Below are 51,255 nucleotides of genomic sequence, written 5' to 3'. Positions count from 1 at the left end.
AACGTATCACAGCGATCACGCACACAACGGGCGTTCGCGACAACTGCCCTGACGCCGTACCAGACCTGACCCGCCGGACCGGCCGCCGGACCCGCCGTCGAACCCGGAGGGGGAGCAGGGCCGCTGTCACAAACCAGGTTCCTCGCCTGTCCTTTAGAGATGACCGGACGGTGCGACCCGCAGCACCGCCGAAGCCCCCGGCCGACGCTCATCGCGAGGAGAACCCCATGACCCAGGTCCACACCGCACACCCCGACGCACCGGGACGCGACGAACCGGTCCCGTCGCGCTACGCGCTGAAGGTCGGCGACATCGACGTGACGGTGATCAGCGACGGGGTCCTGCCGATCTCCCCCGTGACCCTGGCCACCAACGCCCCCGAGGCCGACCTGAAGACCTGGCTCGGCGACATGTTCCTCCCGCTGGAGTCGATCGACTGGCCCCTGAACGTGGCCGTGGTGCGCAGCGGCGGCCGGACCATCCTCATCGACTCCGGACTGGGCACGGAGTTCCCGGGCTTCCCGCGGGCCGGACAGCTCGCCATGCGACTGGACGCCGCCGGCATCGACCCCGGCTCCGTGACCGACGTGGTACTCACCCACCTGCACATGGACCACATCGGCGGGCTGCTCGTCGAAGGGCTGCGCGGCCGGCTGCGCACCGACCTGCGGGTCCATCTGGCCGCCGCCGAGGCCGAGTTCTGGCAGGCGCCCGACTTCTCGCGCACCGACATGCCCGCCCCGGTGCCGGAGGTGCTGCGCACGACCGCGTCGCGGTTCCTGGAGGTGTACCGCGGCCAACTGCGGCCGTTCGAGACGGAGTACGAGGTGGCGCCGGGCGTGGTGGTGCGCCGCACCGGCGGTCACACCCCCGGCCACAGCGTCATCCGCCTGGAGTCGGGCGGCGACCGGCTGACGTTCGCGGGCGACGCCGTGTTCCAGTGCGGGTTCGACAAGCCCGACTGGCACAACGGCTTCGACCACGACCCCGAGGAGTCCACCCGCGTGCGGCTGCGCCTCCTGAACGAGCTCGCGTCGACCGGCGGGCAACTGGTGGCCACCCACCTGCCGTTCCCGTCCGTCTGCCACGTCGCGGACGCGGGCAGCGGCACCTTCCGCTTCGTCCCGGCCGTCTGGAACTACTGACCGCACCCCCGCGCCCGCACCCCAATGTCCGCGCCGCGCACCGGAAGTCGACCCCGCCGACTTCCGGTGCGCGGTGAGGTGGCGGGCTCCGGGCCCCGGATCAGGTACGGGCCGTGGCCACCGCATGGCAGGGTGCGGCTCACGTAGGGGCGGAGCCGGTGCACCGGACCCGGACGGGGGCAGGAGCAGCGGATCGTGCCCCAGGCGTGAGCGGGGGCTGATCAGCCGGAGCCGGAGCCCGTGCCGGGGGTGTGGCGGGTGTGTGCCCGATGGGCAGGTGCGGCGAGTGCGTGCCGGATGCCGGCGCCGATGGACGCGCCGATCACCGGGGCGAGCAGGTGGATCCACAGTTCGGTGGTGTTCCCGGACAGGAGCGCCGGGCCGAACTGTCGTGCGGGGTTGGCGGATCCGCCGCTGCGGGGTGTGTGCCGGGCGGGGGAGGGCTGCGGGAGAGGCGACGTGGAGGAGGGGGTGTCCGGATTCGCGGGCGGTTTCCTGGTCCGCATGAGGGGTGGACTCGATGGTGTGGGGTGCGTGCCGGCAGGACTGTGGGGTGGGGAACCGGGCAGCGCGAGGGTTCCCCACCGCCGTTCGGCCGTCGTCACCGAGCCGCGTGTGCGGCCTCCAGCCAGTTGAGGAACTCGCAGGCGAAGTGCCACTTGTGGCCGGTGAAGACGTGCTCGGGGGCGCTCGCGGGGAACTGGATCGTCAGGCGGATGCGCAGGCCGCGGGGACCGTCGCCGAACTCGTGCATGACGCGGCAGATCTCGGTGCCGTCCGTGAGCCGGCCGGTGCCGCCGATCCGGACGGGGTAGGTCTCGTGGCCCTCGTCCTCGATCGCGACGCCGTCGTGGAAGGTGAGGAAGAAGCGCAGCGGTCCGGAGCCGATGGTCTCGATGATCTCGACCACGCCGTCTGCGGAGTCGGCGAGGTAGTGCTCCGGGTTGGCCGCGAGCAGCGCCGTCCGGTCGGCGCTCGCGAGCCGGCCCTGCCACCAGGTCAGGAACTCCTCGGCGGTGATCCCGTCGATCTCCATCTCGGTCACGGCGGACTGCCACGCGCCGTCCGAGGCGTCCGGCAGCGGGGCCATGATCTCGTCCGCCACCCGGAGGTCCTCGGAGAGCAGCTCCCGCATCAGCTCGTCGCCGATTCGGTTCTTGAGCAGGGCGAGCGCGTTCCGGGCGCGGTCCAGCTCCCACCGGCGGATGTCGTCCTGCGTGTACTCCGTGCCGTCGATCACGGTCCGGACGGTCAGCGCGCCGTTCACGGCGTGCTCCTTTCGACGAGATGGAACCCTTAAGGGGAGATTTTCTCTCCGTTTTAGGACGATAGCATAGGCGGAGAAGAACTCTCCGGTTCGGTGGGGCGATGGAAGGCGGTACATCGTGCGGGCGGATGCGGCACACAGCAGACGACGGATCCTCGACGCGCCGCTGGACCTGATCGTGCGCCGGGCCGGGATCGGGCCCGGCACGCTCTACCGCCGCTACCCCGACCGGGAAGCGCTCGTCCGGGACCTCGCCGGCGACCTGCTCACCCGCCTGGAGGGCGCGGCGGAAGCGGCGGCCGCGGCGGACGACGACGCCTTCGAGGCTCTGCGCCGCTTCGTCCACGCGGCGGCGGACCTGCGGATGGGCGCGGTCATCTCGTCCGCATCCGCACCGGCACCGCGAACACCGTCCAGGCCCTGACCGACGCATCACCTACGCCCTCGTCCACTGCCGCACCCAAACCACCACCCAGCGCCAGAAGTCGGACCCGCCGACTTCTGGCGCGCTGGGTTGACGGGGTGTGACTGGTGGAGGTGGGGTGTCGGGCTGCTCCCTCTCCGCTGGACAGTCTCCCGGCCGGCGGTGAGGAGTTCGGCGTGGCTCATCCCCTCGGAGTCGATCGCCTCATTGCCCTCGGCGTCGAGCGTCGCCTCGAAGCCGGGCGGGCCGCCACCGTAGGCACCTCTGACAGGATGGCGCCGACCCGCCCCGCCGAGATCATGAGGCACGAGTGAGCAGCGAGTGGACCGTCCACGGCAGTCGTCCCGTCTACACCAGTCCGTGGGTGCGGCTCGACCTGGTCGACGTCGAGCCGCTCGGAAGGGCCCGCTACGAGCACCACCTGGTGCGATTCGCACCGGTCGCGGCCGTCGTCGTGATCAACGACCGGAACGAAGTGCTGATGATGTGGCGGCACCGCTTTGCGACGGGCACCTGGAGCTGGGAGATCCCCAGCGGCATCGTCGAGGACGGGGAGTCCCTCGAGGCCGCAGCGGTCCGCGAGGTGCTGGAGGAAACCGGCTGGCAGGTGGACGAGGTCGAGGCACTTGCCTACACCCAGCCCATCGGCGGCATGAGCAACGCCGAGCACCACGTGTTTCTCGGCCGCGGTGCGACCTACGTCGCGCCGCCGGTGGACACCCATGAGGCCGACCGGATCGAGTGGATTCCGGTCTCCCGGATCCAGGGCATGATCGACCGGCGGGAGATCGTGGCAGGCGTCGCGGTCACCGGCCTGCTCCAGGTGCTCGCCCGGTGTCCTTAGGCCGGCCCGTGGGTGCCCCGTCCGGTTCAGCGGGTCGGACGGATCATCGCCGTCAGCCGGGGTGAGTCCGGTGAGGGCTGCTGGGCGTTGAACGCCTGGTAGCCCCAGGACTCGTAGAGGTGCTGGACTTTCCCATCCCCGGCGAGCGGGTTCACCGGCAACGTGACACGGCCTTCGGCGCGCCCGGCCAGCAGCGCGTCATGGATGCGGCGGGCGGTGCCGGTGCCGCGCCAGGGCGGGCGGACGCCGAGCGGCGAGGTGCCGGGCCCCGGCTACGGGGCGAGGCACAGGTGGATGGCGAGGACGCCGAGCCGTTCCTTCTCGGGTGGGTAGATCTCCCGGCAGGCGGCGAGGAGTTCGGCGCGGTCCATGCCCTCGGATCCGATCGCCTCGTTGTCCTCGGCGTCGAGCATCGCCTCGAAGCTCGGGTACTCGGAGACCTTGACGACCCGGGTGCGGCAGTGGGCGTCCCCGGACTCGAAGGCGAGCAGCTGGCCCGGGTGGATCCTGCGCATGCCGGGGTAGCCGACGCGCACCTCGATGGTCTTGGTGCCGTTGGCGATCAGGTCGAGGTAGGGGCGGCGGATCCGGATGACGCGTTCCTGGTCTGGCATGGGGTGGTGTTCCGCTTCTGTGCCGAGGAAGGAAGGGTCAGGGCAGTCAGGCGCCCGTGCAGTTCGCCGACGGCGCTGTCCGGAGGGTATCGGTGTTCGAGGAGCCGAGCATGGCCTTGACGAGCGGGTCTGTGACGCGGCCCGCCGGAACGGGGTAACTTCCTGGTGGCACCGCGGGCTCACGGACAGGGCTGGCGGGCGCGAGTGCGGGAGGACTGCTGACTGCTGTGCTGGAGGAACGGGAGTCGACCGGCAAGCGGGTGCGGCGGGCGCGGCTGCGGCTGGGCATGACCCAGGCCGACCTGGCCGCCGCGACCGGCAGGACCCAGGGCTGGGTGTCGAAGGTCGAGAAGGGCGCGATCGAACTCGACCGGGCCGGCATCATCAACCAGATCGCGGCAGCGCTGCACTGCCACCCCAACGACCTCATAGAGCGGCCCTTCGTCGCGGGCACGGCATCGGAGAACCAGTGGCAGGTGTCGGCCGCCGCCATCCTGCGGGAGCTGCGCCGCTACGACCTCACGCCCGTCTTCGACGGCCGTCCCCGGGCGTCGGTGGAACTCTGGCGCGAGACCGAGCGCCTGCACCGGCTCCGGGACGCGGCCGCCAACGTGACCATCCTGAAGGTGCTCCCGGACATGCTGCGCGAGGCGCGTGCACTGGCCGAGGTGGCCACCGGCCACGAGCGTGAGGAGGCCTTCGCGATCTATGCGATGGAGTGCAAGTTCGCGCACACCGCCGCGCATGCGCTCGGCCACCCCGAGCTGATCGCGATGGCCTGCGAACGGGCCGCCTGGTCGGCCCGGCTGTCCGGCGACCCGGTGACGGAGGCGGTCGCGGACTGGATGCGGGTGTGGGACATGTGGGCCACAGCGGACTGGGACGACGCCCTGGCGCTGTCCGACAAGGCACTCCGGCTCGTCGAGGACCGCTACCGCGCCAACGACCCTCTGGCCGTAAGGGCTTGGGGGTCCCTACACCTGCGTGCCGCCGTCTCCGCCGCACGCGCCGGCCGGCGAGAGGAGACCGAAGACCGCATCCAACATGCCCACGGGGCAGCCGAGTTGATGGAAGAAGGCCGGCCCGGCCCGTTCTTCGACCGGCACTCGCTGACGTTCTCCGGCGGCAACGTCCAGATCCACGCCGTTTCCGTGCAGCTGGAGATGGGCGACCATGCCCGGGCGCTGGTCCTCAACGAGCGTGCCGATCCGGCGAAGGTCGCCGCCCTCCCGGCCTCCCGGCGGGGCCATCACCAGATGGACCTGGCCCGCGCCTGGCTGTGGGACGGCAATCGCGACAAGGCGCTTCAGGCCCTGGAGGCGGCGGAGCGCATCGCCCCGCAGCTCGTGCGCAACCATCCGATCGGCCGCGCCACCCTGCGCAAGATCGTCTACGCCGAGCGCTCGGCCACCCGCGAGAAGCTGCGCCACATGTCCGACCGATTCCACCTGGACGGATAGGGGCGGTATTCCACCGGTTCATATTCGACGGTAGCCGTACGCTTACCGTCTGTGTGCATGAGTGGACGATACCCGGCCCACGAAACGGCGCACGTTCCTGTGCCGCCGTGGGCACCTCACCTTGGCGACGCCTTCTGCGGCCGCCCCCGCATGTTCGTCGCGCGACTCGATTCCCGTATCGAATCCACGCCCCTGGCCCGGTACTTGCTCCGCGCCCACCTCTCCGGCCTGTCCACCAGCGAGTGCTACCGCGACACCGCCGAACTCCTCCTCGGCGAACTGTTCGCCAATGCCGTCCAGCACTCCGACGCCCCCGACGACTGCCACATCGAGATCCGCTTCGCCCTCACCGCGTGGCCGACGAACCGCCGGCGCCGGGACGTGCCGTTCGGTGTACGCCTGTGGTGCACGCCGCTGCTCCCGGCGCCTCGTGCCGGGAGCAGCGGCGGCGGTCACTGGCCGAAGGCGCCGGGGAACTGCTCGATGATGCCGCGGGAGGGCATGCCAGCCATGCCGAGGACCCGGGTGCGGGCCCGGCCGAAGTCGGCGGTGTCGGCGCCGAACCGGCCGTGGAGGAGGTCGGTGGCCTCCTCCACGGCCGGGCCGGGCCGCGCTCCTTCGTCGTCCGGCCCGGGGACCCGCACGGTGTGCGGGGGCGGGGTCAGCTCGGCTGGTCGCCGGTGTACCGGTAGATCTCGCCGGCGGTGTTGAGGTGCCAGGCGGTGCCGTCGGCGCCGGCGGCGATGTCGGTGGCGGTGCCGGGGATCTTGATCCAGGGGTTGCCGCCACTGGCGTCGTTGTTGGTGTACCGGTAGATGGCGCCGGCGGGATCGACGCCCCACACGTTCGTCCGGGAGCCCACCGCGATGCGCTTGAGGCTGCCGTTGACGTTCTTCCAGGGGTTCGAGCCGTCCTGGTCCCCGACGTACCGGAAGACCTGGTTGCCGCCGTTGACACCCCATACGGTGCCGTCGGCGCCCGCGCCGATGTCGCTCAGCGCCCCCGGGATCTTGATCCACGGGTTGGCGTCGTTGTTGGTGTACCGGTAGATGGCGCCGGCGGAGTCCACGCCCCACACGTTGGTCCGGGAACCCGCGTCGATGCGCACCAGGCTGCCGGTGATGCCCAGCCACGGGTCCTGCGCCCCCTGGTCCCCGACGTAGCGGTAGATCTGGTTGCCGCCGTTGACGCCCCATGTGGTGCCGTCGGAGGCCGCGCCGATGTCGCTGAGACCCCCGGGGATGTTGATCCACGGACTGCCGTCGTAGTTGGTGTACCGGAAGATGGCGCTTGCCCCGTTCACGCCCCACACCGTGGTCCTGGAGCCCGCCGAGACGGCGGAGAGACCGCCCGTGACCTTCACCCAGTCAGCCATGTTGAACTCACCTTTCGTCAAACGGAGTTGGCAGTCATCATGGGCGAAGGTGCGAGCCGGCCGGGCGGGATCGTTCTTGTTCCGGCGTCGGCTGCGGCGAAAAAACGATGTTTCGCCTCCGGTCGCTGTGCGGGACGGGGGTGCGGACGGGTCCGGTCCGGAGCGGATGGCCGGAACGGTTGTCCCACCCAGGGGGGATCGACGCGGGCGCCGGTTCGTGTATCCGGTCAGGACGACGCGCTCGTGATGGCGCCGGGTCCTACGTGCGCCCGGTGCCGCGGGTGCGGCGGGTGAGGGAGTCGAGGACGACGGCGGCGAGCAGGACGGCGCCGGTGATCATGTACTGGATGGCCTGGGCGGCGTGGACCATGTCCAGGCCGGTGGTGATGGACTGGATGACCAGGATGCCCAGCAGCGCCGACCAGGTCCTGCCGCGGCCGCCGAAGAGGCTGGTGCCGCCGATGACGGCCGCGGCGATCGCGCTCATCAGCACGTTGCCGCTGCCCAGTTGCTTGTCGGCGGAGCCCTGCTGGGAGGCGTAGAAGAGGCCGCCGAGGCCGGCCAGGAACGCGGAGAGCACGAACACCGAGATCCGTACCCGGGCGACGTTGACGCCGGCGCGCCGGGCGGCCTCGATGCCGCCGCCGACGGCGAAGACCTGCCGGCCGTAGCGGGTGCGGCGCAGCACGAAGTCGGTGGCGAGGACGGCGCCGAGCAGCACGACCAGGGACAGCGGCAGGCCGCGGTCCTGGTTGAGGGCGTAGGCGGCGGCCAGGGTGAGGACGGCCAGGGCGCCGGCGCGGATGGCGCTGTCGGCGGTGGGGCGGGCGGTGAGGCCGGCGGCGCGGCGACGGCGGGCGGTGTGCAGGTGGGCGGCCAGGTAGAGGGCGGGGGCGAGGACCGCCAGGCCCCAGGCGTAGGCGATGTCGCCGTCGCCGAGGAAGGTGGTGTCCAGGCTCGCGATGATGCCGTCGTGGCGGTTGTTGACGGTGCCGCCGCTGCCCAGGACCCACTCCTGGAGGCCGTTCCAGGCGAGCATGCCGGCCAGGGTGACCACGAACGCGGGGACGCCGATGCGGGCGAAGAAGAAGCCGTGGAGCAGGCCCATGGCGCAGGCCGCGCCGAGGGCGGCGAGGATGGCGAGCCATTCGGGCAGGTCCTGGCGGACGGCGAGGACGGCGGCGATCGCGGCGCCGGAGCCGGCGACGGAGCCGAGGGAGAGGTCGATCTCGCCGAGGATCAGCACGAAGACGACGCCGACCGCGATCAGGCCGGGCCCGGCGATGAAGCGGGTGATGTTGGTGAGGTTGTCGGCCTGGAGGAAGTGGTGGGTGACGGACTGGAAGACGACGGCGATGACGACCAGGCCGACCACGACGGGCAGCGAGCCGAGTTCGCCGGAGGCCAGGCGGTGCCGGGCGGCGGCCGCCCGCCCGGCCCAGCCCCGCGCGGGCGGGTGCAGCCTGGGGTCGGCGGCGGCGGAAGCGGCACCGGCAGCAGCAGCGGCGCCGGCGGGTGCGTCGGGGGTGCTCATACGGCCTCGGCCTCCTCGGTCTCCTCGGTGCGGCGGGCCCGGCGGGCGTGGGCGTTGTCGGTGGCGCCGGTGATGGCGGCGACGATCTGCTCCTGGGTGGTGCCCGCCACCGGGAACACGCCGTTGTTGCGGCCCAGGCGCAGCACCGCGACGGTGTCGGCCACGGCCCGTACGTCGGCCATGTTGTGACTGACCAGCACCACCGCGAGGCCGCGTTCGCGCAGCCGTTCCACCAGGTCGAGGACCTGGGCGGTCTGCTCGACGCCGAGGGCGGCGGTGGGTTCGTCCAGGACGACCAGGGAGGGCTCGCCGACCAGGGCGCGGGCGATGGCCACCACCTGCCGCTGTCCGCCGGACAGCGCGGCCACGGGGGTGCGCACGTCGGGGATGCGGATGGCGAGGGTGTCCAGCAGGCGGCGGGCGTGCTGTTCCATGGCGACCTCGTCGAGCAGGCCGCGGCGGCGTTTCTCACGGCCGAGGAAGAGGTTGGCGATGACGTCGAGGTTGTCGCACAGGGCGAGGTCCTGGTACACGGTGGCGATGCCGAGGGCGGTGGCGTCCTGGGGGCGGGCCAGCCGGGCCGGCTCGCCGTGCCAGGTCAGGGTGCCCTCGTCCACGGGGTGGACGCCGGCGATGGTCTTGACGAGGGTGGACTTGCCGGCGCCGTTGTCGCCGACGAGGGCGAGCACCTCACCGGCGTGGACGTCGAGGTCGACCCCGGTGAGGGCCTGTACGGCGCCGAAGCGCTTGGAGACCGCGCGCAGTCGGAGGACGGGTGCGCCTTTCACGGTTCAACCACCTTGGGGGAGGGCCTACTTGAGTCCGGCGGCGGCGCACGCGGCGGCGTAGTCGGCGGTGCAGATGTCGGAGGCCTTGTAGAGGCCGTCGGCGAGGACGGTGGCGGTGATGTCGTCCTTGGTGACGACCTTGGCGTCGAGCAGCTTGGCCGGGATGTTCCTGGCGGTGGCGTTGTCGGCGCTGCCGGTGGCGATGGCCTTGACGTCCTTGCCGCGCAGGAGGGCGACGGCCAGTTCGGCGGCGGTCTCGGCGAGCGGGCGGTAGGCCTTGTAGATGGTGTACGCCTGGTCGCCGGCGAGGATGCGCTGGATCGCGTCCAGGCCGGCGTCCTGGCCGCCGACGGGGATCGTGATGCCGGCGCCCTTGAGCTGGGTGATGATGGCGGCGGCCATGCCGTCGTTGGCGGAGTAGACGGCCTGGAAGCCGTTCTTGCCGAACTCGGTGACGGCGGCGGAGATCTTCTGCCCGGCGACGGTGGCGTCCCACTGCCCGGACTGCTCGTAGACGACCTTCTTCACCCTGCCGTCGAGGACCTTGTGCGCGCCGGTCTTGAACTGGGCGGAGTTGGGGTCGGCGTCGTCGCCGTTGATCATGACGATGTTCGCCTCGGCGGCCTTCGCCCCGAGCGCGTCCAGCAGGGCCTGGCCCTGGAGTTCGCCGACCTTCTCGTTGTCGAAGGAGGTGTAGGCGGCGACCGGGCCGTCGGCGAGGCGGTCGTAGGCGACGACCTTGACGCCCTTGGCGGCGGCCTCCTGGACCCAGCCCTGGGTGGACTCGGCGTTGTACGGGTCGAGGATGATCACCTTGACGCCCTGGGCGAGCAGGGTGTCGAACTGCTGCTTCTGCTTGGCGGCGCTGCCCTCGGCGTTGTTGTAGAGCACCTTGCACGGCGCGCACAGGGCCTTGACCTTGGCCTCGATGAACGGCCGGTCGAAGGACTCGTAGCGCACGGAGGAGGCGTTCTCGGGCAGCAGCAGGCCGATGGCGTCCGTGTTGCCGGCGGCGGCGGAGTTCTCGTTCTTGGCACCGCCGGCCTTGCCACAGGCGGCGGTCATGGACAGGGTCAGTGCGAGGCCCACGGTGGAGACGAGGGCGCGACGCAGAACGGCGTTCATCATGTGCCTCTCCCTGGGGTCGCCGCGGCTTCGCGGCAGGGTCGGAGGGGAGTCAATCCTGAGCGCGTACATGACGTCAATAAGTAAAACCACACTGCCCGCAATCCACAACCACTCGTTATCTTCGTGAACACGCCCCGGGCGCAAGGCGCGCGAAAGCGGGGGTGCCCGCCGCTCCCTTCGAGCGGCGGGCACCCCCGGAACGGAACCGACGGAACATCAGGGACGGCCGGGCGTGACCGGGTCGACCGGCCCCGCCCCGTCAGTGCGGGTGCCCCAGGTACGGGAAGCCGGGCAGCAGGTCCGTGTGCGGGCCGATGTGGTCACCGGACACCTTGCCGTCGGTGAGCATGGTCAGCCGCGCCGACGTCACGTCGTCGGTCAGCGTCCGCCCGTTCGGGTAGCCGGCCCGGCGGGTGCGGTCGTAGCGCAGCACGTCCGGCAGGACGATCCGCAGCTGCGCCTCGGCCGCGTCCGTGGTGTACCCGCCGAAGTGCTGGAGCTTCGCCGTCCACGGCTCGCGGTAGGTCACCCAGTCGTCCACCGGCTCCCCGGCGTTGTACGCGTCCTTGGCGTCCTCCTCGTTGAAGTACGCCGTCAGTGACGGATGCGCGCCCCGGTCCACCGACACCAGGCCCCCGTCCTGGCGCACGCTCACCCGCGCCCACACCCCGATCTCGTCCACCGCGCCGAACTCCGTCTCGGGGCCCTCCAGCACGATCCCGAACACGTTCTTGTCCGCGCCCCAGTCCACCCCCGTCCACTGGAAGTCCTTCACGATCCCGTCCAGGTCCGCGAAGAACGGGTCGCTGCGCAGCCCCGCGCTCACCCGGTACGCCCCCGCCTCCACCACCGCCGGGGTCCCGGTGAAACTCACCGGCGCCCCCGACACCAGCACCTCGCCGGTCGCCTCGTGCCCGCGCGCCCCCTCGCCGGTGGCCCGCCGCACCGTCATGGTCTGAGCGCCGTCCGCCGGGTCGGAGAACGTGAAGCTGTACGCGATGTCGGCCCGCTGGTCACCGTCGGCGTCGATGTCGATCCGGTACACCGCCCGCGGGTGGAAGGCCTGCCCGCCGCTCGGCGCGACCGGGTTCACGTTCATGATCAGCACACCGCGGCCGGGCTCCGGCGCGGCGAAGGCGAACAGGTCGGTCAGGTCCAGGCGCGCGTCGCCCTGGGGCGAGCGCAGGTTGGGTCCGCTCAGGTGGTGTGACAAGACGTTCTCCCGCTTCGGGCGTTGGGTCCGGCCCCCGGCCCATTGCTAGCACGCACGCCCGCCCCCGGCCCGCCCTGCTGCGCCGTCCGGACGGCGGGCGGGCCGGCGGGCCCGGGCCCGTCACGCCCGCAGGAGGCCCACCTCGTGGACCCGCGCCGGCACCACCGCGCTCGTCGCGCGCTCGAACAGGGCGCCGCTGCGGCTGCCGGCCACGGTGCGCACCCAGCGCCAGCCCCGCGCACGGTAGTAGGCGTGCAGCGCGGTGTTGTCGCTCCACACGTTCACCCGCAGCAGCCCCGCGCCCGCCCGCGCGGCCCGCCAGGCGGCCCAGTCGCCCAGCCGGGCACCGACGCCCTGCCCGGCGTACCGGCGGTCCACCGTGAACGAGCTCAGGTAGCGGGCCGGGACGGCGAGTTCCTCGCCGCTCCACAGACGGGGGCTGCCGGTCGGGCGCAGCGTCAAGGTCGCGACGGCCTCGCCCCGCGGCGCCGGCGCGGCGACCACGGTCGCACCCGCGGCGACGAGCGCCAGGCCGCGCTCGGCGTCGTACGGGGACGACCACTGGGCCGAGCCGTGGTCCCGGGCGATCCAGGCGGCGGCCTCCGCGCGCAGCGCCGCCAGCCGGGGGAGGTCGGCGGGCACCGCGGGGCGGACGTACAGCGGCACCGGCGCTCTCAGCACGGCGCGGCCGACGCCCGGGGCGCTTCCACGGGTTCGAGGGTGAAACCCGACCGCAGGGCGTCCACCAGCTGCCGGCCGGACGCGGCGAGCACGGTGCCGTCCGCCGTGGTCAGCGCGTGCCGGGCGACGATCCGGGCCAGCGGCACCCCCGGCTGCAACACCGTTCCGGGGGAGGGGATTTGCAGCAGCACACAGTCGTCGGGGCCGCACTCCAGCAGGCCGAACCCGGCGCCGCAGTACTGCAACCGCCCGTCCTTGAGCCGGTGCAGACCGGCGCCGGGTGCGGCCGTCACCCGTACCGGTCCGCCGGTGTGCCGCACCACCAGCTGCACGCCGCCCGCCGGATCGGTACGCGGCTCGCCGCCCGTGACGTGGCCGTACACCTCCAGCACGTGGCGCAGCGCCGAGGGCAGCGCGTGATCGGCCAGTTCGAGCTCGCCCAGCAGCCAGGTCGAGCCCTGCATGCGGCAGTTGAGCTCCAGCAGCAGCGGGCGCTCGCCGTCCAGGACGAAGTCCGCGCCGAACAGGCCCCGGTAGCCGAGCGCGGCCAGCGCCTCGCCGATGCGCCGCGCCGCCGCGCCGGCCCGCGCCATGGCGAGCGGCGGCAGCAGGGCGGGGGCCGCGAAGTCGCAGCCCGAGTAGGTGCCGAAGGGCGCGCCGACACCCTCGATCCGGGTCAGCTGGACGGACGGGCGCAGCAGCCGCACCGTGCTGTCCGCCGAGACCAGGACGTGCAGGTTGACGGCGGCGCCCTCGACGTAGCCGCTCACCAGCCAGGGCCCGGCACCGGCCCGGCGGACCGGGCGCAGGCCGGCCTCGTCGGTGACCAGGTGGGTGCCCCTGCCGCTGGAGCCCAGCGGCGTCTGCACCACGTACCGGTCACCGAAGCGGCGGCGCAGCTCCCGGTGGTCGAGCGCCGGGACCACCGCGTCGGGCGGAGTCACCGCCCCCACCGACCGCAGCCACGCCCGCTGGACCCGCTTGTCGCCCAGCACCGGCAGACCGGGACCCGGCGCCGGCTCCACCAGACGGGCACCGAGCGCGTCAAGTGCCGTGCGCCACTCGGGTTTCATCGCCGTGTAGGGCAGCAGCGCCAGCTCCCGGCCCCGCCAGGCGCCGTCGTCACCGGAGGCGCCGATCCGGCGCAGCACCTCCACGACACCGGCCCCCAGCGAGGTCTCGTCGCGCACCCCGCAGCGCGGCTCCAGCGCGTGGAAGGCGGCCCCGAACTCGCCCTCCCAGCCCGCGTCCGCCCCCTCCACACTCAGTACCGCGGACAGACAGCCGGTGCGCAGCAGCGGCAGCACGAACAGGGGACGGGCACAGCACGACAGCCCGGGCAGGGCCCGCAACCGGGCCACCGCTTCGTCACAGGAGATGATCACTCCCGCGATTATGGAGAAGCCCGGGACACGGCCCGCGGCCACCACAGCCCCCGCCCCGCCCCGTACGTGCCCCACCCCGCCCCCACCGTCACCCGCACGGAGGAACCGCCCGCGTTGACGGCCCCGCTCCGTCGCCCGAAAGTGCGGGCCGCCTGTCGCAGGCCGGCGGTACCGTGCACGGATGAACAGCCGCACCGCCCGCACCGCCTCGGACCGCCCCACCGCCGTACCCACCTGGCGGGTCACCGAGACCGCCGGCCTGGAGACCTCCTGGATCGACCTCGGCCCCACCACCCTGACCGCCCACGGCCGCACCGCCGCCGCCGAACCCGCACCGTACTGGCTCGACTACCGGCTCGACACCGGCGAAGGCTTCACCACCCGCCGCATGCACGTCACCGCCCGCACCCCCCACACCACCCGCACCCTCGACCTGCGCCGCGACGAGACCACCGGCCACTGGAGCGTCGACGGCACCCCGCGCCCCGACCTCACCGGCGCCCTCGACTGCGACCTCGGCCTGTCCCCGCTCACCAACACCCCGCCCGTGCTGCGCCACGCCCTCCACCAGGGCCCCGGCGAGCAGCACTTCCTGATGGCCTGGATCCGCGTGCCCGACCTGGTCGTCGTCCCCTCCCGCCAGACCTACACCCACCTGCGCCGCCACCGGGACGGCCGCGCCACCGTCCGCTACACCTCCGGCGACTACCACGCCGACCTGCTGCTCGACGCGGACGGCCTGGTCGCCGACTACCCGGGCCTGGCCCACCGCATCGCCTGACGCGGCGGCCCGCCCGATACGCTTCACACCTTTCCCGGCCCCGGATTCCCCGGCCCCGGACTTCCCGGCCCCGGAGGAGTGCACCGATGCCCTGGTTCGCGCTGGAGCGCTTCGACCCGTCCTTCTTCGACACCGCACCGCACCTCCACCGCTTCCCGATGGACCTGCCGGTGGCACCGCACAGCGTCTGGGAGGGGCTCGCCGGACCGACCCCGCTGTCCTGGTGCCGGGGCCTGGCCGCCGGCCGCTACACCTCCCCGGCACCGCACGGCGTGGGCACCACCCGGGAGGTCACGGCGGGCCGGATACTGCGCCTGCACGAGGAGTTCGTGCACTGGGACGAAGGCCGGCGGCACGCGTTCTGCGCCACCCGGGCCACCCTGCCGCTGTACCGGCGCTTCGGCGAGGACTACCGGCTCGAACCCCTCCCCGGCGGCGGCACCCGCCTCACCTGGACCTTCGCCTACGAGCCGAGCCCGGCGCTGCGCCGCCCGGCCGCCCTGACCGGCGCGCCCGGGGCGGCGTTCCTGCGGACCCTGGTCGCCGACACCAAACGGCACTTCGGCGCGGCCTGAGCGGCCTGAGCGGCCTGAGGGGGCGGGCCCGTCGCCGCCGCCCGGCCACCTCCCGTGACCAGCGGTTTTCCACGGCCGGACGGGTGCTCAGGGGCGGTACGCGGCGGTGGCGATCTCGACGAAGGACCCGACCAGCGGGTTGGTGTCGCCCTCGTTCCACACCGCCACCACCCGGCTCGGCGCCATGTCGGCCAGCGGCACCACGGCCAGCTGCGCGGGCAGGTCGCCGTCGAGCGGGGCCAGGCCGACGGTGCCGTTCCACAGCACGGCCTGGAGGCACTCCTGGACGCCGCGCACCACGGGGCCCTCGCGCGGCTCGCCGCCGTTCCAGTACGACTGCCAGAGCGGGTCGGTGCCCTGCGGGAAGCGGAACCAGCGGCGGCCGTCCAGGTCGGCCAGCCGGAGCCGGCCGCGGCCGGCCAGCGGATCGTCGGCGCGCAGGACCACGCCCACCGGATCGGTCCGCAGCACACGTACCGTCAGGGCGGTGGCGTCGAACGGCGCCCGGGTCAGTGCGACGTCGACCAGTCCGGCGCGCAGCCCGCACGTCGGGTCGGTCAGATCGGTCTCCCGCACGCGGATGTCCACGCCGGGGTGGCGGCGGCGGTAGGCGGCGGCCAGTCTGGCCACTCCCGGGTCGGTACCGTCCCCGAGGATGCCGACGGTGACGGTCGCGGCGCCGGCCGCCGCTCTCACGCGCACCGCGACCCGCTCGGCATGGTCGAGCAGGGCCCGGGCCTCGTCGAGCAGCACCGCGCCCGCCGCGGTCAGCGTGACGCCGGCCGGCGAGCGGACGAACAGCGGGGCCCCGGCCTCGGCCTCCAGCGCCTTGATCGCCCGGCTCAGCGGCGGCTGGCTCATGTGCAGTCGGGTGGCGGCCCGGCCGAAGTGGAGTTCCTCGGCGACCGCCACGAAGTAGCGCAGGGTACGTAGCTCCACGCTGCGACGATACCCGCCGGGTATCGGCCGGGCGGAAGATGTCTTGGACACCGGCGGGGCCCCGGCGGTGGACTCGGAGCATGACCGCACGAGCACAGGCCGAGGACGCACGGGCCGCAGAAGCACGAACCGAGGAAGCACGAACCGAGGAAGCACGGGCCGAGGAAGCACAGGCCCGGGAACCGCAGACCGCAGAACCGCAGGCCGCAGAACCGCAGGCCCACCCCGCCGTCCATGTGGTGGGCCCCGGCGAGGGCGAGACGATCGTCCTGGGCACCACCCGCATGCGCGTCCTGGAGGACGGCAGCCACACCGGCCACCGCCTCGCGATCGCCGAGTCCGTCCTCGCCCCGCACACCCAGGGACCGCCCCAGCACCGCCACGCCCGGCACGACGAGGGCTTCTACATCCTCTCCGGCACCGTGCGGTTCACCGTCGGGGACGAGGACCACGACGCCCCCGCGGGCACGCTCGTGGTGGTCCCGCCCGGCACCCCGCACACCTTCGCCAACCCGACGGACCGGCCCGCGGTCATGCTCAGCACCTTCACCCCCGACCTGTACGTGCAGTACTTCCGGGACCTCCGGGACGCGCTCGCCGACGGCCGGGCGCCGACACCCCGGGACACCCTTGAGACGATGAGCCGCTACGCGACCGAACCCGCCGCCGAACCCGCCGCCGAACCCGCCGTCGGCCCGGCCGCCGAACCCGCCACGGGCCCCGCCCGGCCCCCGCGGGAGGAGACGTGACCGCCGCCTACTGGACCGTCGCCGGGCTGCTCGCCCTCTTCTACTCCTACGCGGGCACGCTGAAGGCGACCCGCGACCGCGACCGGCTCCGGCCGATGATGGCCTGGGTCGACCGGGTGCCCCTGCCCGCCGTCAGGGCCCTGGGGGCGGCCGAACTCCTCGGCGCCACCGGCCTGGTACTGCCCCCGCTGACCGGCATCGCCCCCGCGCTGGCACCGGCCGCGGCCACCGGCCTCGTCCTCCTCCAACTCGGCGCGATCGCCGTCCACCTGAGCGGCGGCGACCGCCGGATCGCGCTCAACCTCGGGCTCACCGCCACCGCGGCCGCGGCCCTCTGGCTCGCCATCGACCGGTGACCGCCGTGGAGGGGGAAGCCTGCCTCCCCCTCCACCCCCCGCCGGACACCCCCCGCCGGCCTCAGCCCTGCGGATAGAACACGAACAGCGTGCACCCGGTGGCCGTCGACGGCACGTGCCACGACCCCGCCGGAGCATGCAGGAACGACCCCGCCGGATAGTCCCGCGCCCCGTCGTGGAAGACCCCCGCCACCACGAACACCTCCTCAGGGCCCGGCTCGTGGACGTCGCGGTGCGGCCAGCACGAACCCGCCGCCATCTCCAGCACGTGCGCGCTCGCACCACCGGGCCCCTGCCACAGGGCACGCAGCCGGATACCGGGGAACAGCTCACGGACCGGGGACTCGTCGACGAACGCGCAGGTGTAGCCCTCCTGCGCGAGGATCTCGGGATACATGTCCACCACGGTGCCCCGACCCGAAGGTGACGGACAGGCACCAAGCCGACACTCTGGGGTACTTTCCTGCCATGCACCACGTGGCCGCCCTGCTCAACCCCGTCCAGTCGACCTTCGAACTCGGCTGCGCCGTCGAGGTCTTCGGCACCAGGCGCCCCGGAATACCGCAGCACTACACCTTCACCACCTGCACCCACGCCCCGGGCCCGGTCCCCACCACGGCCGGCTACGCGATCTCCGTACCCCACGGCCTCGCCGCACTCGACACCGCCGACACCGTCATCCTCCCCGGCTGGCTGCCCCCGGGCGAGCCCCTGCCCGACCCCGTACGCCACGCCCTGCTGCGCGCCCACGCCCGCGGCGCCCGCCTGGCCGCCCTCTGCTCCGGAGTCCTCGCCCTGGCCCGCACCGGACTGCTCGACGGCCGCACCGCCACCACCCACTGGGCCCACGCCGACCGGCTGCGCCGCGACTTCCCCCGGGTCAGGGCCGAGCCGCACCGCCTCTACGTCGACCACGGCGACGTCGCCACCAGCGCCGGGGCCGGCGCAGCCCTGGACCTGTGCCTGCACCTGGTCCGGCGCGACCACGGCGCCGCCCACGCCGCCCTGCTCGCCCGGCACATGGTGCTGCCGCCGCCCCGCGAGGACGACGGCCATGCCGCGCCCGCCCCGCCGCCGCAGGCCTGCGAGGCCCTCGACGGCCTGCTCGCCTGGGCCGACGAACGCCTCGGCGCGCCCCTGTCGGTGGACACCCTGGCCGCCCGCCTGGCCGTCTCGCCCCGCACCCTGGCCCGCCGCTTCGCCGACCGGCTGGGCACCAGCCCGGGCGCCTGGCTGCTCTCCCGCCGGCTGGCCGCTGCCCGCACCCTGCTGGAGGAGACCGACCTGCCCGTCGAGGCGATCGCCGCCCGTGTCGGCCTTGCCTCCGCCGTCAACCTGCGCCGCCGCTTCCGCGCCCGCACCGGCACGACCCCCGGCGCCTACCGGCAGGCCTTCCGGGCCCCGTGAGCCGCCCGTCCGCCGCGTGACGTACGCGGTCGGGGCGCGGGCGATGCCACACGTCGGCGGCGCGCGACCGGCCGAAGCGGTCGTCCTCACCCGATCGAGTGGCCGCGCTGCCGCTTCCGGTACCGGTGCCGGGTGCGTCGGTAGCGTCGGTCCATGATCGTGGAGCCGTCAACAGCAGTGACGTATCGACGATTTGACTTATTGTCATAAAAGTAAAGAGGCATCGTCGCATGGCAGAGAAACGCCTGAGGTCCTGGGGCAACAACCGCTCCGGCCAGCTCGGGGACGGCACCTGGACCGACCTGCGCACCACGGCCACCGCCGTGCTCGGGCTGACCGGCTCCGAGGTGGTCAGGATCGCCGCGGGCGGCGCCGGCGCGAGCCTCGGCCACGGGCTCGCCCTGCTGGCGGACCGTACGGTGCAGTCCTGGGGCGTCAACGGCTCGGGCCAGCTCGGCGACGGCTCGATGTCCAGCCACAACGCGCCCGGCCGGGTGGCCGACCTGCGCGACGTCACCGACATCGCCGCCGGCGGCCAGCACAGCCTCGCCCTGCTCGCCGACCGGAGCGTGGTGGCCTGGGGCCGCAACGAGCACGGCCAGCTCGGCAACGGGACGAACGCCGACAGCAGCCTCCCGGTGCGGGTCGCCGGTCTGAACCGGGTCGTCGCGATCGCCGCCGGCCTGCACCACAGCCTCGCCCTGCGCGAGGACGGCACCGTGTGGGCCTGGGGATACAACTTCAACGGCCAGCTGGGAGACGGGACTTCGTCCAGCCGCAACGTCGCCGCGCCGGTCGTCGGCCTGACCGGGGTCAGCCGCATCGCCGCCGGGGCCGGCCACAACCTCGCCCTGGTCGGCAAGCCCGGTACCGGTGCCACGGTGAAGGCCTGGGGCCACAACACCACCGGCCAGCTCGGCGACAACACCACCATCAACCGCCTCACCCCGGTCGCCACCAGGCCGACCTGGTCGGGCGGCGTCACCCACATCGCCGCGGGCTGCAACCACAGCTTCGCCGTGGTCGACGACGAGAACCGCCTCAAGGCCTGGGGCCAGAACACCTCCGGCCAGCTCGGCGACGGCACCACCGTCTTCCGGGTGCTGCCCGTCACCGTCCCCGGCATGGTGGGCGTCCGGCTGGTGGCCGCCGGCCGGGAGCACACCATGGCGCTGCTGGACGACCGCACCGTGCGCGCCTGGGGCAGCAACGGCTCCGGCCAGCTCGGCGACGGCAGCACCACCGACAGCACCACCCCGGTGGCCACCCTCACCGCGCTGACCGGCGTCGACGGGATCGCGGCCCCGGTCGGCGGCGACTTCAGCCTGGCGAACTGAGGCGCCTCAGCGGTGCCCGGCCGTCCCTCCTGCCACAATGCGGTGAGCTTTCCGTATCCGCCACAACGCATACAGTGAGGAAATCGTGTCGAAGGTCAAGCTGAGCACCAACCACGGCGACATCGTTCTCGAACTCAACGCGGACAAGGCCCCGGCGACGGTGGAGAACTTCCTCCAGTACGTCAGGGACGGCTTCTACGACGGCACGGTCTTCCACCGGGTCATCAAGGGCTTCATGATCCAGGGCGGCGGACTGGAGCCCGGCATGAACCAGAAGAAGACCCGCGCCTCCATCCGGAACGAAGCCGACAACGGCCTGAAGAACACCAGGTACACCGTGGCGATGGCCCGCACCGCGGACCCGCACTCGGCCACCGCCCAGTTCTTCATCAACGCCTCCGACAACGCCTTCCTGAACCACAGCGGCAAGAACGCCCAGGGCTGGGGCTACACCGTCTTCGGCGAGGTCGTCGAGGGCCGGGAGGTCGTGGACGCCATCGAGGGCGTGGCCACCGGCTCCAAGGCCGGCCACCAGGACGTCCCCAAGGACGACGTGGTCCTGGAGCGCGCCGAGGTCGTCGAGTAGCACGGGCGCACGCGGACGGTGGAGCGGGAAGCCGGGCCCGGCTTCCCGCTCACGCGGCGTACGGGACGTCAGCAGGCCGCCACCGCGTAGACCCAGCCCCAGGGCGCGTGGGCGTCGGAGACCGGGCCGCCCGGCGAGGTCCAGCCGAGGTTCCCGTTGACGTCGTAGAACTTCACCCGGTACTTCGACGGCTGGTTGTTGATCCAGGACCCGGTACCCGACCACGAGATCGCGTGCCTGACGCCGCAGTCGTAGAGGTTGAAGGACGGGCCCTCGAAGTTCTCGTACTGGTAGAAGCACGCGTAGCCCCGGTAACAGGGGTCGCCGAGGATCCCGGCCTCCCCGCCGTCCAGGTCGCGGGCGCGCTTCTCGCCCGGCAGCGGGAGGAGCATGAAGCCCTTGCCGTCGAGGTCGATCTTGTTCACGCCGACCTGCGTGCCGCCGGTGGCGGCCAGTTCGGCGTCGACCTGCCGCTGGAGCTCGGCGGCCCGGCCGCCGTCCAGCCCGGCGGCCCGGGCCTGCGCGGCGAACGGCGCACGGTCCTGACCGGCGGTGCCGGCCGTGGCGGTGCCGGCGGTGGTCCCGAGCGCGAGGAGGGCCATCGTCAGCGCGGCGAACGCCTTGCCCGATGCCCGGCGGGTGCGGATGTGAGACATGGAAGCGATCCTCCAGGTGTTGGCCTTGCCCGGCCGGAATCCCCGATCGGAACCGCTCGACGAGCTTCACGATCCGGGGGTTCCTTCTGGCACCAAGCCTGCCCGGAGGGCGGCAGCCCCGGCTTGTAGGAATGCGAACGGCCGTTTGCACACAAGGGGGAGGGGAAGGTCCGCTTCACCCGCCACGGCGTCGGGCCGGCCCCCGGAACACCCGGAACACCCGGAACACCCGGAAACCCGGATGACCCCGGCCGCCACCGACAATGACGCATGCCGACCGACCACTGGCCGCTGCTCGGCCTGCGGCTGACCACGCCCCGCCTGGAACCGCGCCTGCCCGCCGACGACGAACTCGCCGCGCTGGCCGGCCTCGCGGCCCACGGTGTCCGGCGGCCCCGCCCGAAGCGGGCACGGCCTTCCGGGTGCGGGGCCTGCCGGCAGGAGTGCGGGGCGGCACGAGCCCCACCCGTCCCGGTGACGGCCCCGCCCGGGGCGCCGCGGCGGCGCAGGTCAGTCGCCGACGGCGGCCCGGTAGCCGCGGGCGTCGAGGAGCTTGCCGAAATCGGCCTTGTCCGACGGCTTGAGCTTGAGGATCCAGTACTCGTAGGGCTCGTCGTTGATGAGCTCCGGGCTGTCGTTCAGCTCCTCGTTCACGGCGGTCACCTTGCCGCCCACCGGCGCGTAGAAGTCCGATGCGGCCTTGACCGACTCGATGACACCTGCGGGCTCGCCGGCCGCGAAGACACGGCCGACCTCCGCCAGCTCCACGAACACGATGTCGCCGAGCGCCTTCTGGGCGTGATCGCTGATCCCGACCGTCACCGTGCCGTCCGCCTCCAGGCGCGCCCACTCGTGCGTCTCGGCGTACCGCAGCTCATCAGGGATGTGCGACATGTCCACTCCTCCGGGGTGTAGTTCATCAGCGGACCCAGCATGCCCCAGGTCGCCGGGAGGCGGCCGGAACGCCTCGGCATCACTGACGAAACGTCAATTCCGCTTGACAGGCGCCCGTCGACCGCCCGCCCAACCGGAGGACTCAGGCCAGGCGCGCCACGGCGAGGGGCAGCGCGCGGTCGAGCGCCGCATCGGCCTGGCACGGCACGTCGGGCCGGACGCCGGTGCCTGGTGACGCTCTACCCGCAGGCCGGGGCGCGGGGCCGGTGACGACCCGGCGTCAGTAGTAGCCCTTCGAGCCGTCGAGGAGCTCCCGGACGATGTCGGCGTGCCCCGCGTGCCGCCCGGTCTCCTCGACGAGGTGGATCAGCATCCAGCGGAGGTTGGCGCCGCCGGCCCGGAAGCCGGTGTGGCGGCCGACGTCGTCCAGCGAGGCCGCCGCGACGATCTCGTTGCTGCGGGCGCACTGGGCCTCGTACTCCGCGAGCAGCTCGGCGAGCGGGCGGCCGCCGGTGTGCCAGTCGCCGTCCTCGTTCGACTCGTCGAACGAGGGGTTCTGCTTCTCGTCGCCGCCGAGGAACACCACCTCCAGCCAGGTGTGTTCGACCCAGCGCATGTGCGAGACGAGGCCGGCCATCGTCATGGCCGGGGAGGTCGGGATGACCGGCCGGTGCGCGTCCTCGTCCGCCAGCCCCGCGCACTTCCAGCGCAGGATCTGCCGTTGCAGGTCCAGCCAGCCGATGAGGGCGGTGCGTTCGTCCGCCTGGAGCGGGGGGCGTTCAAGTTCCGGTGCCATGGGGGTGCAGGGTACCGAGGCGGTCCGGCGGGCGCACCCGATTAACGCGTGCGGCGTGGCGGGCCGGAGCGGGAAGCCGGCCGGGCCGACGTCCCGCTCCGGAGCGGCTCGCCCGGAGCGGCTCGCCCGGGGCGGCTACTTCTCGATGGTGATGTCCTTGAAGCTGATCACGAAGGCGTCCGGGTCGTCGTCCTCGTCCAGGTGGTAGGTGGTGCTGGCCCAGGCGTCGGCGAGGCGGACGCGGCGGGACGCGGGGTCGGCAGGGTCGCCGGCGATCAGGACGACGTCCTGGTGGGTCGCGGTGTTCTCGACGTCCTCGGCCCACTGGGTGGTGGCTTCGTGACGGTCGTCGCCACGGGCGAGGAGCACGTCGCCCCACAGCGGTACGGGGGCCCTGACACCGGTGGTGAGGAGGGCGTCGAGGTCGAGCTCGGAGCCGACGAGGGTGAGCTTGGTGACGGAGTCGAGTACTTCGGCCCGGTTGTCGCCGAGGTCGAGGTGGTAGGTCGTCATGTCCGGATCTCCAGGTGGCGGCGTGGTCGGCGGGGTCAGTACAGCTCGGGGGAGGTGCGGACGGGGATCCTGACCTTGAGGACGGTGCCGTCGTCGAGGAAGAAGACGACGCGGGCGTTGTCGCCGGGCTTGATCAGGCGGTTCGGCTTCTCCAGCATGATGTGGTATCGGCCCGGCACGAAGGCGAACCCGCCCTTGGCGGAGAGGGTCACCCTGTCCAGCTTGACCATCTTCGAGCTCTCGCTGTCGGCGACGGTCTGGTAGATCGTGATGCGCTGGTAGTCGGGGCTCTTGATCTTGGTGATCTCGTAGCGCTTGTCGGCGGAGTTGTCGAGCGTGATGTACCCCGCGGCGGGCAGGGCGTTCGGCAGCCAGCGGATCCAGGCGGACTTGTCCCTGACCTTCACGTCGGTGGTGACCGGAATCTTCATTGGTATGGCTCCCCTCGGTGGGGTCGTCCCTCGACCCTGTGCCGCCAGCAGATCTTGCGGTTGATCCAGAGACAAGGAGGCCCGGCAGAAGATCACCTGATGGAGTGACGAATCGTCAAATCGATTGTCACGAAAGAGAAATACCCCTTGCGATCCCTCCTGGTGAGGGGAGCGCAAGGGGGCAGCAGGGGTCAAGGGCGCAGCTCGCAGTGGACGAAGCCGCCGGCCGCGCGGACGGGGACGAACCCGGCCCTGGCGAGGACCCGCCCGGAGGCCCGGTCGCCCTCCCGGTGCCCGGCGAGCACCCGCGTCGCCGGGTGCCCGCCGGCGAGGAACCGCCGTACGGCGGCGGTGGCGTGGCCGTGGCCCGGGCGTCCTCACGCACGGCGTAGCTGAGCCGGCCGGTGGCGCCGTCGGCCGGTTCACGCAGCCGCAGCACCGGATCGGGCGTCCGCTCAGGCGAGGATGAGGCGGAAGACGTGGTTGTGGACGAAGAAGCCGCCGGGCTGACCGGGGATCGGCTGGAGGTTGAAGGCCCCGGTGAACTGCAAGGGCTTGTCGAAGGCGTTGTCGACGGCGAGGCTGCCGGTCACCACGACCAGGACGCCGCCGCCCGCGGTGGGCTGGGAGTCGACGACGGTGACCCGGTGCTGTGGCAGACGGCGAGGCCCCGCCGTCCCGGGGAAGGGGGCGGCGGGGCCGGCGGCTGCGCCCGGTGGGCGTCGGACTTCCTAGAAGAACCAGACGGAGAGGCGGGCCGTGTTCGGGGCGACGTCGCAGAAGTAGCTGACCGCCTCCCCACGGGCGACGTAGGCCTTGCCGGCGGCCTCGCACGCGGCGCCGCTCGGGTACATGCCGACGTAGGTGTAGCCGGTCGTCCTGGTGGTGGAGGCCTGGGCGGCCGGGGCGACCATCAGGCCGCCCGCGACCGTGAGCAGTCCGGCCAGGGCCATGGTGGAAACCGTCTTGCGCAGTGCCATGTCGGTGTCTTCCTCCCTCGGGCAGAACGCCGGAGTCCGCTTCCCGGCGTTCGGCTGGGAGCCTTCCGGAATCCCGGATTCGCGGCAATGGTAGAGACCAATTTGGCAGAAAACAGCTGGTCGCCCGGGGTGGGCGTGAGCTGGGTGCTCGTCAAGGCGACTGCTGCGCAGTGGAGTCGGCGGGACCGATCCGGTAGGCGGCGGCCTCCCGTCCGCCCGATTCGATGGCGCACGGCGGCGCGCCCACCCGCTTCCACGGCTGCTCCGGTCACGGCCGCCCGTGTACATCCCGCGCCGTCAAAAGCCGGGGCTCCGCACGAATCGGCCGGACGGCCGCGAGCCGGTACGCGGCCCGTCCCTCCGCGGGGTGCTCCTGCGCGAGTGCCCCGCCGATCCGGTCGAGGAGGCCGTCGAAGTCCTGCTCCGCGCACTGTGCTCCGGCGACTCGCGCGACCCGGAACTGCTGCTGCTCTACGAGTCGCTGGTCGCGGCGAGCCGGGACGACGAGCTGCGTGCCGAGATCGCGGCCTCCGTGGCGCAGCTGCGGCAGTGGCAGTGCGACTGGTTCACCGAGCGGGGGGTCTCGCGTCCGCTCCCCGCGGCGGTGACCATCACGGCGGCGATGGACGGCTTCCTGCTACAGCGCATGCTCGACCCGGAGCTCGATCCGGCGCCGCTGGTGGAGGGGCTGGTCGCCCTGTTCGGGCACCACCTGGCGTGACTCCCGTGCCGCCCGGCCCTCGTGAGGGCCGGGCGGTATCGCGCCCCCGGCGGGATCGTCAGCGCGCTGCGGGGCGAGGGGAGTTGCGGTTGTCGAACTCGCCGGTGCGGACGGCGGTGACGAAGGCCTGCCAGGCGGGGGAGGAGAAGGCGAGGGCCGGGCCCGAAGGGTCCTTGGAGTCGCGCACGGGCATGACGCTGGCGAAGCCGTCGGCTACCTCGATGCATGCGCCGCCGTTTGCACCGCTGTACGAACTCTTTCGCCACGGGGCATCGGTCAGGTCGACATCCACTCCAGGTCTCTCCTTACCGCACGGATGAAAGCCAGCGAATCGGCTTGGCCGAGGGCCTCGACCGCGAGTCGATCGTAACTCCTGTCTAGTACTGCAACCGACTGAGTGTCACGGTCGATGTAGCCGCGCTGCTCGATCTCGCCGTAAGCGAGAACTTTTCGGTTCGGCATGGTAAGGAGATGCACCATGTGTGTGAGTGGTCGGTTCTCGCCCAGGGAAAACGGTGCCACCTGGATTACCACGTCGGGACGTGCGGACAACTTCTCAAGATGAAGCAGCTGTTCGATCATGACGTCACGTCCGCCGATGAACCGCCTGATGCAGCTCTCGTCCAGTACCGCATGTACGAGCGGAGGGGGAGTCCGCTCCAGGATCTGCTGCCGGGCGAGCCTGAATGCGATGCGTTCCTCCGCCAACTGCTGGGTCGTATTGCCCTGCCTGACGTCGCCCATCTGGACTGCGGTTGCATATGCCGGAGTTTGTAGAAGTCCGGTAACGAGGTCGATCTCGAAGATCCTGATCTGCTCCGCGAGCGCCTCGTAGCGCGCGTACTCCGGAAACCCCTCCAGGATCGCGGCGTTCTTCAGCTGGTACCACATCAGCAGCAGGGTGCCGCCGGTCTCCAGCACTTCGTCCGCCAGTTCGGCGAGCTTGCGGGTCGGGGGCCGGTGGGCAAGTTCGACGTAGGACAGGTGCGACGGCGAGCACCCGATGAGCGGGGCCAGCTCCTCCTGGCGGAGGCCCCGGGCCTCTCGCGACTTGCGGAGTTGGATCCCGAAGGGCGCCCAGGGGCTGGACTCGGGGTCAATCTGCTTCTTGTTCATGGCGGTTCTCAACTTCCAGCAAGCCCGGAGGCAAGTAGCAGGCCGCTTTCCATGCTAGGTGACCTTGCTCCAGCATGTACACAGAACGTGAAACTCCGATCGCAGAGGGTGCCATTCCATGCCCCAAGACCAAGCCCCGCGCCTCCTCGGCTACGGCGTCCGGTTCGACGTCGAGGCCGATCGCTACCGGGTCCGCAACGAGATGACGGGCGAGTGGCTGCGCCGGCCCGACGGCGAGTTGGCCACCTTCGTCTTCTTCGGCGATGCCTACAGCGCGTGGCGCGGCTTCGAGGTCCACAAGCGCCCCGGGGAGAAGTGAAGATGTCCTCGACCCTCTCCCGCGCGACCGCCGAGCAGCGCCGTCAGGCGGCCGACGTGCTGGACGACCTCGCCACCGTCCTCGCCCTCGGTGGCGTTCGGCCCCCCACCCTGGAAGTCGACTGGCACAGCGGCCGCCTGACGTGCGGCTACCTCCTCCGTCTCACCGCCCGCCCCGCCGACCTCGTGCGCGTGGTCGACCTGCTGCGCAAGGGCCTGCGCCACGAGCGCCTCACGTACGACGACTGAAAGCGGCCGCCCCCATGCAAGACCCCCGACTCCTGGCCAAGCCTCCCGTCTGCCGGCTCGGCTGCCTCGTCCTGATCCGCAACCCCCGCGGCGACGTCCTGCTCGTCGACCCGGACTACATGGACGGCATGATCCTGCCCGGTGGCTCCGCCCGCCCCAACGAGCCCCCGCACCTCGCCGCCGCCCGCCACCTGCACGCCGAGACCGGCCTGATCGCCCGTCTGACCGACATCGTCGCCGTCGACTTCACCCCCGCCGACCGCTACCTGGAACGCCTGAACCTCGTCTTCGACGGCGGCACCGTCCCCGGCACCGCCCGGATCACCGTCCCGCCCCGGCACCGCAGCGGACTGCTCGGCGCCCGCTTCGTCCCCGCCCCGGACCTGCCGGACGTCATGGCCCCCTCCCAGGCCGCCCGCGCCGCCGAAGCCCTCGCCGGCCGCACCCTCCCCGTCCTCCTCCACGGCCAACGGGCGGCCTGAGCGCATGGCCTCGGCTCGGCGCGGATTCCCGTGCCGGGCCGGAGTGCTCGCACTGGAGCCTGTTCGGCGGAGCCTCGGGCTCGATATCGAACTGCTGTTCACGTTAAGTGATGTGACGCGCACGCAGGGGCATTGGGGTGGTCGGCAATACTTGGCCCGTGTGGGATGGAGATCTGCATGAAGGTGTACCGCGACGTCTTCAACGGTGACGAGTTGCTGTCCGACTCGGTCCCGGTCAAGGAGGACGGCGTCTGCTTCGTCGCCGAGGGCAAGTACGGCACGCGCTCGACAGTCGGGTCGATCGACATCGGAGCCGCGTCCGGCGTGGAGGGCGAGGAGGGCGAGGAGGAGACCGGAGCGGTCGATTCGGCAACCGTCTCGGTCCTCGACATCGTTGACGCACATCGACTTGTCGAGACGAGCTACGACAAGAAGAACTACACCGGGCACATCAAGGCGTACCTGAAGAGGCTGTCGGAGAGGGTCCCCGCGGACGATCGGTCCGCCTGGCAGGAGAAGGCCCAGACATGTGTCAAGGCCGTGCTCGCCGACTTCGAGGGCTACCGGTTCTTCACCGGCGAAAGCATGGACCCCGAGGCCATGGTCGTCCTCCTGAAGGCCGGCGAAGCCGGCGGGGCCCCGTACCTGTACTACTTCGGGCACGGGCTCAAGACCGAGGTGTACTGACACCACGGTCCTGCCTGAAGTCCTGGGCCCGGTGCGGACTCCCGCGCCGGGCCGGTGAGTTCGATCAGCTCTGGGTGGAACGGCGGCAGGAGTCCGCCGAGACGACGGCCGGGACGTAGTCGGCCCGCAGGAGGTGGTAGCAGTCCTGGAACGCCTCCTCGCCGCCGGCCGCGCCGGCCGCGAGCCCCCATCCGCCGCGCGTGAGGTCGAGCGTCGCCGCGTAGTCGAGCCGCTCCGGCGGCTGTCCGCCGAGGCGCCACGGCTGCGACAGGGCCGACAGCCCGACCGTCACCGTGGTGCCGGTCGCCTCCCTGACGGATCCGACCCAGTGCGGGCTCTCGGCGATCAGCCGCCGCGGCAGCGCCTCGTCCGGCTCCGGGACCTCCACCGGCGCGGAGTGGCCGGCCCCGATCAGGGCGGACCCGGCCAGCAGGGCCAGCAGCCGGGCGAGGAGCGCCGGGGGCATCGCCGGATCCGTCGACTCCGCCGTCAGGTAGCAGTCGTCGTGCCCGGAGTACCAGAAGCGCGAACCGCTGAGGCGGGGGAGGACCGGCTCGCCGGCGACGACGGCCGCGCCGACGGCCAGTTCGAGCGCGTCGAGCCGCTCCGCGGTGGTGCCCGCCGGAACGTCGACCAGCGACAGCTCGTACGGCGCCCAGCCGCCGCCGAGGAACCGGGGCAGGTCGTCCCGGCGCATCATCAGGAACTCCTCGCCGAGGTCCATCGAGCCCGCGGCCCGGTCCCCGACCGGGCGGGCGGTGCAGGCCACGCCCCGCTGCGCCGCGATCCGGGACGGCGGCCACGGCCGGTTGTCCTTGTCGAAGAGGCTGTTCGATTCGAGGTTCAGGACGACGACCGTGTCGTTCGCCGTGCGGGTGAGCACGTCGATCAGCTCCCAGGCCCGGGCGGCCGCCCCGCTGACCGTCCACGAGCCTTCGGCCTCGGCGACGTTGAAGCTCAGCGGGAACGGCAGCCGCTCCAGCCCGACACCGTTGGCGCCGAACGCCCCGTGGCTCTCCACCGTGATCACTGCCGTACCCCCCGGATGAACCCGCCCACACCGTGACCTGCGCGGACCATCATCCCCCTGCGCCGTCGCGAGCTCCGCCACGACCCCCCCGAGCTCCGGCCACCTACCCCGGCCAGGGCCGCCGCCCTGGCAGGATGGCGGCATGGAACGAGTGCTTGGCATCGGCGGGTACTTCCTACGGGCCGCCGACCCGACGGCGCTGAGCGCCTGGTACCGCGAGAGCCTGGGGCTGGACACGGACGAACACGGCCTCTGGCATCAGCAGGCCGGCCCGACGGTCTTCGCCGCCTTCGACTCCGGGACCGACTACTTCGGCTCCCGCACCCAGCAGACCATGCTCAACTTCCGCGTCCGCGACCTGGACGCGATGCTCGCCCAACTGCGCGCCCACGGCGCCGCCGTGGCCGAGGAGACCCAGGAGATGGCGGGCGTCGGCCGGTTCGGCTGGGTCACCGACCCCGAGGGCAACCGCGTCGAACTCTGGCAGCCCGCCTGATCGAGTCCCGCTCCGGACCGGAATGAACCCGGAGCGGAAACGTCGTGACTGCCGCCCGGCAAATACCTTGCCCCGTAAGGGAAGTGGGGTTTTCTGGGGGTGCTTATCGGGGGCATGCCGGATGTCCGCCCGCGGCGCCGGGCCCGAGACTCGAACCATGCGCATCACGCGGGCCGGTTGGGCCATCATGACGATGCTGTCCACGCTGATCGTCGTCATCTCCGCCAAGTACTTCCGCCTCGACCCGGAGGCGTTCTTCGAGGAGCAGCGCGACACCTACCTGACCCACCAAGTCCCGCTCGCCATCCACATCTCCGGCGCCATCACGGCCCTGGCCGTCGGCCCCTGGCAGTTCTCCGAGCGCCTGCGCGCACGCAAGCCCCGCCGGCACCGCCGCATCGGCGTCGTCTACCTGCTCGGCTGCCTGACCGGCGCGGTGGGCGCCCTGCTGCTGGCACCCGTCGCCTACGGGGGAGCGGTCGCCGGGCTCGGCTTCGCCTGCCTGGCGGTGGCCTGGCTGATCACCGGCGCCATGGGGCTGCGGACGGCCCTCGCCGGCCGGATCGCCGACCACCGCCGCTGGATGATCCGCAGCTTCGCCCTCACCTTCGCCGCCGTCACGCTGCGCCTCATGGTGCTCGCCGCCACGACGGCCGGCCTGGGCCTGCGCCCCGCCTACACCGCCGTGGCCTGGCTGTGCTGGGTGCCCAACCTGCTGCTGGCCTGCTGGTTCACCCGCACCCGCACCCGCACCCGGACCCGCATCCGCCGCGCCGGACCGGCCGACCCGGCTTGAGGTGAGGCCTGCTCGGGTTTCCCCGTCGGCGATGCGTCGACCGAACGCCGGCGCCCGGGAGGCGTGGCGGGGCCCGGCCCACCGGGTGCGGGGCGGTTGTTAGCCCGGCCAGGCAGCAGTGTTCCTCCGCCCGAGTAGCCGGGCGCTCACCCGGGCGGCGGGCGCCTCGGCCCGGGTACGGATCGGGGCCGGCGCGGGGAAACAGCCCCCGCCGACGAAAGCCCGACCCAGAACTCCAGGAGGCCGAACATGGCCCGCATCAAGCCCCTCGCCCTGACCGCCCTCGCCGTCGTCGGCGTGCTGGCCGCGAGCACCGCGACCGCCGCCGCCGAGGCGAAGCCCACCGGCAAGCCCGTCGGCAAGCCGGCCGTCGTCATTCCCCACAACCCGACCACCACCAACCCCCAGCAGCTGGCCGCACACGACCAGGTCACCGGCGACTGGGTCGACGTGGCCCCGGGCGGGAACGGGTACGCCTACGTGACGTGTCCGTCCGGCGAGGTGCCCACCGGTGGTGGCGGCCAGACCAGCGCCTACGCGATCTTCTTCACCGACTCCTACCCGGACGGCAGCTCCTGGGTCGTGCGCGGCACCAACACCGGCAGCGGGACCGAGTCCATCCGGGCGACCGCGGTCTGCACCACCCCCTGACCCGGGGCTGAGCGACCCGGGCCCGGCAGCCGGGCCCGGGTCGCTCCACGTCCGGCGAGGGTCACTGCGGCAGGGGTCACTGCGGCGGGGGCAGCAGCCCCAGGTCCGAGACCGGTCCGAGGTGGGCGAGCTTGTCGGGGTTGGACACGGCGTGGACCGCCCGCACCGCGCCGTCGGCGTCGATGTCCAGCCCGATGACGTTGACCACGCGCTGCTCGGCGTCGTACGGCACCGCGCCCGGGCGGCCGTTGACCCATGCGGGGGTGAGGCGGGCGCCGAGCCGGCGGATCCGGCGGAAGCCGCCGACCAGCAGCCGGGCGACGCGCAGCGGGTCGGTGACGGAGCGGCCGAGCGCACGGGCCTTGCCGCCGCCGTCGCCCTGGAAGACCACGTCGGGGGCGAGCATGCCGAGCAGCGCCTCCGGGTCCCCGCCCTCGGCGACCTCGAAGAAGCGGCGGGCCAGCTCCTCGCCCTCCGCGCGGCGGGCCGGAGCCGGAACGGCGGTCCCGTCCCCGGCGACGGCCAGGCGCTTCCTGGCCCGGGCGAGGATCTGGCGGCAGTTCGCCTCGCCGCGGCCGACCATCCGCGCGACCTCCGGATAGCCGTACCCGAACGCCTCGCGCAGCGTGAACGCCGCGCGCTCGACGGGGGAGAGGGCCTCCAGCAGCACCAGGAACGCCATCGACAGGGTGTCCGCCAGCTCCGCGTGCTCGGCCGGGCCCGGGCGGGCGGTGTGGCGCGGGTCACGGGGCCGGACCGGCGGGGGGATGTCACAAAACGGCGGGCCGTTCTGTCTCAAGGGGCGACAACGGGACACCGACCGAGGAGTAACCGTCATGGAACCCCGCCTGAACCCCTTCACCAGCCCCGTCATGGGCAAGGTCTTCAAGCACGTCATCGCCGCCCACAAGCCCATCGCCGAGTCGAGCCTGCCGTACGCCGTCCAGGAGTTGGTGCGGCTGCGGGTCAGCCAGATCAACGGCTGCGGCGCCTGTCTCGACATGCACTACAAGGAGGCCGTGCACGCCGGCGAGGACCCGGTGCGCCTCAACCTGGTCGCCGCCTGGCGCGAGGCCACCGTGTTCACCGACGCGGAGCGCGCCGCGCTGGAACTCGCCGAGGCGGGCGCCCGGCTCGCCGACGCGGCCGGCGGGGTGAGCGACGAGGTGTGGGCGAACGCCGCGAAGCACTACGACGAGGAGCAGCTGGCGGCGCTGGTGTGCGTGATAGCGCTGATCAACGCCTTCAACCGGGCCAACGTGATGACCCGCCAGCCCGGCGGCGGCTACGAGGTCGGCATGTACGGGCACTGAGCGGTCGCTTCGTACGTCCACCGACCATCAACCACCGTGGTGCACCGGGCCGGTGGCGCGTCCGTCGGAACCGGGCCGGACGGACGCCGGTCCGGGGCGGATGGCGGCCCGGCGCCGGGCCGTCCACCTCCGTCACCGCTGCCTCTCTTTCGAGTGATCAACGGCGTGACACCCGCTCCGACGGCGGGAGATGCGACAGGGTGGGCCGGACACCTCCGTCGTATCAGAAAGGGACAGGTGGGTTCCGTGGTGACTCGGACAGAGCGCGACCACTTCCAGGCGATGTTCAGGAGGCTGGACGTCGACGGTGACGGGGTGATCGAGCAGGTCGACATCGACCAGCTGGTCCACAAGGTGCTGAGGCGGGTCGGCGCCGGCGAGCCGGGCACGGAGACCTGGCGGCGGGTGGTCGGCCTGGGCAACCGGATGTGGCAGGAACTGCTCGACGGCACGGACGCGAACGGGGACGGCAGGGTCACCGCCCGGGAGTTCGTCGCCGCCTACCGGCGGCCCGACTTCCTCGATCAGGTCGCGGTGCCGTTCGAGCTCGCGATCCTGGAGGCCGCCGACACCGACGGTGACGGCAGGATCTCCCTGGCGGAGTGGCTGACCTGGCAGCAGGCCAAGGGAGTCGCCTCGAACGAGGCCCTCGGCGAGTTCCAGCAGATCGACGCCGACGGCGACGGCCACCTCACCCGGGACGAGTGCGTCCAGCACATCAAGCAGACGTACACCACCTGAGGCCTGCGCCCGAACGCGGCGGGGCCGACCGGCAGTTCGCCGGCCGGCCCCGCCTCCGCGGGACCGCCCGATGGCCTGGTCGCCCGGCTCCGCGGCCGGGGCCCCTTCCACGGGCCCCGGCCGCGTCGTGCGAGGCGGGCGGCACCGCCCCCGTACGTCCTTGCGGGGCGGGGGAGTTCAGCCCAGCGCCGCCTCCACCGCCCGCGGCGTCCAGTGCCCGGCCGCGCCCGGGCGGGTGGCGAGGTAGCCGGCCGTACGCCAGGGGCCCCAGCCGTGGGACTCGGCCAGGCCGGCCGCCAGGGTGCGCAGGTAGGGCCGGGTGGGGGCGTTCAGCTCGGCGCCGGCCACGCCCCAGGAGGCGGTGAAGGTCAGCAGCGGCATCCCGTCCGACTCGCCGACGTGCAGCAGGGTCTGGTAGCGGCCCGGGCCCAGTTCGTCGCGCCCGGTGGCGAGCACCGGGGCGAGGTCGAGGTCGGTGCCGGGGGAGCGGCCCATCTCCTGGGCGGCGACGTCGCTGAACTGACTCAGCGTCATCAGATAGGCGCGGCACGGCACTTCGCTTCGCCCGGCCGGGTCGTAGAAGGCCGAGCCGCCGCCCCAGGTGCGCGAGCGCCCGGCGAAGTACAGCGTGCCCGGCAGCGCGGTGGCCACCGCCCGGCGCGGCGGGCGCCGGTCGCGGGCACCCGGGTGGTCCTGTGCCCCGCCGTCCGGGCGCCCGCCGCGCAGGTAGCAGGCGAGACGGGCGGCGTGCAGGTTCGAGCCGTACGCCACGTACCAGACGAGCATCGTGTTCTCTCCCGCCGTCGCGGCCCCGGCACCATCGCGCCCGGCACCGTCGCGGCCCCGGCACTGTCGCCGTCCTGGTAGTCCGCGATTCCCCCTCACCGGCGGAAACGATCGACATCGCGCGAAATGTCATTCGATTCGCGCCGTCGTCGACGCCGTACGGCATCGATGATGAGAATCTCCTTTGATCGCACCCCCGCTGCATCCAGCCGGCTCCCAGCACGGTCATGGTGGATGGGCGCGCGTCCCGGAAGGTGACAACGGCACCGTACGCGCTCCCCAGGACCCCGGAGCCGAGGAACCCCACCCATGGACGCACGCCCCGAAACGGCCGGACCAGGCACGCTGCACCGCCCCCACCCGGGCCACTCCGCGGCGGGCCGGCCGGCGGCCCAGGCCCCCGCCCCCCGCAGCCTGCTCGACATCATCGCCGCCACCGCCGACGCCCACCCCGACGCGCCCGCGCTCGACACCGGCGACACCGTCCTCGACTACCGCGCCCTGCTGCACGAGGCCGACACCCTCGCCGGCCTGCTCGCCGGGCGCGGCATCGGCCGCGGCGACCGGGTCGGCGTCCGCATCCCCTCCGGCACCGCCGACCTGTACGTCGCCATCCTCGCCGTGCTGCGCTGCGGCGCCGCCTACGTCCCCGTCGACGCCGACGACCCCGACGAACGCGCCGAGCTGATCTGGCAGGACGCCGCCGTCTGCGCCGTCCTCGGCCCCGGACGCGCCGTGCACCCCGCCCCCGCCGCCCGCCCGTCCGGCCGCCCCGCCCGGCCCGCCCCCGCCGACGACGCGTGGATCATCTTCACCTCCGGCACCACCGGCCGCCCCAAGGGCGTCGCCGTCACCCACCGCTCGGCGGCCGCCTTCGTCGACGCCGAAGCCCGCCTCTTCCTGCCCCGGCAGCCCCTCGGCCCCGGCGACCGCGTCCTGGCCGGCCTCTCGGTGGCCTTCGACGCCTCCTGCGAGGAGATGTGGCTCGCCTGGCGCCACGGCGCCTGCCTCGTCCCCGCCCCCCGCGCCCTGGTCAAGGCCGGCACCGACCTCGGCCCCTGGCTCGTGGCCCGGCGCATCACCGCCGTCTCCACCGTCCCCACCCTGCTCGCCCTGTGGCCGCAGGACTGCCTGGACGCCGTCCGCCTGATCATCGTCGGCGGCGAAGCCTGCCCCGCCGAACTCGTCGACCGCCTCGCCACCGGCGGCCGCGAGTTCTGGAACACCTACGGCCCCACCGAGACCACCGTCGTCGCCACCGCCGCCCGCCTGACCCCCGGCGAACCCGTCCGCATCGGCACACCCCTCGACGGCTGGGAGATCGCCGTCGTCGACCCGGCCGGAAACCCCGTCCCCTGGTACGCGAGCGGCGAACTGCTCATCACCGGCGTCGGCACCGCCCGCTACCTCGACCCCGCCAAGGACGCCGAGAAGTTCGGCGCCCACCCCGCCCTCGCCTCACCCCGCGTCTACCGCAGCGGCGACCTGGTGCGCAACGACCCCGAAGGCCTCGTCTACCTCGGCCGCGCCGACGACCAGGTCAAACTCGGCGGCCGCCGCGTCGAACTCGGCGAGATCGACGCCGCCCTCCAGGCCCTGCCCGGAATCCGCGCCGCCGCCGCGGCCGTCCGCAGGACCCCCGCCGGCACCGACCTGCTCGTCGGCTACCTCGTCGCCCACCCCGGCACCACCTGCGACCTTGCCGCCGCCCGCCGGCACCTCCTGGAACGCCTGCCCGCCCCGCTGGTGCCCGTCCTCGCCCTCGTCGACTCCCTGCCCACCCGCACCTCCGGCAAGGTCGACCGCGCCGCCCTGCCCTGGCCGCTCACCGGAACCGCCCCCACCGGCCCCGCCCCCGCCGGCCCCGGCACCACCGCCCCGGCCCCGGACGGCACCGCCGGCCGGCTCGCCGCCCACTGGGAACGCCTGCTCGGCACCACCCCCGGCCCCGACGACGACTTCTTCGCCCTCGGCGGCTCCAGCCTCACCGCCGCCCGCCTCGTCTCCGACCTGCGCACCGGCCACCCCGGCGTCTCCGTCGCCGACCTGTACGCCCACCCCCGCCTCGCCGACCTCGCCGGCTACCTCGACACCCTCGCCGCCACCGAGCCCGAGGAGACCGTCGCCACCGCCGCCGTCCGCCACCGCACCGTCACCCGCACCCCCCGCAGCGCCGGAGCCTGGCAGACCCTCCTGCTCCTCGGCATGTTCTCCCTCGCCGGACTGCGCTGGACCCTCACCCTGATCGCCCTCGACAACCTCACCGGCAACCACCTCGCCTGGGCCCCGCACAGCTCCTGGTGGCCCGTCGGCGCCGGCCTCCTCCTCTTCCACAGCGCCCCCGGCCGCACCCTCCTCGCCGCCGCCGGCGCCCGCCTGCTCACCGCCGGCATCCGCCCCGGCAGCCACCCCCGCGGCGGCCACGTCCACCTGCGCCTGTGGGCCGCCGAACGCTACACCGCCATGCTCGGCACCGCCGCCCTCGCCGGCACCCCCTGGGCCACCCGCTACGCCCGGGCCCTGGGCTGCCGCGTCGGCCCCGGCGTCCACCTCCACACCCTGCCCCCCGTCACCGGCCTCGCCCGCCTCGGCGCCCACGCCAGCATCGAACCCGAAGCCGACCTCGCAGGCTGGTGGCTCGACGGCGACACCCTCCACCTCGGCCACCTCGACATCGGCGAAGGCGCCCGCATCGGCCACCGCGCCACCCTCATGCCCGGCGCCCGCATCGGCGCCCACGCCGAGATCGCCCCCGGCTCCTGCGTCACCGCCACCGTCCCGCCCCGCGAACACCGGCACGGCTCCCCGGCCCGCCCCACCACCGACAACCCCACCCACTGGCCCACCACCCCGGCCCCCGCCGCCCGCCACTGGAACCCCGCCTACGGCGCCGCCCTCGCCCTCTTCGGCGTCCTCCCGGCCGTCGCCGCCCTGCCCGCCCTGCTCATCGTCTACCCGATGATCGACACCGACACCACCCTGACCGGCGCCCTCGTCCAGCTCCTGCCCGCCACCGTCCCCCTCGCCGCCCTCACCCTGCTCTGCTACGCCACCCTGACAGCTCTCCTCGTCCGCCTCCTCTCCCGCCCGCTGCGCCCCGGCTTCCACCCCGCCACCGGCCGCACCGCCTTCTGCGCCTGGGCCGTCAGCCGCCTCAGCGACACCGCCAGGCGCACCCTCTTCCCCTTCTACGCCGGCCTCTTCACCCCGGTGTGGCTGCGCCTGCTCGGCGCCCGCGTCGGCCGGCGCGTCGAAGCCTCCACCGTGCTCGCCCTGCCCGGCCTGATGCGCGTCGACGACGGCGCCTTCCTCGCCGACGACACCCTCGTCGCCCCGTACGAACTGCGCGGCGGCTGGCTGCACCTGGGCCCCGCCCACATCGGCCGCCGCTCCTTCGTCGGCAACTCCGGCATCGTCGGCCCCGGCCGCCGGCTGCCCGACAACTCCCTGGTCGGCGTGCTCTCCGACACCCCCGCCCACGCCCCCGAAGGCTCCTCCTGGCTCGGCCGCCCCGCCTTCGCCCTGCCCCGCGTCGCCGCCACCGGCGCCGAAGAGCGCACCTACGACCCGCCCCGGCGCCTGATGTGGGCCCGCGCCGGCGTCGAACTGTGCCGGCTGCTGCCGATCGTCCTCGCCGCCCTGCTCGGCGACCTCGTCCTCGCCACCCTCCAGGAACTGCGCGACGACTACGGACTGGGCACCGCCCTCGCCGCCGCCGGAATCGTGCTGACCTGCGCCGCCGTCATCGCCTGCGCCGTCACCACCGCCGCCAAGTGGCTGCTCGTCGGACGCTTCCGCGTCGCCGAACACCCGCTCTGGTCCTCCTTCGTGTGGCGCAACGAGCTCTACGACACCTTCGTCGAGGAACTCGCCATGCCCTTCGGCGGCCACACCATCACCGGCACCCCCTACCTGAACGTCTGGCTGCGCAGCCTCGGCGCCCGGATCGGCCGCGGCGTCTGGTGCGAGACCCACTGGCTGCCCGAGACCGACCTGGTCACCGTCGGGGCCGGCGCCAGCGTCAACCGCGGCACCGTGCTCCAGACCCACCTCTTCCACGACCGCGTCATGCGCCTGGGCCCCGTCCACCTCGCCGCCGGCGCCACCACGGGCCCGCACTCCGTCGTGCTTCCCGACTCCACCCTCGGGGCCGGCGCCACCGTCGGCCCCGCCTCCCTGGTGATGCGCGGCGAGAACGTCCCCGGCGCCACCCGCTGGCTCGGCAACCCCGTCGCCGCCTGGGACGCCGACCCCACCCCGCCCCCGGGGCGGCGCCGCCGCAAGGCCGTCGCGACGGTGTGACGCGGATCACGCGCGCGGGGCGATGAGTTCGCGGTGCGGTCACGGTCCATCCCCGTGACCGCACCGCGCTTCTTCGAGAGGACCACGCCGATGACCACCCCCGCCGTGAAGGGCCCCGCCTCCTACTTCCCGTCGATCGAGAAGAAGTACGGCCGCCCGATCGAGGAGTGGAAGGACCTCATCCGCGCCTCTTCACTTACGAGGCACATGGAACTCGTCGCCTGGCTCAAGGCCGACCACGGCCTCGGCCACGGCCACGCCAGCGCCCTCGTCTCCCACACCCTCGCCGAGAAGGCCGCCTGAACCCGCCCGCTGCCGCGACGGCCGGCGGCGTGATCAGGGGCGCGAGCCGCAGGCCCGGACCGCGAACGGTCCGGGCCCGCGGTCCGGGAAGGCGGATCAGACGTCAAGTCGCTCGGCCGGACCGTCAGGTGCGGGCCGCGGCCACCGCGTCCGTGTACAGCTCGGTCGTCAGATCGCCCTCGTTGATCCCGAGGCCGGCCAGGACGGCCCGTACGGTGCTGAGCGCGGCTGCGAGGTGGTCCTGGGTGGGCGCGATGGTCTCGACTTCGACGAACGTCGCGTCGATTTCCGGGACACGGACGAGTGTGGCGAGGAACTGCCGGCCGTCACGTGCGAAGGCGTAGTTGCGGCACCGCTTCTCGAACCGGATGCGCGGAGTGAAGCCGAGGCCGCTGATGATCTCGTGAATGGCTTCGGCGTCCGCCACCCGGGTCTCGGCCTCGGGCTTCGACCCGGATGCCTCGTCCACCCGGGCGCCCTTGTACGTGAGCACGGTGCGGGTGTCGTCGGGCCCGTGGACGGTGCGGATCCTCAGCTCACGGTCGGCGCCCGTCAGACTGCCGTCCGGGGCGTCGTAGTAGGTGTCGCGGTACACCTCGGCACGGCCGGCTCCGTACAACTCCTCCAACCGTGCGAGGACGTGTTCTGGATCGCGTACGACGGCCTTGAGCTCCGCCTCGATCGCCATTCCGGTTCCTCCTGTCGCCGCCGCTCTCGGGCTGAAGCCGATCACGCTTCCGGGCTTCTTTCGGTGAGGCATCGGCCCGAAGCCCGTAGGTATCAGCCGACTATGTGTCAGTTGACGATTATGGTGAGCTTGCTGAAACTGTTGCGAGGCTACTTGCGTTCAGTGTCGTGGCACGGCGGTATGGAAGAGATGGGTGGGCCCCGGCGGCTCTTTCGCCGGGGCCCACCCACTCGTCATTCACCCGTTACGGCTGGACCGGGAACTCGCCGGCCTTGACGGCGTCGAGGAAGTTCTGGAAGGCAACAGGGGTGAACTCCAGGACCGGGCCGCGCCGGTGCTGCTTGGTGTCGCGCACCGGGATGGCGCCGGCCGGGGTCCGGCCGACCTCGACGCAGTTGCCGTTCTCACCGGCCGAGTAGCTGGATTTGGCCCAGCCGTAGCCGCCCTGGTCGAGGGTGGTGCCGTCGTGCATGGTCAATCCTCCCGGCCTGGAACCGATCGCGCCTCCGGGCTCTTCTACCCGCGGACGCCTCGACCGAAGCCGGGCCCACGCGGTTCGGGAAGCCGGATCAGACGTACCTTGGCACGGCCGACGCCGGAGGGACTTTGGAGGGGACGCCGGGGCCCGTCCTTGCCCCGCTAGGCTGCGGGCATGACGATCAAGGCTGTGGTGTTCGACGTCGGGGAGTGCCTTGTCGACGAGACCCGGGAGTACGGCACCTGGGCCGACTGGCTGGGTGTGCCGAGGCACACGTTCGTCGCTCAGTTCGGCGCGGTGATCGCGCAGGGCCTGGACTACCGGGAGACCTTCCGGATCTTCGCTCCCGGTTTCGACCTCCACGAGGAACGCGAGAAGCGGGCCGCCGCCGGCCAGGCGGAGACCTTCGGCGAGGACGACCTCTACCCGGACGTCCGGGGCGCCTTCGCCCGACTGCGCTCGGACGGCCTGTGGTTGATGATCGCCGGCAACCAGACCGTGCGGGCCGGGGCGATCCTTCGCCGACTGTTCACGGGCGACGTCGACCTGATCGGCACGTCCGACGACTGGGGCGCGAGCAAGCCGGATCCTGCCTTCTTCGAACGCGTCGCCGAGGTGGTACCTGCCGAGCCGCGCGAGATCCTCTACGTCGGCGACCGGCTCGACAACGACGTTCTCCCCGCCCGGAAGGCGGGGATGCGGACAGCGTTGATCCGGCGCGGCCCGTGGGGCTGGATCCAGCAGCACGATCCGGCCGCGGAGCAGGCGACGTTCCGGATCGACTCGCTGGCGGAACTTCCGGAACTGATCGGCAAGTTCAACGCTGACGTGAGCTGATTCGTCCCGTCGTTTCGGACTCGTCGGACACTTGTAGGTCCCCCGTCGATAGGCCGTGCGAGGAGACAGGCGGAGAAGTCCTGGTGGACTGCCTCAGCGTCGGAGATGCCTCCGACAGGATGACGCCGACCCGCCCCACGGAGATCATGCGGCGGGAGCTCGCGGCAGGTGTCGTGGTCACCGGCCCGGTTCAGATGCTCGCCCGGCGCCCCTAGCGCACTGCGGGGATGGCCCCGGAGCGCCAGTCGGCTAGCCGCTTGCGGATGCCGGCCACCATCGGCAGCCCGTCCGTCTCGGCCGGAGCGAACCAGGCCACCTCGTGGGACTCCTCGGACACCCGCAGCTCCCCGCCGAGCGGGCGCGCGAGGAGGCAGATGGAGAACTCCTGGCGGACCTCGCCGTCGTCGTAGGCGAAGACGTGGCCGGGGTCGGTGTAGGTGCCGACGATCCCGGTGATCTCGACCTCGATGCCGGTTTCCTCGCGCGTCTCGCGGATCCCGCATCCGGCGAGCGACTCACCGATGTCCATCCTGCCGCCGGGCAGCGCCCACATCCCGTTGTCGGTGCGCCGTTGGAGCAGGACTCGGCCCGCATCGTCGACCACGACGACGGATGCGGCAGGGACCAGCGAGTTCGCCTTGGGGGCGTTCGGGTCGTCCTCGTAGTCACGCCTGGCCATGATCTGCCACCTCCGTTGTCGCGGCCGTCCACACGTCACGCCCCTTCGCCCACAAGTCCTCGACGTGGCCGGCGAAGCGATCGAACACACCGTCCTCCTGGGCCCGCCTGAAATGCATCATCGGGGCGTCGTGGCCGATCCTGCCGGGCAGCAATGGCGTGACGATCATGTCGTCGTCGAAGCGGGAGACGCTGAGTGAGACGTGCGCGGTCTCATATCGCGCCTCGATCGACGTGCCCCGCAGCTTGGCGAGTTCGGACAAGGTGATCTCGATCCGGGTCGACAGGCTCAAGGGAACGTCCTCCTCCAGCTCGCGCTGACGGTGGTCGGGTGCCCGGGCTCACCGAGAACGAAGCGGACCCGAACACCGGCCTCCGCCTTCTGCCGGAGCAGGCTGCCGAATTTCGCGTGCTCCAGCCACAGGCCCGGACCGTTCGCGGTCCGGGCCTGCGGTTTCGGGAAGCCGGGTCAGATGCCGCCGAACTCGCCGCTGCGGACAGCGTCGACGAACGAGCTCCAGGCCGAGGGCGGGAAGACCAGAGCCGGGCCCTGAGGGTCCTTGGAGTCACGGACCCTGCCCGGATGTGCATCATCTACCTCGATGCAACCGCCCCCACCGTTGCTGTATGTGCTCTTGCGCCACTTGGCGCCCGTTGGGTCATGCATGGTCCAGTTCCTTCCGTACTGCCCGGATCATGGCCAAAGTGTCCGGCTGGTTGAGCGCGTTGACCTGGAGTCGATCGTATCTATCGACCCATCGGGCCACTGTCTCGGCGTCTTGTTCCAGGTATCCCCGCTGGAGAGTCTCCGTGTACCCGACCAGGGCCCGATTCGGGAGGGTCAGGAGTGTGACGGGGTGGGACAGGGGCCGATCCTCGGCGAGGCGGTATGGGGCGACCTGAATAATCACATTCGGGCGGTCACTCAGGCTCTCCAGGTGAGAGAGCTGAACGGCCATGATCTCCCGACCGCCGATCGGTCGACGCAGGGCTCCCTCGTCCAGAACGGCATGGATCGTCGTTCCCCGGTCGAGCATGTGCTGGCGCTGGGCCAGCAAGCCGAGCCTTCTGTCGGCTTGCTCCCGAGTAGCTTCCCCGCGTCGGACGATGCCAGCTTCGTAGGCCGCACTGTAGTCCGGGTGCTGAAGTATGCCCGACACCATGTCCGTGTCGAACAGTCTGGCCGTGATCGCTTCGCGTTCCTTGCGAAGGTACTCGGAGAACCCCGGCAACAGGGCGCCATTCTTCCAGCTCCACCACAGTCCCGTCAGAGCACCGCCGGCGTCGAGGGCTGCGTCCACGCGTTCTACGAACTTTAAAGACGGGGCTTGTTTGGCTCGCTCCACGTTCGAGATGTAGACGTTGGAGTACCCGATTCTTTTACCGAGTTCGATCTGCGTCAGCCCGCTGGCCAGGCGGACTCTGGTGATCTGAACAGCCAGAGCCTCCAGCGGAGATGACGTCGGGTCAAGTGTTCGAAGAGTCAAGATCATTCTCTTTAAAATGCGCCGGACTAGAGATTTGAAACTCTTTCGATCCTAGAGGAGGCTGAGTCATCCTGGTAGTCATTCGGTCACTGACCGGAGTTGCCTACTGGGGCGGCGACAATACGCACCCCTCACGGAGACGCCCATGTCCGAAGACCGGAACTCCCAGGTCAGGCTCAACTCTCTCCAGTCGCTCACCCCCGTGGAGTTCGCTCCCGGAGCCGGCGGGAATCCCCACTGTCGCCAGCTGTGACTTTCAACATGCCACACATGGACATGAGTTGAGCACGAAGGCCTCCGCCCGCCGATCCGTCCACCTCGAAGTCGAGACCGGCCCCGTCCTCCAGGGCGCCCCCGTCCCGATCGGCTGACCAAATCCAGCGCACCCCCCTTGAGGCACCTCACCATGCTTAAAACCCACCGCCCCCGCGCCTTCGTCGCGCGCCTCGAATCCCGCCCCGAATCCGCGCCCCTGGCCCGCTACTTGCTCCGCGCCTACCTCTCCGGGCTGCCCGGCGGCGAGCGCTACGCCGACACCGCCGAACTGCTCCTGTGCGAACTCTTCGCCAATGCCGTCCGGCACTCCGACGCCCTCTCGGACCGGCGCATCGAGATCCGCTTCGCGCTCGTCGACTCCCGTCTCCGGTTGGAGGTCCATGACGCGGGAACCGGGCGGCCGTCCCTCCGCACCGCCACGCCGGACGACGAGCGCGGGCGTGGCCTGCTGATCGTCAACGAGCTGGCCGAGCAGTGGGGTTGCTGCTGCCCGCACCCGGGCGGCACCGGCAAGTTCGTCTGGGCCCTCGTCGCCCCCGCCCCCGCCCCCGCCCTCGTCACCGTCTGAAAGACCGAGCCCCCATGCACCTCGCCACCCTCGCCCGGCACACCCTCTCCCGCGGCGCCACCCCCGCCGCCACCTACGCCCTCCTCGCCCGCCTCGGCCACAGGCCCGCCCCCTGCGCCCGGGCCGTCTGCCTCGCCCTCGACATCCCCCTCCCCGACATCTCCCGCCGCCTCGCCGACTGCCACGACGCCCTCCTCGCCGACCCCCGCCCCGACTCCGAGGCCGACACCGGCGAAGTCCTCGAAGCTCTCGGCGTCTTCGACGTCCCCAAGTCCCTCACCCCCACCGAACAGGTCGTCGTCGCCCACTTCCTGACCGCCGTCGACGCCCACGGCAGCCTCCGCCCCGGCCACCACCACGGCCTCACCCGCTGGTTCACCACCGGCAACCTCACCGCCGCCTACCTCTCCCTCACCGCCGCCCACCCCCTGCCCCGCACCGGCGACCCCACCCGCTACTGGACCGCCCTGACCACCGCCGGCGAACTCCTCGCCACCACCCCCAACCCCGACCCCCGCATCCGCTACGCACTCACCCACTGCCGCACCCGAGCCGCCGGGGCATCGCCGAACGAGCCCTACGGCAAAGGCCGTTGAGGACGGCCGCAGGCCCCGACGATGCGATGATCGAGGCATGAAGATCCTCGTCATCGGAGCCACCGGCACCCTCGGACGCGCCGTCGCCGACACCCTGGAGACGACCCACCAGGTCGTCCGGGCCTCGCGCGGCGGCCCCGTGACGGTGGACCTGGAAGACCCCGACTCCCTGGACGCCCTCTTCGCCGGCCTGCCCGACCTCGACGCCGTCGTCTGCTGCGCCGCCTCCGGCCCGCTGGTGGACCTGGCCTCGGTGACCGACGCGGAGTTCCTTGCCGGTCTCCAGGGCAAGCTCCTGGGCCAGGTCGCCCTGGCCCGCCGCGCCCTGCACCACCTGCGCGACGGCGGCTCCATCACCCTCACCGGCGGCACCTTCACCACCCCGCTGCCCGGCGGCTCGCTCGGCGCCCTGGTCAACACCGCCCTGGAGGGCTTCGTCCGCAACGCCGCCGCCGAACTGCCCCGGGGCCTGCGGATCAACCTCGTCAGCCCCGGCTGGATCACCGAGACCCTGCAACGCCTCGGCATGGACCCGGCCGGCGGCACCCCCGTCGCCGAGGTCGCCCGCAGCTACCTCGACGCCATCGAAGGCCCCGCCCAGGGCCTGACCCTGCGCCCCTGAACCGCCCCGGCCGCGCGCCGGAAGTCGGCCCGGCCGACTTCTCGCGCGAGGCCGGGGATCACGGGCGCCGGGCCACGAAGACGAACTCCCGCCCCGGCCGGTCGGGCGCGTCGCGGACCTCCTCCGCCACGAAGCCGCAAGCGGCCAGGTCCCGTTCGGCCTCCTCCCGCTCCCGGAAGCGCAGCGTCGAATCCGAGACCAGCACCTGCCCGTCCGCGGCGAACACGTACGTCCACCGGAACGTCACCAGCGGCCCGCGCACCTCGACCAGGTCGACCCAGCTCTCGACCGACCCCACCCCCGGGACCTCCGTCACCCGGTGGGAGCGCCCGCGCGTCCACTCCTCCCAGCCGCGAGCGGCCGGATCGCGGGTCTCGAAGACCAGCCGCCCGCCCGGCCGCAGCGCCGCGAAGGCCCCGCGCAACGTCCCCCGCCAGGCGCCCACGCCGGTGATCGCCTGGGCGACGTTCGCCGTCATCGTCGCCAGGTCGACCCGCAGCGGCGGCAGGTCCGTCGCGTCACCGTGGACCCAGCGCACCCGCGCCGCACCGGGTTTGGCGCGCGCCACGTCGAGGGAGGCCCGGGCCGGATCGACGCCGACGACCTCGATCCCGCGCCCGGCCAGCAGCAGCGCGAACACCCCCGTGCCACAGCCGATGTCCAGCACCCGGCGCGCCCCGAACTCCCGCGCCATCCGCAGATAGGCGTCGAGATCGCCACGGTCGGGATCGAGCGGGTCGTAGACCGCTGCCAGCCGCGGGTGCCCGAAGCACGCGTCCACCATGGACCGATGGTAGGCGGGCCCCCTTCCGGCGCCAGACAGGTCTACACCACTGCGCGCCAGGCTGACCGGATCCCGCCTCCCGCCGGCCGCCCCCGTCCCCCCGTCAACCAGGTGCTCAGCAGTCCCTTCAGCGCCCGCAGCCACTCGGGCGGCGGGCGTCGGGTTCCGGACGAAGCCCCGGGCCCCGCTTGTCCGTCGGCGAACCGGGAGGGAAGAGTGGGTACTGCCGGCCGGCGATCGTGTCCAACTCCCTCGCGAACGAGAGGACATCGTCATGACCGACGTCTACGAACCCCCGATGCTCATCGAACTCGGCGACTTCGCGGCCCTCACCCTGGGCTTCGACTTCGGCAACCAGTCCGACGTCCACGGCTACTACCTCATCCCCTGAGGCACCGGACGTGAGCGGTCACCGACGGACCTGGTTCGTGGTCCTGCCGGACACCGACGCCGGGGCCGCGGTGGCCGCGGTGTGGGGCACGGCCCAGTGCCGTGCCCTGCACCACCCCAGCGGACGCCCCTGGATCCTCGGCCACTGGCCGTCCGGCGAAGCCGTCACCGCCCAGGCCGGACCCGTCGCCCTCGCCGTCCTCGGCACCAGCGACGCCGACCCGCACCGGCTGCGCCACCACGCCGAACGCAGCCGCGACCCGCACGAGGCACTCGCCGCGGCACCCGACCTGGCCGGCAGCTTCCACCTCCTGGCCACCGCGCACGGCACCGTCGCCGCGCGCGGCACCCTGTCCGGACTGCGCCGCCTCCACCTGGCCGAGATCGACGGCGTCCCCGTCCTCGCCGACCGGGCCGACGTCCTGGCCGCGGCCGCCGGACTCACCCCGAGCACCGACCACCTCGCCCTGCGCCTCGCCCACCCGCTGCCGCACCCCGCCGACACCCTGCCGCTGTGGCCCGGCATCACGCCCGTCCCACCGCACCACACCGCCGAACTCGCCCCCCACCGCCCCGCCCGCACCACCGCCCACTGGCACCCCCCGGCCCCCGTACGGCCCCCGGCCGAAGCCGCCACCGCCCTCGGCCAGGCCCTGCACCGCGCCGTCGACGCCCGCACCCGCGGCGGCGGACTCGTCGCCGCCGACCTCTCCGGCGGCCTCGACTCCACCCCCCTGTGCTTCCTCGCCGCCACCGGCCCGGCCGACCTGCTCACCGTCACCCTCGGCTCCCTCGACCCCCACCACGACGACGCCGTCTGGGCCGACCGCGCCGCACACCACCTGCCCGGCAAACGCCTCGTCCTGCCCGCCGAGGACCTGCCCGCGATGTTCGCCGGCATCGACACCCCCGGCCCCCAGGGCGACGAACCGTTCGCCTGGACCCGCACCAGGGCCCGCGACGAAGCCGTCGCCCGCCTGCTCGCCGGCCACGGCGCCCGGCTGCGGATCAGCGGCGAAGGCGGCGACGAAGTCCTCCAGGCCCTGCCCGCCTACCTGCGCACCCTCCTCGCCCGCCACCCCGCCACCGCCGCCCGCCACCTGCGCGGACACCGGGCCCGCCTGCGCTGGAAACTCCCCGACGCCCTGCGCGCCCTCGCCGACCCCCGCCCCTACCCCGCCTGGCTCGCCCACGCCGCCGAACGCCTCACCCACCCCCACCCGCCGGGCACCACCCAACTCCTCGGCTGGGGCATCGAACCCCGGCTGCCCCCCTGGGCCACCGCCCACGCCGCCGACCTGGCCCGCGCACAGCTGCGGGCCCTGCGCGACACCCAGCCGCTGGCACCGGAACACGCCCAGCACCAGGTACTGCACATGGTCCGCCACAGCGCCTCCGCCATGCGCCAGCTCACCGACGCCACCGCCCGCGCGGGCGTGCCCTACAGCGTGCCCCTCCTCGACGACCGGGTCCTGGACGCCTGCCTGGCCGCCGACCCCGCCACCCGCGGCACACCCTTCGCCTACAAGCCGCTGCTCACCGCCGCCGTCGCCCCCGACCTGCCCGCCGACCTCCTGCGGCGCACCGGCAAGGGCGACTTCACCCCCGACACCCACCAGGGACTGGCCCGCCACCGCGCCGGACTCGCCGCCCTCATCGAGGACAGCGCCCTGGTCCGCGCCGGACTGGTCGACCCCGACACGCTCCGCCGGGCCTGCCTCGGGCTGTACCCGCCCGGCACCCCCTACGCGGCCCTGGACGCGACCCTCGCCTGCGAGCACTGGCTGCGCGCCCACGCGACGAGCCCGCACCCCCACACCCCGCCCGGTACCCAAGGAGCCTGAATGGCCGTCCAGTTGATCCCCCACGTGACCCTCACACCCACCGAGGACGGCGCCGTCGTCCTGGACGAGCGCGACGGCCGCTACTTCCAGCTCAACCGCACCGGACTGCACATCCTGCGGTCCCTGCTGGACGGCCGCACCGCCGAGGAGATCGCCGCCGACCTCAGCAACCTGCACCCGGTCACGGCCACCCAGGCGCAGGCCGACGTCGACCGGCTGCACGAGAGCCTGCGTACCGCCGGACTGGTCACCGGATGAGCCTGCACACCCACGCCACCCGCACCGACCGGCCGCCCTGGCACCGGCGCCCGGCCGCGTTCGCGGCGATCGGCGCGGCCCGGCTGATCGAGAGGCTCCCCCCGGCCCGGATCCGCCGGGTGATGCACGCGCTGCGGCGCGGCGCCCGGCCCGCCGGCCACGCCGAGGCGCTGGCCGCCCGGCAGGCCGTGGTCGCGCTCAGCATGCGCTGCGCCGGCCAGGGCTGCCTCCAACGCTCCATCGCCGCAGCGCTGTTGTGCCGCACCCGGGGTGCTTGGCCGACCTGGCGCACGGGCGTGCGGACCGCCCCGTTCCGCGCCCACGCGTGGATCGAGGCCGACGGCACGCCCGTCGGCGAGCCGCCCGAGATCGCCCACTTCCACCCGATGATCACTGTTGAGCCGTTGAGCCGTTGAGCCGTTGAGCCGTTGAGCCGTTGAGCCGTTGAGCCGTTGAGCCGTTGAGCCGCTGAGCCGTCGCCGGCCTGGCCCGGCGGCCCGTGCAGGGGGTCCGGGAGGGAGTCCGGGCGCCCGGTCCGGCATGCCCGGGGAGTGCACTCTCCCCGGGCCGGGCCCGCGCGTCGTGGGTCCCCGCCGGGGGTGCGGCGGCGGGGGAGTCGGGTGGTCCCGGGAGCCGGGGCCGCCGTCGGCACGATCAGGAAGGCGGCGGCCCCGGCCCCGGTACGGGTGCCGTACGGGCGGGGCATCGACCGCGGATGCCCGTACGGCTGCGGTCGGCACCCATTCCACGACTTCAACAGCACTTGAAGTCAAGCCCCGCCCGAGCCGAACCCCCGCCCGAAGGTGCCGTCCGCTCCCGGGGTAGCCTCGCTCCCGGTGGGGGCCTGCGGAGGACAGACACGGACAAGACGGACAAGGGGCGGGCGGATGACTGAGCAGCAGCACAGCTACTGGCGGGCGTCGGACGGCGCGGCGGTCAGCGCCGCCCAGGCGCACATCGTGTGGACCAGGGCGGCCTACCCCGCACTGGTGGCGGTGGCACGCCGCTACCACGCGGTGATCAGCTACCCGGACCTGGCCGAGGCGGTGCAGGAGGCCTCCGGGGTACGCACCCGGATCAACCAGCGGCACTGGATCGGCAAGGTGCTGGCCCTGGTGATCCGCGAGGCACACCGCCGCGGCGACCCGCCGCTGACGGCCCTGGTGGTGCACGCCACGGACGGCAGGGTCGGCCCTGGCTACCAGGAGGTGCTGGCGGTCGCCGGACAGCCGCCGGTGGCCGAGGAGATGGACCGCGAGCAGCACGCCGCCGCCGCCCGCCTGGCCTGCTACCGGCACTTCGGCGCCGACCTGCCCGCCGACGGCGGCACACCCGCCCTCGCCCCGCGCCTGCGCGCCACGGTCGACCGCAAGGCCGCCGCCACCGCCGTGCCACGGCCGCCGGCGATCTGTCCGACCTGCTTCCTCCAGCTGCCCGCGACGCGGGTGTGCGACTCCTGCGGGGAGACCATCGCGCCCTGAGCGCCGCACCTCCCGTACCGCGCCCGCCGTCCTCGGGAAGGGCAGCCGTTCCCCGAGGACGGACGGGAGAACCCGCTGTCAGCCCACCGGACCGTGGGCCGAGACCAGCCGCGCCCGGCCGTCGAGCAGCCGGTAGGACAGCCCCACCACGGCCACCGTCCCCTCGGCGACCCGGGCGGCCAGCGCCTGCGAGCGCTCCACCAGCAGGTCCACGGTCTGGCGGATGTGCACGTCCACGATCGCGTCCCGGTCCTCGATGCCCGCCGCCTTCGCGGACAGCACGCTCGGGGTCACCCGTTCCACCACGTCCCGGACGAAACCGCTCGGCATCCGCCCCTGCTCCAGGGAGTCCAGCGCCGCCGCCACCGCACCGCACGAGTCGTGCCCCAGCACCACCACCAGCGGGCAGTCCAGCACGCTCACCCCGTACTCGATGCTGCCCAGCGCCTCCGCCCCGGTGACGTGCCCGGCGGTGCGCACCACGAACAGGTCGCCGAGGCCCTGGTCGAAGATGATCTCGGCGGCCAGCCGGGAGTCCGAACAGCCGAACAGCACCGCGAAGGGCCGCTGCGCCGGGGCGAGCGCCGTGCGGCGCCCGGCGTCCTGGTTGGGGTGCTCGGGGTTGCCCGAGACGAACCGGGCGTTGCCCTCCATCATCACCCGCAGTGCCTGGGCGGGGTCGGTCAGGAAGTCGTCCGTCGGGCCGTCCGTCAGGCCGTTCGTCAGGCCGTTCGTCAGGCCGGACGCAGCGTCGGACTCCGAGTCGGGCTCGGAGGCGGATATCGGTGTGGGGATCATGCCAGAACCCTAGATCGCGGCAGGTCGAGCCCGCAGCCGGGGGTCACAGGGCGGCCGGCCGGCCGGGACCGCCTGCGGTGCCTGCCCGCCTACGGTGCGCGGCGCAGGGCGAGGACGGTGACGTCGTCGCGGCTGCGGCCCCCGCTCCACAGGCGCGCCCGCCGGTCCAGGGCCTCGGGCAGGGCGTCGGCGGGAACGCCGGCCAGCTCCGCCAGACCCCGCTCGACCGGGTAGAACGCCCCCGAGGCGTCCTGCGCCTCGGTGACCCCGTCGGTCAGCAGCACCAGCACCCCGTCCCCGGGCAGCGCGAAGCGCCGTACCGGGCGCCGCACGCCGCCGGCCAGCGAGGCGAGGCCCAGCGGGACCCCGGCGTCCAGGACGATGGGCTCCACCCGGCCGCCGGGGTGCAGCAGATAGGGGGCGAGGTGCCCGCAGTTGACGGCCCGCACCTCGACACCGTCCCCGCCCCCGTCCTCGTCCCCGCTGCTGACGTCCAGCACGGTGGCGGTGACGAAACGCTCCTGCTCGCCGCTCTGCACCGCGTACGCGTTGTGCCGCTCCACCGCCGCCTCCAGCGCGTCGGCGACGGCGGGCAGCCGCGCCTCGCGGAACGCCGCCTCC

General features: G+C 72.9%; 66 protein-coding genes and 1 pseudogene (1 of these 67 running past the window's edge). 32 read left to right on the top strand and 35 right to left on the bottom strand.

The genetic code is table 11. The features are described 5' to 3' along the window. Nucleotides 1–227 precede the first annotated feature (227 nt). On the top strand, nt 228–1,145 hold the full coding sequence (locus ACZ7C5_RS23135; RefSeq protein WP_401090546.1) for an MBL fold metallo-hydrolase: 918 nt from the start codon (nt 228–230) through the stop codon (nt 1,143–1,145). A gap of 221 nt (nt 1,146–1,366) precedes the next feature. On the opposite strand, the gene ACZ7C5_RS23130 is transcribed toward ACZ7C5_RS23135, so the two are convergent. Beyond that, entirely contained in the window at nt 1,367–1,651 is a 285-nt protein-coding gene (locus tag ACZ7C5_RS23130; RefSeq protein WP_401090547.1) for an aquaporin, read from the bottom strand. A gap of 95 nt (nt 1,652–1,746) precedes the next feature. Further along, entirely contained in the window at nt 1,747–2,412 is a 666-nt protein-coding gene (locus tag ACZ7C5_RS23125; RefSeq protein WP_470323358.1) for a hypothetical protein, read from the bottom strand. Between the two features lie 118 nt (nt 2,413–2,530). Between ACZ7C5_RS23125 and ACZ7C5_RS23120 the strand changes: the two genes are divergently transcribed. Both ACZ7C5_RS23120 and ACZ7C5_RS23115 read left to right on the top strand, forming a co-directional pair. Further along, on the top strand, nt 2,531–2,836 hold the full coding sequence (locus ACZ7C5_RS23120) for a TetR family transcriptional regulator (protein WP_401090551.1): 306 nt from the start codon (nt 2,531–2,533) through the stop codon (nt 2,834–2,836). Between the two features lie 310 nt (nt 2,837–3,146). Continuing rightward, a complete protein-coding gene (locus ACZ7C5_RS23115) occupies nt 3,147–3,680 on the top strand; it encodes an NUDIX hydrolase (protein WP_401090552.1) in 534 nt (177 codons plus the stop codon). A 26-nt stretch (nt 3,681–3,706) separates the two neighbouring features. Here ACZ7C5_RS23115 and ACZ7C5_RS23110 read toward each other — a convergent pair. Next, a pseudogene (locus ACZ7C5_RS23110) lies at nt 3,707–3,931 on the bottom strand (GNAT family N-acetyltransferase); the annotation flags it as partial. Between the two features lie 21 nt (nt 3,932–3,952). After that, complete coding sequence (locus ACZ7C5_RS23105; protein WP_470323357.1) at nt 3,953–4,294, bottom strand: ASCH domain-containing protein; 342 nt, start codon at nt 4,292–4,294, stop codon at nt 3,953–3,955. Nucleotides 4,295–4,521: 227 nt separating this feature from the next. Here ACZ7C5_RS23105 and ACZ7C5_RS23100 point away from each other — a divergent pair, with 227 nt between their 5' ends. Beyond that, nucleotides 4,522–5,754: a helix-turn-helix domain-containing protein gene (locus tag ACZ7C5_RS23100; protein ID WP_470323356.1), complete on the top strand. Its 1,233-nt coding sequence runs from the start codon at nt 4,522–4,524 to the stop codon at nt 5,752–5,754. Nucleotides 5,755–6,206: 452 nt separating this feature from the next. Here the strand turns inward: ACZ7C5_RS23100 and ACZ7C5_RS23095 are convergent, their stop codons facing one another. The 8 genes from ACZ7C5_RS23095 to ACZ7C5_RS23060 form a co-directional block, all read right to left on the bottom strand. Then, on the bottom strand, nt 6,207–6,398 hold the full coding sequence (locus tag ACZ7C5_RS23095; RefSeq protein WP_470323355.1) for a hypothetical protein: 192 nt from the start codon (nt 6,396–6,398) through the stop codon (nt 6,207–6,209). Nucleotides 6,399–6,415: 17 nt separating this feature from the next. After that, the gene (locus tag ACZ7C5_RS23090; RefSeq protein WP_401090560.1) at nt 6,416–7,129 is read right to left on the bottom strand and encodes a tectonin domain-containing protein; all 714 of its coding nucleotides are present in this window, start codon (nt 7,127–7,129) and stop codon (nt 6,416–6,418) included. Between the two features lie 259 nt (nt 7,130–7,388). Then, a complete protein-coding gene (locus ACZ7C5_RS23085; RefSeq protein WP_470323354.1) occupies nt 7,389–8,663 on the bottom strand; it encodes a sugar ABC transporter permease in 1,275 nt (424 codons plus the stop codon). After that, complete coding sequence (locus tag ACZ7C5_RS23080; RefSeq protein ID WP_401090564.1) at nt 8,660–9,451, bottom strand: ATP-binding cassette domain-containing protein; 792 nt, start codon at nt 9,449–9,451, stop codon at nt 8,660–8,662. Before ACZ7C5_RS23080 ends, ACZ7C5_RS23085 begins: the two co-directional genes overlap by 4 nt. A 24-nt stretch (nt 9,452–9,475) precedes the next feature. Beyond that, nucleotides 9,476–10,576: a sugar ABC transporter substrate-binding protein gene (locus tag ACZ7C5_RS23075; RefSeq protein ID WP_401090717.1), complete on the bottom strand. Its 1,101-nt coding sequence runs from the start codon at nt 10,574–10,576 to the stop codon at nt 9,476–9,478. A gap of 262 nt (nt 10,577–10,838) precedes the next feature. Beyond that, a complete protein-coding gene (locus ACZ7C5_RS23070; protein WP_470323353.1) occupies nt 10,839–11,792 on the bottom strand; it encodes a DUF4331 family protein in 954 nt (317 codons plus the stop codon). A gap of 120 nt (nt 11,793–11,912) precedes the next feature. Continuing rightward, the gene (locus tag ACZ7C5_RS23065) at nt 11,913–12,458 is read right to left on the bottom strand and encodes a GNAT family N-acetyltransferase (protein WP_401090568.1); all 546 of its coding nucleotides are present in this window, start codon (nt 12,456–12,458) and stop codon (nt 11,913–11,915) included. Between the two features lie 8 nt (nt 12,459–12,466). Beyond that, a complete protein-coding gene (locus ACZ7C5_RS23060; protein WP_401090570.1) occupies nt 12,467–13,858 on the bottom strand; it encodes an ATP-grasp domain-containing protein in 1,392 nt (463 codons plus the stop codon). A gap of 181 nt (nt 13,859–14,039) precedes the next feature. Here ACZ7C5_RS23060 and ACZ7C5_RS23055 point away from each other — a divergent pair, with 181 nt between their 5' ends. Both ACZ7C5_RS23055 and ACZ7C5_RS23050 read left to right on the top strand, forming a co-directional pair. Beyond that, the gene (locus ACZ7C5_RS23055) at nt 14,040–14,639 is read left to right on the top strand and encodes a putative glycolipid-binding domain-containing protein (protein ID WP_401090572.1); all 600 of its coding nucleotides are present in this window, start codon (nt 14,040–14,042) and stop codon (nt 14,637–14,639) included. A gap of 86 nt (nt 14,640–14,725) precedes the next feature. Then, complete coding sequence (locus tag ACZ7C5_RS23050; RefSeq protein WP_401090574.1) at nt 14,726–15,214, top strand: SRPBCC family protein; 489 nt, start codon at nt 14,726–14,728, stop codon at nt 15,212–15,214. An 87-nt stretch (nt 15,215–15,301) separates the two neighbouring features. On the opposite strand, the gene ACZ7C5_RS23045 is transcribed toward ACZ7C5_RS23050, so the two are convergent. Continuing rightward, nucleotides 15,302–16,153, bottom strand: a complete 852-nt coding sequence (locus ACZ7C5_RS23045) for a LysR family transcriptional regulator (RefSeq protein WP_401090576.1) — start codon at nt 16,151–16,153, stop codon at nt 15,302–15,304. A gap of 236 nt (nt 16,154–16,389) precedes the next feature. Between ACZ7C5_RS23045 and ACZ7C5_RS23040 the strand changes: the two genes are divergently transcribed. After that, nucleotides 16,390–16,902 (top strand): cupin domain-containing protein, encoded by a 513-nt coding sequence (locus ACZ7C5_RS23040; RefSeq protein ID WP_470323407.1) that lies wholly within the window; start codon nt 16,390–16,392, stop codon nt 16,900–16,902. Next, complete coding sequence (locus tag ACZ7C5_RS23035; protein WP_401090580.1) at nt 16,899–17,258, top strand: DoxX family protein; 360 nt, start codon at nt 16,899–16,901, stop codon at nt 17,256–17,258. Before ACZ7C5_RS23040 ends, ACZ7C5_RS23035 begins: the two co-directional genes overlap by 4 nt. Before the next feature lie 61 nt (nt 17,259–17,319). Here ACZ7C5_RS23035 and ACZ7C5_RS23030 read toward each other — a convergent pair whose 3' ends face one another. Continuing rightward, on the bottom strand, nt 17,320–17,655 hold the full coding sequence (locus tag ACZ7C5_RS23030; RefSeq protein ID WP_188296020.1) for a cupin domain-containing protein: 336 nt from the start codon (nt 17,653–17,655) through the stop codon (nt 17,320–17,322). 71 nt (nt 17,656–17,726) lie between these two features. On the opposite strand from ACZ7C5_RS23030, the gene ACZ7C5_RS23025 reads away from it, so the two are divergent. The 3 genes from ACZ7C5_RS23025 to ACZ7C5_RS23015 all read left to right on the top strand — a co-directional run bounded on the left by ACZ7C5_RS23025 (nt 17,727) and on the right by ACZ7C5_RS23015 (nt 20,588). Next, nucleotides 17,727–18,665 carry a GlxA family transcriptional regulator gene (locus ACZ7C5_RS23025; protein ID WP_470323352.1) on the top strand — a complete coding sequence of 313 codons (939 nt, stop codon included), beginning with the start codon at nt 17,727–17,729 and terminating at the stop codon, nt 18,663–18,665. A gap of 230 nt (nt 18,666–18,895) precedes the next feature. After that, nucleotides 18,896–20,002 (top strand): RCC1 domain-containing protein, encoded by a 1,107-nt coding sequence (locus tag ACZ7C5_RS23020; RefSeq protein ID WP_401090585.1) that lies wholly within the window; start codon nt 18,896–18,898, stop codon nt 20,000–20,002. Nucleotides 20,003–20,087: 85 nt separating this feature from the next. Next, nucleotides 20,088–20,588, top strand: a complete 501-nt coding sequence (locus ACZ7C5_RS23015; protein WP_401090587.1) for a peptidylprolyl isomerase — start codon at nt 20,088–20,090, stop codon at nt 20,586–20,588. Between the two features lie 68 nt (nt 20,589–20,656). Here ACZ7C5_RS23015 and ACZ7C5_RS23010 read toward each other — a convergent pair whose 3' ends face one another. The 7 genes from ACZ7C5_RS23010 to ACZ7C5_RS22980 all read right to left on the bottom strand — a co-directional run bounded on the left by ACZ7C5_RS23010 (nt 20,657) and on the right by ACZ7C5_RS22980 (nt 24,858). Next, on the bottom strand, nt 20,657–21,244 hold the full coding sequence (locus ACZ7C5_RS23010; RefSeq protein ID WP_401090589.1) for a hypothetical protein: 588 nt from the start codon (nt 21,242–21,244) through the stop codon (nt 20,657–20,659). A 510-nt stretch (nt 21,245–21,754) separates the two neighbouring features. After that, nucleotides 21,755–22,138 (bottom strand): glycine cleavage system protein GcvH, encoded by a 384-nt coding sequence (gene gcvH / locus ACZ7C5_RS23005; RefSeq protein WP_401090591.1) that lies wholly within the window; start codon nt 22,136–22,138, stop codon nt 21,755–21,757. A 280-nt stretch (nt 22,139–22,418) separates the two neighbouring features. Then, entirely contained in the window at nt 22,419–22,934 is a 516-nt protein-coding gene (locus ACZ7C5_RS23000; protein ID WP_401090593.1) for a DinB family protein, read from the bottom strand. A gap of 135 nt (nt 22,935–23,069) precedes the next feature. After that, nucleotides 23,070–23,447 carry a hypothetical protein gene (locus ACZ7C5_RS22995; protein ID WP_401090594.1) on the bottom strand — a complete coding sequence of 126 codons (378 nt, stop codon included), beginning with the start codon at nt 23,445–23,447 and terminating at the stop codon, nt 23,070–23,072. Between the two features lie 35 nt (nt 23,448–23,482). Next, nucleotides 23,483–23,878: a copper chaperone PCu(A)C gene (locus ACZ7C5_RS22990; protein ID WP_401090596.1), complete on the bottom strand. Its 396-nt coding sequence runs from the start codon at nt 23,876–23,878 to the stop codon at nt 23,483–23,485. Nucleotides 23,879–24,333: 455 nt separating this feature from the next. After that, nucleotides 24,334–24,537, bottom strand: a complete 204-nt coding sequence (locus tag ACZ7C5_RS22985; protein WP_470323406.1) for a ketosteroid isomerase family protein — start codon at nt 24,535–24,537, stop codon at nt 24,334–24,336. Between the two features lie 72 nt (nt 24,538–24,609). Further along, on the bottom strand, nt 24,610–24,858 hold the full coding sequence (locus ACZ7C5_RS22980) for a hypothetical protein (RefSeq protein WP_401090600.1): 249 nt from the start codon (nt 24,856–24,858) through the stop codon (nt 24,610–24,612). Between the two features lie 367 nt (nt 24,859–25,225). Here ACZ7C5_RS22980 and ACZ7C5_RS22975 point away from each other — a divergent pair, with 367 nt between their 5' ends. Next, nucleotides 25,226–25,579, top strand: coding sequence for a hypothetical protein (locus tag ACZ7C5_RS22975; RefSeq protein ID WP_470323351.1), 354 nt, complete (start codon nt 25,226–25,228; stop codon nt 25,577–25,579). 58 nt (nt 25,580–25,637) lie between these two features. Here ACZ7C5_RS22975 and ACZ7C5_RS22970 read toward each other — a convergent pair whose 3' ends face one another. Together ACZ7C5_RS22970 and ACZ7C5_RS22965 are read right to left on the bottom strand one after the other, a co-directional pair. Next, nucleotides 25,638–25,871: a DUF397 domain-containing protein gene (locus tag ACZ7C5_RS22970; protein WP_470323350.1), complete on the bottom strand. Its 234-nt coding sequence runs from the start codon at nt 25,869–25,871 to the stop codon at nt 25,638–25,640. Continuing rightward, a complete protein-coding gene (locus ACZ7C5_RS22965; RefSeq protein WP_401090606.1) occupies nt 25,856–26,695 on the bottom strand; it encodes a helix-turn-helix domain-containing protein in 840 nt (279 codons plus the stop codon). Before ACZ7C5_RS22965 ends, ACZ7C5_RS22970 begins: the two co-directional genes overlap by 16 nt. 118 nt (nt 26,696–26,813) lie before the next feature. Between ACZ7C5_RS22965 and ACZ7C5_RS22960 the strand changes: the two genes are divergently transcribed. The 4 genes from ACZ7C5_RS22960 (at nt 26,814) to ACZ7C5_RS22945 (ending at nt 28,431) form a co-directional block, all read left to right on the top strand. Continuing rightward, nucleotides 26,814–27,014 carry a hypothetical protein gene (locus ACZ7C5_RS22960; protein ID WP_188295478.1) on the top strand — a complete coding sequence of 67 codons (201 nt, stop codon included), beginning with the start codon at nt 26,814–26,816 and terminating at the stop codon, nt 27,012–27,014. Nucleotides 27,015–27,016: 2 nt separating this feature from the next. Next, the gene (locus ACZ7C5_RS22955; protein ID WP_401090608.1) at nt 27,017–27,262 is read left to right on the top strand and encodes a hypothetical protein; all 246 of its coding nucleotides are present in this window, start codon (nt 27,017–27,019) and stop codon (nt 27,260–27,262) included. A gap of 14 nt (nt 27,263–27,276) precedes the next feature. Continuing rightward, complete coding sequence (locus ACZ7C5_RS22950; RefSeq protein ID WP_470323349.1) at nt 27,277–27,744, top strand: NUDIX domain-containing protein; 468 nt, start codon at nt 27,277–27,279, stop codon at nt 27,742–27,744. A gap of 177 nt (nt 27,745–27,921) precedes the next feature. Further along, nucleotides 27,922–28,431: a translationally-controlled tumor protein gene (locus tag ACZ7C5_RS22945; protein ID WP_470323348.1), complete on the top strand. Its 510-nt coding sequence runs from the start codon at nt 27,922–27,924 to the stop codon at nt 28,429–28,431. A 64-nt stretch (nt 28,432–28,495) separates the two neighbouring features. Here the strand turns inward: ACZ7C5_RS22945 and ACZ7C5_RS22940 are convergent, their stop codons facing one another. Next, the gene (locus ACZ7C5_RS22940; RefSeq protein ID WP_401090614.1) at nt 28,496–29,461 is read right to left on the bottom strand and encodes a hypothetical protein; all 966 of its coding nucleotides are present in this window, start codon (nt 29,459–29,461) and stop codon (nt 28,496–28,498) included. A gap of 142 nt (nt 29,462–29,603) precedes the next feature. Here ACZ7C5_RS22940 and ACZ7C5_RS22935 point away from each other — a divergent pair, with 142 nt between their 5' ends. From ACZ7C5_RS22935 to ACZ7C5_RS22925, 3 genes are all read left to right on the top strand, one after another. Beyond that, nucleotides 29,604–29,957 (top strand): VOC family protein, encoded by a 354-nt coding sequence (locus ACZ7C5_RS22935; RefSeq protein ID WP_401090616.1) that lies wholly within the window; start codon nt 29,604–29,606, stop codon nt 29,955–29,957. Between the two features lie 157 nt (nt 29,958–30,114). After that, nucleotides 30,115–30,753 carry a DUF2306 domain-containing protein gene (locus ACZ7C5_RS22930; RefSeq protein ID WP_470323347.1) on the top strand — a complete coding sequence of 213 codons (639 nt, stop codon included), beginning with the start codon at nt 30,115–30,117 and terminating at the stop codon, nt 30,751–30,753. A gap of 249 nt (nt 30,754–31,002) precedes the next feature. Continuing rightward, nucleotides 31,003–31,404: a hypothetical protein gene (locus ACZ7C5_RS22925; protein ID WP_401090620.1), complete on the top strand. Its 402-nt coding sequence runs from the start codon at nt 31,003–31,005 to the stop codon at nt 31,402–31,404. 76 nt (nt 31,405–31,480) lie between these two features. Here ACZ7C5_RS22925 and ACZ7C5_RS22920 read toward each other — a convergent pair whose 3' ends face one another. After that, nucleotides 31,481–32,086 (bottom strand): sigma factor-like helix-turn-helix DNA-binding protein, encoded by a 606-nt coding sequence (locus tag ACZ7C5_RS22920; RefSeq protein WP_470323346.1) that lies wholly within the window; start codon nt 32,084–32,086, stop codon nt 31,481–31,483. A gap of 154 nt (nt 32,087–32,240) precedes the next feature. On the opposite strand from ACZ7C5_RS22920, the gene ACZ7C5_RS22915 reads away from it, so the two are divergent. Together ACZ7C5_RS22915 and ACZ7C5_RS22910 are read left to right on the top strand one after the other, a co-directional pair. Further along, nucleotides 32,241–32,717: a carboxymuconolactone decarboxylase family protein gene (locus tag ACZ7C5_RS22915; RefSeq protein ID WP_401090624.1), complete on the top strand. Its 477-nt coding sequence runs from the start codon at nt 32,241–32,243 to the stop codon at nt 32,715–32,717. Between the two features lie 246 nt (nt 32,718–32,963). Then, nucleotides 32,964–33,458 carry an EF-hand domain-containing protein gene (locus ACZ7C5_RS22910; protein ID WP_401090626.1) on the top strand — a complete coding sequence of 165 codons (495 nt, stop codon included), beginning with the start codon at nt 32,964–32,966 and terminating at the stop codon, nt 33,456–33,458. 177 nt (nt 33,459–33,635) lie between these two features. Here the strand turns inward: ACZ7C5_RS22910 and ACZ7C5_RS22905 are convergent, their stop codons facing one another. After that, a complete protein-coding gene (locus tag ACZ7C5_RS22905) occupies nt 33,636–34,244 on the bottom strand; it encodes a histone deacetylase (RefSeq protein WP_470323345.1) in 609 nt (202 codons plus the stop codon). A gap of 309 nt (nt 34,245–34,553) precedes the next feature. Between ACZ7C5_RS22905 and ACZ7C5_RS22900 the strand changes: the two genes are divergently transcribed. Next, nucleotides 34,554–38,546, top strand: coding sequence for a Pls/PosA family non-ribosomal peptide synthetase (locus ACZ7C5_RS22900; RefSeq protein WP_470323344.1), 3,993 nt, complete (start codon nt 34,554–34,556; stop codon nt 38,544–38,546). Nucleotides 38,547–38,636: 90 nt separating this feature from the next. Then, the gene (locus ACZ7C5_RS22895) at nt 38,637–38,849 is read left to right on the top strand and encodes a DUF4287 domain-containing protein (RefSeq protein WP_401090632.1); all 213 of its coding nucleotides are present in this window, start codon (nt 38,637–38,639) and stop codon (nt 38,847–38,849) included. Between the two features lie 124 nt (nt 38,850–38,973). Here the strand turns inward: ACZ7C5_RS22895 and cyaB are convergent, their stop codons facing one another. Next, nucleotides 38,974–39,537: a class IV adenylate cyclase gene (gene cyaB, locus ACZ7C5_RS22890; RefSeq protein WP_401090634.1), complete on the bottom strand. Its 564-nt coding sequence runs from the start codon at nt 39,535–39,537 to the stop codon at nt 38,974–38,976. 244 nt (nt 39,538–39,781) lie between these two features. Further along, on the bottom strand, nt 39,782–40,009 hold the full coding sequence (locus tag ACZ7C5_RS22885) for a DUF397 domain-containing protein (protein ID WP_401090636.1): 228 nt from the start codon (nt 40,007–40,009) through the stop codon (nt 39,782–39,784). A 180-nt stretch (nt 40,010–40,189) separates the two neighbouring features. On the opposite strand from ACZ7C5_RS22885, the gene ACZ7C5_RS22880 reads away from it, so the two are divergent. Further along, entirely contained in the window at nt 40,190–40,852 is a 663-nt protein-coding gene (locus tag ACZ7C5_RS22880) for an HAD family hydrolase (RefSeq protein WP_401090638.1), read from the top strand. A 211-nt stretch (nt 40,853–41,063) separates the two neighbouring features. On the opposite strand, the gene ACZ7C5_RS22875 is transcribed toward ACZ7C5_RS22880, so the two are convergent. From ACZ7C5_RS22875 to ACZ7C5_RS22860, 4 genes are all read right to left on the bottom strand, one after another. Continuing rightward, complete coding sequence (locus tag ACZ7C5_RS22875; RefSeq protein WP_401090640.1) at nt 41,064–41,531, bottom strand: NUDIX hydrolase; 468 nt, start codon at nt 41,529–41,531, stop codon at nt 41,064–41,066. Continuing rightward, the gene (locus ACZ7C5_RS22870) at nt 41,518–41,823 is read right to left on the bottom strand and encodes a hypothetical protein (RefSeq protein WP_401090642.1); all 306 of its coding nucleotides are present in this window, start codon (nt 41,821–41,823) and stop codon (nt 41,518–41,520) included. The genes ACZ7C5_RS22875 and ACZ7C5_RS22870 overlap by 14 nt, the downstream gene beginning before the upstream one ends. A 176-nt stretch (nt 41,824–41,999) precedes the next feature. Then, complete coding sequence (locus ACZ7C5_RS22865; protein WP_401090643.1) at nt 42,000–42,197, bottom strand: DUF397 domain-containing protein; 198 nt, start codon at nt 42,195–42,197, stop codon at nt 42,000–42,002. Further along, nucleotides 42,190–43,023 (bottom strand): helix-turn-helix domain-containing protein, encoded by an 834-nt coding sequence (locus ACZ7C5_RS22860; RefSeq protein WP_401090645.1) that lies wholly within the window; start codon nt 43,021–43,023, stop codon nt 42,190–42,192. Before ACZ7C5_RS22860 ends, ACZ7C5_RS22865 begins: the two co-directional genes overlap by 8 nt. A 400-nt stretch (nt 43,024–43,423) precedes the next feature. Here ACZ7C5_RS22860 and ACZ7C5_RS22855 point away from each other — a divergent pair, with 400 nt between their 5' ends. Genes ACZ7C5_RS22855 through ACZ7C5_RS22845 form a run of 3 tightly spaced genes read left to right on the top strand, consistent with a single transcriptional unit; the run spans nt 43,424 to nt 45,079 of the window. After that, entirely contained in the window at nt 43,424–43,861 is a 438-nt protein-coding gene (locus tag ACZ7C5_RS22855) for an ATP-binding protein (RefSeq protein ID WP_470323343.1), read from the top strand. Nucleotides 43,862–43,875: 14 nt separating this feature from the next. Beyond that, nucleotides 43,876–44,457: a hypothetical protein gene (locus ACZ7C5_RS22850; protein ID WP_470323342.1), complete on the top strand. Its 582-nt coding sequence runs from the start codon at nt 43,876–43,878 to the stop codon at nt 44,455–44,457. 37 nt (nt 44,458–44,494) lie between these two features. Beyond that, the gene (locus ACZ7C5_RS22845; RefSeq protein ID WP_470323341.1) at nt 44,495–45,079 is read left to right on the top strand and encodes a short chain dehydrogenase; all 585 of its coding nucleotides are present in this window, start codon (nt 44,495–44,497) and stop codon (nt 45,077–45,079) included. A gap of 58 nt (nt 45,080–45,137) precedes the next feature. Here ACZ7C5_RS22845 and ACZ7C5_RS22840 read toward each other — a convergent pair whose 3' ends face one another. Continuing rightward, complete coding sequence (locus ACZ7C5_RS22840; RefSeq protein ID WP_470323340.1) at nt 45,138–45,863, bottom strand: class I SAM-dependent methyltransferase; 726 nt, start codon at nt 45,861–45,863, stop codon at nt 45,138–45,140. A gap of 274 nt (nt 45,864–46,137) precedes the next feature. Between ACZ7C5_RS22840 and ACZ7C5_RS22835 the strand changes: the two genes are divergently transcribed. The 5 genes from ACZ7C5_RS22835 to ACZ7C5_RS22815 all read left to right on the top strand — a co-directional run bounded on the left by ACZ7C5_RS22835 (nt 46,138) and on the right by ACZ7C5_RS22815 (nt 49,836). After that, nucleotides 46,138–46,254, top strand: a complete 117-nt coding sequence (locus ACZ7C5_RS22835) for a lasso RiPP family leader peptide-containing protein (protein ID WP_188295462.1) — start codon at nt 46,138–46,140, stop codon at nt 46,252–46,254. A gap of 10 nt (nt 46,255–46,264) precedes the next feature. Continuing rightward, nucleotides 46,265–48,097 (top strand): asparagine synthase-related protein, encoded by a 1,833-nt coding sequence (locus ACZ7C5_RS22830; protein WP_470323339.1) that lies wholly within the window; start codon nt 46,265–46,267, stop codon nt 48,095–48,097. After that, on the top strand, nt 48,098–48,355 hold the full coding sequence (locus tag ACZ7C5_RS22825; protein WP_188295460.1) for a lasso peptide biosynthesis PqqD family chaperone: 258 nt from the start codon (nt 48,098–48,100) through the stop codon (nt 48,353–48,355). It begins immediately after the preceding gene. Further along, the gene (locus tag ACZ7C5_RS22820) at nt 48,352–48,771 is read left to right on the top strand and encodes a lasso peptide biosynthesis B2 protein (protein ID WP_401090657.1); all 420 of its coding nucleotides are present in this window, start codon (nt 48,352–48,354) and stop codon (nt 48,769–48,771) included. The genes ACZ7C5_RS22825 and ACZ7C5_RS22820 overlap by 4 nt, the downstream gene beginning before the upstream one ends. A 471-nt stretch (nt 48,772–49,242) precedes the next feature. Next, on the top strand, nt 49,243–49,836 hold the full coding sequence (locus tag ACZ7C5_RS22815; protein ID WP_401090659.1) for a hypothetical protein: 594 nt from the start codon (nt 49,243–49,245) through the stop codon (nt 49,834–49,836). Between the two features lie 78 nt (nt 49,837–49,914). On the opposite strand, the gene ACZ7C5_RS22810 is transcribed toward ACZ7C5_RS22815, so the two are convergent. Together ACZ7C5_RS22810 and ACZ7C5_RS22805 are read right to left on the bottom strand one after the other, a co-directional pair. Further along, complete coding sequence (locus ACZ7C5_RS22810; RefSeq protein ID WP_401090719.1) at nt 49,915–50,493, bottom strand: carbonic anhydrase; 579 nt, start codon at nt 50,491–50,493, stop codon at nt 49,915–49,917. 230 nt (nt 50,494–50,723) lie between these two features. After that, nucleotides 50,724–51,255 carry the 3' end of a PP2C family protein-serine/threonine phosphatase gene (locus tag ACZ7C5_RS22805; protein ID WP_401090661.1) on the bottom strand. Its footprint extends 590 nt past the window's final position, so 532 of the gene's 1,122 nt are visible here — the last part of the coding sequence; the start codon falls outside the window, past its right edge; its stop codon occupies nt 50,724–50,726.

This window comes from Kitasatospora sp. NPDC036993, assembly GCF_055607525.1.
Note: the sequence above shows the minus strand (reverse complement) of the source record. Positions and strands in the feature narration are given on the sequence as shown.

Excerpts from the sequence above, each read along its gene's own strand:
- ACZ7C5_RS23135 (WP_401090546.1), top strand. The coding sequence starts at position 228 with ATGACCCAGGTCCACACCGCACACCCCGACGCACCGGGACGCGACGAA.
- ACZ7C5_RS23130 (WP_401090547.1), bottom strand. The coding sequence starts at position 1,651 with ATGCGGACCAGGAAACCGCCCGCGAATCCGGACACCCCCTCCTCCACG.
- ACZ7C5_RS23105 (WP_470323357.1), bottom strand. The coding sequence starts at position 4,294 with ATGCCAGACCAGGAACGCGTCATCCGGATCCGCCGCCCCTACCTCGAC.
- ACZ7C5_RS23090 (WP_401090560.1), bottom strand. The coding sequence starts at position 7,129 with ATGGCTGACTGGGTGAAGGTCACGGGCGGTCTCTCCGCCGTCTCGGCG.
- ACZ7C5_RS23085 (WP_470323354.1), bottom strand. The coding sequence starts at position 8,663 with ATGAGCACCCCCGACGCACCCGCCGGCGCCGCTGCTGCTGCCGGTGCC.
- ACZ7C5_RS23075 (WP_401090717.1), bottom strand. The coding sequence starts at position 10,576 with ATGAACGCCGTTCTGCGTCGCGCCCTCGTCTCCACCGTGGGCCTCGCA.
- ACZ7C5_RS23055 (WP_401090572.1), top strand. The coding sequence starts at position 14,040 with ATGAACAGCCGCACCGCCCGCACCGCCTCGGACCGCCCCACCGCCGTA.
- ACZ7C5_RS23050 (WP_401090574.1), top strand. The coding sequence starts at position 14,726 with ATGCCCTGGTTCGCGCTGGAGCGCTTCGACCCGTCCTTCTTCGACACC.
- ACZ7C5_RS23030 (WP_188296020.1), bottom strand. The coding sequence starts at position 17,655 with ATGTATCCCGAGATCCTCGCGCAGGAGGGCTACACCTGCGCGTTCGTC.
- ACZ7C5_RS23025 (WP_470323352.1), top strand. The coding sequence starts at position 17,727 with ATGCACCACGTGGCCGCCCTGCTCAACCCCGTCCAGTCGACCTTCGAA.
- ACZ7C5_RS23020 (WP_401090585.1), top strand. The coding sequence starts at position 18,896 with ATGGCAGAGAAACGCCTGAGGTCCTGGGGCAACAACCGCTCCGGCCAG.
- ACZ7C5_RS23010 (WP_401090589.1), bottom strand. The coding sequence starts at position 21,244 with ATGTCTCACATCCGCACCCGCCGGGCATCGGGCAAGGCGTTCGCCGCG.
- gcvH (WP_401090591.1), bottom strand. The coding sequence starts at position 22,138 with ATGTCGCACATCCCTGATGAGCTGCGGTACGCCGAGACGCACGAGTGG.
- ACZ7C5_RS23000 (WP_401090593.1), bottom strand. The coding sequence starts at position 22,934 with ATGGCACCGGAACTTGAACGCCCCCCGCTCCAGGCGGACGAACGCACC.
- ACZ7C5_RS22995 (WP_401090594.1), bottom strand. The coding sequence starts at position 23,447 with ATGACGACCTACCACCTCGACCTCGGCGACAACCGGGCCGAAGTACTC.
- ACZ7C5_RS22990 (WP_401090596.1), bottom strand. The coding sequence starts at position 23,878 with ATGAAGATTCCGGTCACCACCGACGTGAAGGTCAGGGACAAGTCCGCC.
- ACZ7C5_RS22980 (WP_401090600.1), bottom strand. The coding sequence starts at position 24,858 with ATGGCACTGCGCAAGACGGTTTCCACCATGGCCCTGGCCGGACTGCTC.
- ACZ7C5_RS22965 (WP_401090606.1), bottom strand. The coding sequence starts at position 26,695 with ATGAACAAGAAGCAGATTGACCCCGAGTCCAGCCCCTGGGCGCCCTTC.
- ACZ7C5_RS22960 (WP_188295478.1), top strand. The coding sequence starts at position 26,814 with ATGCCCCAAGACCAAGCCCCGCGCCTCCTCGGCTACGGCGTCCGGTTC.
- ACZ7C5_RS22955 (WP_401090608.1), top strand. The coding sequence starts at position 27,017 with ATGTCCTCGACCCTCTCCCGCGCGACCGCCGAGCAGCGCCGTCAGGCG.
- ACZ7C5_RS22950 (WP_470323349.1), top strand. The coding sequence starts at position 27,277 with ATGCAAGACCCCCGACTCCTGGCCAAGCCTCCCGTCTGCCGGCTCGGC.
- ACZ7C5_RS22945 (WP_470323348.1), top strand. The coding sequence starts at position 27,922 with ATGAAGGTGTACCGCGACGTCTTCAACGGTGACGAGTTGCTGTCCGAC.
- ACZ7C5_RS22935 (WP_401090616.1), top strand. The coding sequence starts at position 29,604 with ATGGAACGAGTGCTTGGCATCGGCGGGTACTTCCTACGGGCCGCCGAC.
- ACZ7C5_RS22930 (WP_470323347.1), top strand. The coding sequence starts at position 30,115 with ATGCGCATCACGCGGGCCGGTTGGGCCATCATGACGATGCTGTCCACG.
- ACZ7C5_RS22925 (WP_401090620.1), top strand. The coding sequence starts at position 31,003 with ATGGCCCGCATCAAGCCCCTCGCCCTGACCGCCCTCGCCGTCGTCGGC.
- ACZ7C5_RS22920 (WP_470323346.1), bottom strand. The coding sequence starts at position 32,086 with ATGGCGTTCCTGGTGCTGCTGGAGGCCCTCTCCCCCGTCGAGCGCGCG.
- ACZ7C5_RS22915 (WP_401090624.1), top strand. The coding sequence starts at position 32,241 with ATGGAACCCCGCCTGAACCCCTTCACCAGCCCCGTCATGGGCAAGGTC.
- ACZ7C5_RS22905 (WP_470323345.1), bottom strand. The coding sequence starts at position 34,244 with ATGCTCGTCTGGTACGTGGCGTACGGCTCGAACCTGCACGCCGCCCGT.
- ACZ7C5_RS22900 (WP_470323344.1), top strand. The coding sequence starts at position 34,554 with ATGGACGCACGCCCCGAAACGGCCGGACCAGGCACGCTGCACCGCCCC.
- ACZ7C5_RS22895 (WP_401090632.1), top strand. The coding sequence starts at position 38,637 with ATGACCACCCCCGCCGTGAAGGGCCCCGCCTCCTACTTCCCGTCGATC.
- cyaB (WP_401090634.1), bottom strand. The coding sequence starts at position 39,537 with ATGGCGATCGAGGCGGAGCTCAAGGCCGTCGTACGCGATCCAGAACAC.
- ACZ7C5_RS22885 (WP_401090636.1), bottom strand. The coding sequence starts at position 40,009 with ATGCACGACGGCACCACCCTCGACCAGGGCGGCTACGGCTGGGCCAAA.
- ACZ7C5_RS22880 (WP_401090638.1), top strand. The coding sequence starts at position 40,190 with ATGACGATCAAGGCTGTGGTGTTCGACGTCGGGGAGTGCCTTGTCGAC.
- ACZ7C5_RS22875 (WP_401090640.1), bottom strand. The coding sequence starts at position 41,531 with ATGGCCAGGCGTGACTACGAGGACGACCCGAACGCCCCCAAGGCGAAC.
- ACZ7C5_RS22865 (WP_401090643.1), bottom strand. The coding sequence starts at position 42,197 with ATGCATGACCCAACGGGCGCCAAGTGGCGCAAGAGCACATACAGCAAC.
- ACZ7C5_RS22860 (WP_401090645.1), bottom strand. The coding sequence starts at position 43,023 with ATGATCTTGACTCTTCGAACACTTGACCCGACGTCATCTCCGCTGGAG.
- ACZ7C5_RS22855 (WP_470323343.1), top strand. The coding sequence starts at position 43,424 with ATGCTTAAAACCCACCGCCCCCGCGCCTTCGTCGCGCGCCTCGAATCC.
- ACZ7C5_RS22850 (WP_470323342.1), top strand. The coding sequence starts at position 43,876 with ATGCACCTCGCCACCCTCGCCCGGCACACCCTCTCCCGCGGCGCCACC.
- ACZ7C5_RS22845 (WP_470323341.1), top strand. The coding sequence starts at position 44,495 with ATGAAGATCCTCGTCATCGGAGCCACCGGCACCCTCGGACGCGCCGTC.
- ACZ7C5_RS22840 (WP_470323340.1), bottom strand. The coding sequence starts at position 45,863 with ATGGTGGACGCGTGCTTCGGGCACCCGCGGCTGGCAGCGGTCTACGAC.
- ACZ7C5_RS22835 (WP_188295462.1), top strand. The coding sequence starts at position 46,138 with ATGACCGACGTCTACGAACCCCCGATGCTCATCGAACTCGGCGACTTC.
- ACZ7C5_RS22825 (WP_188295460.1), top strand. The coding sequence starts at position 48,098 with ATGGCCGTCCAGTTGATCCCCCACGTGACCCTCACACCCACCGAGGAC.
- ACZ7C5_RS22820 (WP_401090657.1), top strand. The coding sequence starts at position 48,352 with ATGAGCCTGCACACCCACGCCACCCGCACCGACCGGCCGCCCTGGCAC.
- ACZ7C5_RS22815 (WP_401090659.1), top strand. The coding sequence starts at position 49,243 with ATGACTGAGCAGCAGCACAGCTACTGGCGGGCGTCGGACGGCGCGGCG.
- ACZ7C5_RS22810 (WP_401090719.1), bottom strand. The coding sequence starts at position 50,493 with ATGATGGAGGGCAACGCCCGGTTCGTCTCGGGCAACCCCGAGCACCCC.